This is a genomic window from Streptococcus infantis (assembly GCF_015546995.1).
Classification (GTDB): Bacteria; Bacillota; Bacilli; order Lactobacillales; family Streptococcaceae; genus Streptococcus; species Streptococcus infantis_J.
The window spans coordinates 1-57,671 of record NZ_JADMUH010000005.1 but is presented as its reverse complement, the minus strand read 5'-3'; the positions used below and the strand labels follow the sequence as shown (position 1 = coordinate 57,671).

Genomic DNA, 57,671 nt, shown 5'->3' with positions numbered 1-57,671 from the left:
GCATCCTTAGCACCTGTTTCAGCTAGGAGTGAAGAGTGGATATCTGCAGCTAGGCGATTGCTTTCACTGATACGGTCGGGATGGTTATGCCAGTATGGATTAATCTTAGAAGGATAACCAGCAGCTTCTTCGTAAGAATAGGTCTGAATACCAGAACGGTTAGAAGCAGGGCTGCCACTAGCATTGAAGTGAATACTAATAAAGATATCTGAATCAGTCTTATTAACCATTCTTGAACGTTCAGTGACAAAGTCGACATAGACATCACTATCTCTAGAAGAAAGAACAGTATAACCAAGACTTTGGAGTTCCTTGCGTAGTTTTTGATAAACTTGCATGGTGAGGTCTTTTTCATTCGTGTTATAATAAACAGCACCAGGATCTTTACCGCCGTGTCCTGGGTCTAAGAAAACGGTATATGTGTATTTTCCTTTTTCAAATCCACGACTTACTGGAACTTCACCTATCCATTTTCCATTACTTTGGAACTGATGTGCTTTTCCATCGATTTTACGAGTTCCTGTGACATAGACACCATTTTCATCTACATAGTAACGAGCATTGTAGTAGCTGTCATCAATCCATTCACTCTTAGCCATGTAACCACCTGACTTGAGGTAGTATGAACCAATCCATTCACGCGCTGCATAAGCACCACCTGATTTTAAATAGAACCAGCTATTATAGTTTTTATCAAAAATCCACTCTTTCTCAGCCATGGCACCGCTAGCTTTTAGGTAGTAGTTACCTTGCCATTGGTTACTTGCCATAGTGGCATCTTTATTAAAGTAGTACCAAGTACCACCAATTTTATCCCACTTATTTTTACTTAATTGTCCAGAAGTTTGGGCATAGTACCATTTACCATCTTGTTTGACCCAAGCGCTCTCAGCCATAGCCCCACTATTGGTAAAGATATAACCATCAAAAATGGTGTTGCTGAGCATGATTCCATCTTTGTCAAAGTAGTACCATACACCACCAACTTTTTCCCATTTTTGCTGAGAGATTTTACCAGATAGCTTTGCATAATACCATTTATCTTTAATTTTAGCCCAGCCACTATCGACCATAGCACCGCTACTAGTCAGGATGTATCCATCATAAATCGTATCACTGAGCATGATACCGTTCTTATCGAAGTAGTACCATTTTCCTTGAATTTTTTTCCAGTTAAGAACAGGGGCATTGTTTTCATAGAAACGCCAGTGGTTTTCCTCTAATACCCAACCTTCTTTTTTGACTTCTGGAGCCTTGTCTTCCTCTTTCTTAGCTGGAGTTTCACTTTGATTTGTTGTAGAAGTTGTTGGTACGCTTGAACTTGTTTCAGTAGAAGGAGCAGTTTCCTTGGTTGAAGGGATGCTCTTTTTTTCTTTTTCTGTAGTTGTAGTTTCTTGTGTCGTTTCTGCTGTAGTTTTTACGTTATTTTCTTCAGCCAAAGCAGGGTGTGTTGCGAATCCTAGAAAAGTAAGTGCGATGGCACTTGCCAAGAGCGTTTTTTTCACTTGTTTGATCTCCTATTTTTTTAATAATCTTTTTTAAAATGTCATTAGAAAAGCACCTCATGTGGAAGAACGAGTCGCCAACTGTTGAGGTGCTGGCATGATTTATTTCATCATGAAGATTTGAACAATCATAACGATGTAGATGAGCAATGTGAGTAGAAATCCAGCTCTCCAAAAGAATTTAAGGAATTTTGGATAATAAAAACTACGTTTTTTGCTTAAAAAGAAAAAGGCTAGAATGATGGCTAGCAAAGATAGGGCTGCCCCCAAAATGGGAAGTTGATTATGGGTAAAAACCTTTGCACTGATTAAATAGTATTCAAAAATCAGAAAAGGAAAAGCCAAATCTGCAAAGTTAATCCCCTTTTTCTTTAACTTAAAAAATCTACTAAAGATAATAGCCAAAGCCAAGGTTAGTACCAAAAGCAAGACAGAAGCGAGTTTTATTAAAATCATAACAATATTGTATCATAAAATTTGAATAAAAGGAAAGCATATTCCTTGATTTAACAGTGTTTTTCTAAAAATTTTTGTTTAGAAACTGATTTTTTATACTATATCAAACATCAATGTGATTTACTTTGTAAAGTTGGAGTAGTTTGAACCTTCATTATAAATCTTTTTTATGGTGACAATAAAAAATATATATTAGTCAGGAGAGAAGAATAGTAGTAGAATGGGTAGCAAATAAAACAAAGGAGTTTCTTATGAAATTAGTTACTTTATGGTCAAAACTCTCACTAGGCATTCAATTATTGGTGGCTTTGGTCTTGGGTGTTATCGCTGCCCTTATCTGGCCACAATTTGCAGGCTTTTATCAATTTTTAGGTCAAGCCTTTATTAAATTGATCAATATGGTTATCATTCCGCTAATCTTCCCAACCATCGTTGTTGCAGTAGCTGGAGTTATCGGAAAAAAATCTTTCGGAAAAATCTTGACCAAGAGTTTGGTTTACTTTTTTGCCGTAACAACTGCCATTATTCTTTTGTTTGTATTTGCTAGTTACTATTTAGGATTTGGTCAAGGAGTGAATATCGGTCAAACTGGTGGAAACCTTGATGGGATTGCTAACAATGTCAAGTTCAGCGAATTTTTGCTTGGTTTCATTCCATCAAATATCGTTAAATCTCTTTCGGATGGCGCTCTATTGCCAATTATCGTTTTTGCAATCTTTCTTGGTTACGGAATTGGGAATCTTAAGTCTGATAAATCTCAGAAGATTATCGAAGGTTTCCAAATCTGGATTGAAGCCATTTATAAGATTGTTGCAGTAATTATCAAACTATCACCGATTGGTATTTTTGGATTTATCGCTAAAGATGTTGCAACTACGGGTATCGACAAGTTGATTGGGCTTGGCCAGTTTGTAATTGGAACTTATCTGGCTTATGCTGTTTTGGTTCTCCTTATTTTCCCTTTGATTGCTTTCTTCTTTAAAGTACCGTATTTATCAGCCTTTCGTGAAAATTGGAGTCTCTTGACTCTGGCCTTTGTTACGGGTAGTTCTAGTGTGGTCTTGCCATCACTTCTTAAAGATTTGAAAAAACAGGGGCATGACGAGCATACAATTGATTTAGTTGTTCCTTTAGGATATACTTTTAACTTAGAAGGAGCAGCGGTTTATTTCTCAGTAGCGACAATTTTTATCGCCCATGCCTATGGTATTCAATTTTCTTTATCAAGTCTCTTGTTTACTGTTTTACTCTTGACTTTGATTGGAAAAACTGCAGCAACTGTGCCATCAGGAGCTATCGTAGTTCTATTAGCTGCAGCACCTCAATTGGGCTTGCCAGTTGAAGGAGTGGCCTTGATTTTTGCAGTTGATTTCTTTGTCAATGCCGGCCGTACCATGATCAATGTTCTGGGTCAAATCTTAACAGTTAGCGTTATCGAAAAAACAGAAGGATATATTTTAGAAGAAGAAAAGGAAAGCCAATTATCAGTCAGCTTTTCTTAAGGAGATATGAATAATGAGTGAAGCAAAAGTTTATGTGATTCATGAGAATCTAGAATGGACTCAACATTTAGTGAAATGGTTGGAAGAATTAGAAGTCCCTTATGAACTATGGGATTTGTCTAGAGGGATTTTAGATTTGCAAAGCCCACCTCCGCAAGGTATCTTTTACAATCGTATGTCTGCCTCTTCTCACACAAGAGGACATCGTTATGCGCCAGAATTTACAGAGCAAGTGATTACTTGGTTAGAAGCACACGGACGCAAAGTTGTGAATGGTACCGGTGCTATCAACCTTGAAATTAGTAAAGTCAAACAATATTTGAAGTTAAACGAATCTGGTATCGAGACTCCTGCAACAGTTGCGGTTTTGGGTCAAGAGAACATTATTGAAGCAGCAAGAAAATTAAACATTTATCCTTTGATTACCAAGCACAATCGAGCAGGTAAGGGATTAGGGGTTCAACTCTTTCAAAATGAAGAAGAACTGGCAGCTTATGTCAATAGCCCTCTCTTTGAACCATCAGTGGACGGGATTACCTTGTTACAAGCCTACATCAAGCCAAGTGATGGACGTATCCGTCGTTCAGAATTTATCAATCAAAAATTCCTCTATACTGTTTCGATTGATTCTTCAGATGGTTTCCAACTGTGTCCAGCAGATGGTTGCCAAATCGGCAAGAGACCAGAGCAACTAGAAACGTCTGAAAAATTCCAGATTACAGAACCTCTACCAGATGACCGGAGAGAAGCTTATGAGAATTTCTTGAAAAATGCTCAGATTGAAGTTGCGGCGATTGAATGGGTTCAATCAGAGAGTGGAGACATTTATGTCTATGATGTAAATACCAACACCAACTACAATCCTACCGCAGAAAAAAATGCCAATATTTTTGCTCACCAACATTTGGCTCAGTATCTAAAAACAGAATTGCAAGCCCTCACTAGTGGACAATAAAGCAGGAAATTCAAAAATCCCCCAGTATTAAATGACTGGGGGATCGATTTGTGTAATCGGTGAAATCTTATTGATTTGCTTTAAAGTCTGGATCCTTCAAACTTTGAACGCTGGCATTGAGGACAGCGCCGATGATCAATATTTTGGCAATGATAATGAACCAGAACATCATGACAACGACGACGATTGAACTGAAAAATCTGACGTCAACGAGATAGTTGACATAATTGTTGAAATAAGCTGCAAAGATGTTTAATAAAGCAATTGTCGTAACTAGTACAAAGAGACTACCAGGTATGACGTAGCGAATCTTACTTACTTTAACATTTGGTAGGAAATAATAGAGCATAATCACGGTAGCAAAAAGAAAGGCATAAATCAGGGGACCTGTAAAATCTTGTAGATAAGAAAACAGAGCACTCTCAGATTTCCAGTAGTTTTTAAGCAGGTCCAATAACATATGGCCGAACATACTGAGGAATAAGGCAAGGGCAAAGAGAATTTGAAGGCCAAAGCTAACCAAGAGACTCATCAGCTGGTGTGAGATAATTCCTCTATTTTTTGCAACTCCATAGGCTTTATTAAAGGCCTTCTGAAGAAAATCCATGGATTTGGAGAAAGTCCAAAGAGCTGATAAGATAGCAAAACTTAGTAAACCTGTTGATGGTTGAGTCAGAACTTCTCTGACAATTTTTGCAACAACTTCATAGATTGTATCTGGTAAAAATTCCTTGATTGTTAATAGAAAGTTAGAGATGGGAATTTGAAAGTAGGGTAAGATATTGACCACTATCATGAGTAAAGGGAAGATTGAAATCAACCAATAGTAGGCAACAGCAACGCTAGTTAACTCACTATCGGAGGCTTGATAGTAGTGCAAAAAAGCTTTTAATAAGGGTCTATCAGTCAGCTGTTTCCACAACTTTTTCATGTTACAATCCTCCAGTTTTTCTCTTGTTTTCTAAAGACTTTAATTTCTTCGAACTAATTCCATCATATCATAAGGTAAGGTATTAGCAGATTCTTTTAAGGAATAAGTTTCTAAATTATTGACATTTTGGCGTAGCTTTTTGGCATATTGAGCTGAGATGAGTTTTTGAGCTTCGTATTCAAAGATACACTTACGTTCAAGGTAATAACCTCTGAGCATTTCATCGATGTTATTGGGTTTGATACGATTGATAACCCGTTCCACAAAGGCACCACTCGTAATATGACTGGTTTCGCGAAGACGAGATTCCTGCATAAAGCTGATTAAAGAACTCTTATAAATCCCTTTGAGGTTTTCCAAACTCTCGATGATAATTTCCGTATTAGCTAGGTAGAGTTCTGCAATCTGGTCATAATCAATGGCAAGAAGTCTCTGTTTTTCCTTGTCTTTCCATGAACGGAATGTTTTCCCAAATGTGAGCAATTCATGAAGTAGAAAACGAAGAATGCGTATGGAGACAAGGAAGTAGTAGGTTAGTCGAGAAGCAAAGTTTCGCTTAATATTTTTCTCCATGTTTTTCAAGTAGCGTTGGTAGACATGATAAGCACGATCTCCAATCTTTCCTTCTTCATAGGCTTGTTCCAAGCCATCGCTTTCAACACTGAGAATCAAGAGTTTAAGAGCTTCCCAGTCCTCCTGAATTTCTTTGTTTTCTTGACTAAGAATAAGATTTTCAATACGTCCATGATAATTGTCAATAGCCGCATAGAGTGGAACCTTGTTTTTTGTGTTCTCTAAATCCTTCTCTAACTCCATTGCGACATCATTTAAAATAGCGATGTGCATGAGCTGATCCTTAGATGGTTCTTTCTCTTCAGAAAGGTGTGGGAGTACTAGTAATCCCGTCAGGAAACTTACCAGGGTTACACCGGCTACGAGGAAGAGAAGAAGAGGGTGTTCTTGTTCCAGATTAGACGGTATCAAAAGGATAGTGGCAATGGATACAGTTCCCTTCACACCAGAAAAGGTAAGGAGGAGCATATCTTTGACATATTTGTCTAAACTTTTATGAAGCTTCTTAATCCGAAATGCGTAAAATCCATAGATCATGACAAAGCGGATAGCAAAAAGCAGGAAGGTCAAGAGAAAAACACTGAGTAAGAGAAGTACTTTGTTGTAGAATGCACTCTTAAGAATTGGTTCCGCGATCATTTCCAGTTCCATTCCAAGAATGACAAAGACTGAACCATTGAGCATAAAGGTTACAGTCTGCCAAACAGTCTCAGTAACTGTATCAACTTGCGCTTCCAGGAGATTTATTTTCTTGAAACGACTGGCTTTCAGAATCCCAGCAACAACAACGGCGATAATGCCTGAAACATGGATTTCTTCGGCTATGAAAAAAGTCAAGAGAGGTAAACTAAGTTCCAATAAGAGCTCACTTGCGATATCTGTTGCTCGGACGCTGAGTAGAAAGGTATGAAGGAAGCGATTGATTAGGGCTGTTATAAAGCCGACTGCAAACCCTCCAACGATGGAAATGGCTAATGAGGTTCCGGCTTGGGTAAGGGAGAATGTTCCTGTTGTCCAAGCGATGAGAGCCATACGAAAGGCTACTAGCCCAGAAGCATCATTCAGAAGACCTTCTCCTTTTAGGATATTAGAAACCCGCTTTGGGAAGGAAAAGCGTTGAGAAAGGGATGCGAAGGCTACTAGGTCTGTAGGCCCTAAAGCAGCACCAACTGCTACACAGGCGGCTAATGGTAGGCTAGCCCAAAGGACATGAGCGAGTCCCCCCATGCTCAGCGCTGAGATAAAGATAACTGGGAAAATCAAGTAGAGGACAATCCGCCAGTGTTTTAGGATAGAAGTAATGTCTGCTTCTTGAGCCTCTCGGAATAGTAGTGGGCCAATGACTAAAGCTAGAAACAACTCAGTATCTAAATGATATTGGTTGTTGGGTAAACAAAGTCCAATTCCAATCCCTAACAAAATTTGAATCAGAGGCATGGGTAAAAAGGGCAGAAGCTTATTGGTCGTACTAGAAACAATAAGAACTAGTAAAAATACCAAGAGATAAAAAAGTAAATTCATTTTCCACCTCCCTATTTTTGTTTACGACAATTTTCAAAAAGTTCCTTTTGTTCTTGGATTTTTTGATCAATCTTTGAGCAGTCCTTATGCTCGATTTTCTTCTGACAACGCTCCATTTCAAGTGAAATCATTTTCTTTTTGATTTTCAGCATTTTTTTACTCATTTGTGCTTCATCCAAAATACCAACTGCACGTTCATGTTGGGTTGACTCGACAAAGTTGTGACGAAGAGCTTCGATTTTATCTTTTAGGTATTGTTTATCCATGGCGATACCTTTCTAATTTTTCAATCATAACTAAAAATGGTGGATTGTTAATTTGGTTGAGGGTGCGATAGATAGTAGCAGTATATTCTTGTTGCGGTAACTGACTAACATAATCCATAACTGCATCCCGTTCTATATCTCCGCCTTCATGCCCGTAATAAATCATGATGGCTATTCTTCCGCCTTTAACGAGCATCTGACAGAGTTTTTCAAGTGCCTCAATGGTTGTGTGAGGTTTAGTTATGATAGACTTATCGGCAGTAGGAAGATAACCTAGATTAAAGATAGCTGCTTTCACCTCAGTTACAAACTGATTTACGGTTTCATGACCTTGTAGAAGTAACTCGACATTGGTCAAACCGGCTTCTTGTAGACGTTGACTTGTTTTTTCAAGAGCTTGTTCTTGTATATCAAAAGCGTAGACTTGTTTAGCTAATTTGGCAAGGAAAAGTGTATCATGTCCATTTCCCATTGTTGCATCTACAACAACATCATATTTTGTGATGACTTGGGAAAGAAAATCATGCGCCATTTCAAGTGGTCTTTTCATTCATAAACTCCTGTTTTACAGCCTTGCATCCTTGGATACTACCCCGACGTCTCATTTCAGCTTCTATGCTATTTAGAACTTCCCATTTATTGAGACTCCACATAGGACCAATCAGCATATCTCTAGGCGCATCACCCGTAATCCTATGGATGACTATATGTTTGGGAATAATTTCTAGTTGGTCACAGATAACTTTCACATAGTCATCTTGACTCATAAGCTGCAGTCTACCCTCGTGATAATCACGTTGCATCCGAGTATTTGTCATAAGGTGAAGTAGGTGAAGTTTAATCCCTTGAATATCATTATCAGTCACACAGCGACGAACATTTTCCACCATCATGTCATGAGTTTCACCTGGCAAGCCGTTAATCAAATGGGCAACAATCTCAATCTTTGGATATTTTCTCAAGCGTTTAACTGTCTCCACATAAAGTTCATAGGAGTGGGCACGGTTAATCAATTCAGAAGTTTCTTCATAGGTTGTTTGTAAACCTAACTCTACAGTAACATGCATTCGTTCTGACAGTTCTGCCAAGTATTCGATAGTCTCATCAGGCAGGCAATCTGGTCGTGTACCGATATTGATTCCAACAACACCGAGTTCATTAATAGCTTGTTCATAGCGTTCACGAATGACTTCGAGCTTTTCATGAGTATTAGTAAAGTTTTGGAAATAGACTAGATATTTTTTTACATCTGGCCATTTACGGTGCATAAAGTCAATTTCTTTATAAAATTGCTCACGAATAGGAGCGTCAGGTGCAACAATAGCATCTCCAGATCCAGAAACAGTACAGAAAGTACAACCTCCATGAGCTACCGTACCATCACGATTGGGACAATCAAATCCGGCATCGATAGGAACTTTGAAAGTTTTTTCTCCGAATAAATTTCGATAATAATCATTCAAGGTATTATAGGATTTCATAGCTAATATTATATCAGAAAACCCCAGTAAACTCAAAGTTAGTAAACAATTGAAGAGAAGTAAGAAATTTTTAAAATCAAAAAATCTTATATAAATCCTTTACAAAAAAAATTAAAGTGGTATAATAGAGGTGTTGATGGTGCAAACGTTTTCGTAAATCGTTTGCACTAAAATAAAATAAGGAGATTTGAATGATGAAAGCTACATTCAAAAATGTTTTGTCTTTCGAGTTTTGGCAAAAATTCGGTAAGGCTCTAATGGTGGTTATCGCTGTTATGCCAGCGGCTGGATTGATGATTTCAATCGGTAAGACACTTGCAATGATTAACCCTAACTTTGCGCCACTTGTTGTTACAGGTGGAATCCTTGAGCAAATTGGTTGGGGAGTTATCGGTAACCTACATATCTTGTTTGCTCTTGCTATTGGTGGTAGCTGGGCAAAAGAACGTGCAGGTGGTGCCTTTGCAGCAGGACTTGCCTTTATCTTGATTAACCGTATCACTGGTGCTATCTTTAGTGTTAGTGGTGATATGTTGAAAGATCCTAATGCTATGGTTTCAACAATCTTTGGTAACTCTATCAAAGTTTCTGATTACTTTATCAGCGTGTTTGAAGCTCCAGCACTTAACATGGGTGTGTTTGTAGGGATTATTTCTGGTTTTGTAGGGGCAACTGCCTTTAACAAATACTACAATTTCCGTAAACTTCCTGATGCACTTTCTTTCTTTAACGGAAAACGATTTGTACCATTTGTTGTTATCCTTCGTTCAGCAATCGCTGCAATCCTTCTTTCAATTTTTTGGCCACTTGTTCAAACAGGTATCAACAACTTCGGTATCTGGATTGCCAACTCACAAGAAACAGCTCCAGTTCTAGCACCATTCTTGTATGGTACTTTGGAACGCTTACTCTTGCCATTTGGACTTCACCATATGTTGACTATCCCAATGAACTATACAGCTCTTGGTGGTACTTATGATGTCATGACTGGTGCAGCAAAAGGTACTCAAGTATTTGGTCAAGATCCACTCTGGCTTGCATGGGTAACTGACCTTGTAAACCTTAAAGGTACTGACGCAGGTCAATACCAACACTTGTTAGATACAGTACATCCAGCTCGTTTTAAAGTTGGACAAATGATTGGTTCGTTTGGTATCTTGATGGGTATCATTGTGGCTATCTACCGTAACGTTGATCCAGATAAGAAACACCAATACAAAGGTATGATGATCGCAACTGCTCTTGCAACATTCTTGACAGGGGTAACTGAACCAATTGAGTACATGTTCATGTTCATCGCAACACCTCTTTACCTTGTTTACGCTCTTGTTCAAGGTGCTGCATTTGCAATGGCTGATATTGTGAACCTTCGTGTGCACTCATTCGGTTCAATCGAATTCTTGACTCGTACTCCACTAGCTATCAATGCTGGTCTTGGTATGGATATCATTAACTTTATCTGGGTGACAGTACTCTTTGGATTTATCATGTACTTCATCGCTAACTTCATGATTAAGAAATTCAACTATGCAACTCCAGGACGTAACGGTAACTATGAAAATGCAGATGGTTCTTCTGAATCTTCATCTGCTGGAGAAACTAAAGTTGCAGAAGCTTCTCAAGCTGTTAACATCATCAACCTTCTTGGTGGACGTGCGAACATCGTTGATGTCGACGCATGTATGACTCGTCTTCGTGTAACTGTACAAGATGCTGAAAAAGTTGGAACAGAAGAACAATGGAAAGCTGAAGGAGCTATGGGACTTGTCATGAAAGGACAAGGTGTCCAAGCTATCTACGGACCTAAAGCTGACGTTTTGAAATCAGATATCCAAGATATTCTTGATTCAGGTGAAGTGATTCCTGAAACTCTTCCAAGTCAAATGGCAGCATCTCAAAAAGACGTTGTTGTATACAAAGGTGTGACTGAAGAAGTGTACTCAGTTGCTGATGGTCAAGTGATTGAATTGGAACAAGTTAAGGATCCAGTATTCTCACAAAAAATGATGGGTGATGGATTTGCAGTAGAACCAGCAAACGGAAACATTGTATCTCCAGTTTCTGGTACTGTATCAAGTGTATTCCCAACTAAACATGCTCTTGGTCTTGTAACTGAAGCAGGTCTTGAAGTTCTTGTTCATATTGGTCTTGATACTGTAAGTCTTGAAGGAAAACCATTCGATGTGAAGGTTTCAGAAGGCCAAGCAGTAGCTGCTGGTGATCTCTTAGTCAAAGCTGACCTTGGTGCTATTCAAGCAGCAGGTCGTGAAACTACAACTGTAGTTGTCTTTACAAATGGAGATGTAATCAAGTCAGTTAAATTAGAAAAAACCGGTTCTCTTGCAGCTAAAACAGCAGTTGCAAAAGTAGAATTGTAATACACTAAGGGGTTGGAAGCTGTTTTCCAACCTCTTGTTTATAGGAGAAAAACATGAAGTTTTTAACACTCAATACTCATAGTTGGATGGAAAAAAATCCTGAAGAAAAATTTCAGCTCTTGTTTCAAGATATACTTGAAAACAGTTATGATTTGATTTGTTTTCAAGAAATCAACCAAGAAATTACATCAACTCAAGTAGAGTCTGGACCACTATACAATCCGTTACTTTCAGCAGAACCCATTCACCAAGACCACTATGTTCGTCTTTTGGTAGAGAAGTTGTCTGAAAAAGGACTGGACTATTATTGGACATGGGCTTATAATCATATCGGATATGACCGTTATCATGAGGGAGTTTCAATTCTATCTAAAACACCGATTGAGGCGCGTGAGATTTTGGTTTCAGATGTAGATGATCCAACTGATTATCACACTCGTCGAGTTGCACTAGTAGAAACAGTAGTAGAAGGTAAAGAGCTTGCAGTTGCGAGTGTGCATCTCTCTTGGTGGGATAAAGGATTCCAAGAGGAATGGGCGCGCTTTGAAGCAGTTCTGAAAGAATTGAAGAAGCCACTCTTGCTAGCAGGTGATTTTAATAATCCTGCAGGTCAGGAAGGATATCAAGCTATCCTAACTAGTCCGCTAGGCTTACAGGATGCCTATGAAGTTGCAAAAGAGAGAAGTGGAAGCTACACTGTTCCTCCAGAAATTGATGGTTGGAAGGGAAATACAGAACCGCTTCGAATTGATTACGTCTTCACGACAAAAGATCTTCAGGTAGAAAAGTTACAGGTAGTTTTTGATGGCCAATCAAGTCCGCAGGTCAGTGATCACTATGGTCTTCAAGCAGAACTTTCTTGGAAGAACTAACAAAGAATTTTACTAAAATAAAATGAGTCCCCCTTCGGATATGCGAAGGGGATTCCTTATTCAAGGGGTTAATATAGTTAAAGTTTTTAGTTGAATAACTTGTAAAATGAAATAAAATCCTTTAAAATAAAAAGTGTTGGAGGAATTTATGAATGTAAATCAAATTGTGCGTATGATCCCGACGCTAAAGATAAATAATAGAAGATTAAATGAATTGTTTTATATCCAAACCTTGGGTATGAAACCCTTGCTTGAAGAGTCGGCTTTCTTATCGCTAGGAGACCAGTCAGGCATTGAAAAATTGGTTTTAGAAGAATCGCCAAGTATGAGAAGCCGTAAGGTTGAAGGGATCAAAAAATTAGCTAGATTGATTGTAAAAGTAGCGAATCCATCCGAGGTTGAAGCACTGCTAGCTAGAATGGAAAAACTTCCTCAACTCTATAAAGGAAATAAGGGATATGCTTTTGAAATCCTTTCACCAGAAGGGGATCTTGTCCTAATCCATGCGGAAGATGACATCAAAGATTTGAGAAAGTTTGATGAAACTGTTACTTTCACAAAAGATGAGAAAGTGCAATATTTAACAGCATTTGATATTTCAGCAGAAATTAACTTACCTGCTGAAACGACGAGCCTGCTTGAAAAAGAGGAAATCGAAACTAGCATAACTTTCAAGCAAGCCCAAGGTAGTGATTTGCTTGTTGAAAATAATGTAACTTGGGATTTGTCTATGTTGAAATTCCAAGTAAAAAAACTTGAATTGGCTAGTCTGCGTCAACGTTTTGAAATTGCAGGTTACTTTATTCCTAAGTCTGAGAAGTTTTTCCTAACCAAGGATGCCAACAATATCGAATTGTGGTTTGAAGAAGTATGAAACAAGAAATCATTCAAAAAATAAAGCAACAAATTGAGGCAGGGATTTATCCTGGTGCCTCTTTTGCGTATTATCGGGATGGTGAATGGTCTGAATGGTACATCGGAGAAGCAGATCCAGAAATTGGAGAGCAGACTTGTCAAGGTTTAGTCTATGATTTGGCAAGTGTGAGCAAAGTCGTCGGAGTTGGAACTGTCTTAACTTTTTTATGGCATCAAGGCAAGATTGAGCTCGATCAATCCATAAAAACCTATCTTCCAGAGGCGGATTATCCAGATATCACCATTCGTCAACTCCTCACACATTCTACGGACTTGGACCCGTTTATCATCAATAGAGACCAGTTGAATGCCGAAGAATTGAAAGAAGCTATGTTTCATTTGAATCGACGAGATAAGAGGGCTTTTCTGTACTCGGATGTTCACTTTCTCTTGCTCGGTTTTCTCCTAGAGAATTACTTTGAGAAAGACTTAGACCAGATTTTACAAGAGCAAGTTTTCGTTCCATGGAAGATGAAGGAAACTCAGTTTGGACCAGTTAGCAGTGCTGTTCCTACAGTTCGGGGACAGAAGGCAGGAGTGGTGCATGATCCTAAGGCACGTTTACTAGGTAAACATGCTGGAAGTGCAGGCTTGTTTTCAACTGTGAAGGATTTAAAAATCTTCCTTGAGCATTATTTACAGGATGATTTTGCTACAGATTTAAGTCAAAATTTTTCGGATTTGAGTGATAAGGAACGCTCCTTAGCCTGGAACCTTGAAGGTGATTGGCTAGACCATACAGGCTATACTGGAACCTTTATCATGTGGAATCGTAAGAAGCAGGAAGCTGCGATTTTTTTGTCTAATAGAACCTACGAAAAAGACGAGCGTGCGCAGTGGATCATAGACCGTAATCAGGTCATGGATCTAATTCGTGAAGCAGACTAGGGAGGAAGTATGTCAAAAGCTCTTAAAGGAACTCTTTTTACAATGATTGCTGGTATTGCTTGGGGCTTGTCTGGGACCAGTGGTCAGTACCTAATGGTTCATGGGATATCGGCTCTAGTCCTAACCAATATCCGTTTGATTGTTGCAGGTTTGCTCTTAGTTCTCTTGTCCTATACAAAGTCTAAGGAACAATTTTTGGCTTTTCTAAAAGATAAATCAAGTCTGTTTTCTCTCTTACTATTTTCTTTATTTGGCCTCTTTCTGAATCAATTGGCTTATTTATCGGCTATTCAGGAGACAAATGCAGGTACAGCGACGGTGCTTCAGTATGTCTGTCCTGTTGGAATCTTGGCTTACACATGTATAAAGGATAAGGTAGCACCTACTATAGCCGAAATCCTTTCTATGATTTTAGCAATAGGTGGAACCTTTTTAATTGCGACTCATGGTCAGTTGGATCAGCTCTCTATGACACCAGCAGGTCTCTTTTGGGGCTTGTTCTCTGCTTTAACCTATGCTCTTTATATCATTTCACCCATTAAACTCATTCAAAAATGGGGGAGCATTCTGGTTATTGGTGTTGGTATGACCATCTCAGGTTTTGTAGCAGTGCCATTTACTGGGATTATCGGTGCTAGTCTACCTATGTCTTTTGATATTTTCTTAGCATTTGCTGGAATTATTCTCATCGGGACTGTTTTTGCCTACACGGCCTTTCTTAAGGGGGCAAGTCTGGTTGGACCAGTCAAATCTAGTCTCTTGGCCTCTATTGAGCCAATATCTGCGGTATTCTTTGCTTTCATGATTATGGGAGATATCTTTTATCCTGTAGATTTTCTTGGTATGGCAATGATTTTATTGGCTGTGACTATTATTTCTTTAAAAGATTTAATGCTAGAAAAGAAACACAAGTCTATTTAAGGACAGAACAACCTTATAAAGAGGTTGTTTTTTTTGCTCTAGTATCAATTTAATTAATTTTAAGATTGAAAGTTTATAATAAAGGTACAAAAATAAGCTAAACGGAGGAAATATGAATTTTATACAAAGTATTCATCCTGCTAAACCTTTAAGATACTTAAAATGGTTCGACATCTTAAGCATCACTGTTTTAATGTTTGGAGAGTTTATCATCCGTTCTACTCAACAATTTATGGAGAGTCTATCACCTTCAACTCTTGCTAGTGTTGCGGAAACTACAACAAATGTAGCAAGTGATGGGGCAGCTTATTCTAGTAATTTTACTTTTCAATTGATGATGTTAGGGATTACTTTCCTTTATCTCTTGATTCGAAATTATGATTTTAAACAACTTCCTATACGCTTTTCCTGGTCTGTTTTCATCTGGGTTCCCCTTATCTTTGCTATTGTTGGTATTTTTGGTGATATTGTAACAACCCTTAGTGGTGAGTACAATTACTTTAATCCTCAGTTGATTCCTTTTATAGACCCAATGGAAATCATTAGAAAATTCATGGCCTTAACGCCAATGGCTATTGGCTATGCGCTTTTAAATGGTTTTTACGAAGAATTTTTCTTCTTGGGATTACTGACTTCAGTAAAAGAAAAGCATCAGTGGCTAGTTCTAGTATACTCGGTAATCATACGGATTTCTTTCCATACCTACCAAGGATTACTCTGGGCATTAGTTATTGGGCTTGTATATGGACTATTCTATTATTTCTTGTACAAGTATGTAGTCAAGAATTTACTGCCATTCTTTCTTATGCATGCTCTTGCAGATATGTTTGGTTCAAGTCTCTTGTACTTGTTGATTACTTGGAGAACATAAGCAAAAAATCCACTCATTCAAGTGGATTTTTTTATGAATGCTTTTAGTCTTTATTTTCGTATGGCAAGATCAAGTTCAAAAGGATACCTGTCATTGCTGATAGGGCAGTACCTGAAAGTGTAACTGGACCAAGTTTAAGGATTGCTCCACCAAGTCCAAGTACGAGCATTGCACTTGCGATGATTAGGTTACGCATTTGACCGAAGTCTACACGTTCCTTAATCAAAACTTTCAAACCGTTGCTGGCGATAACCCCATAAAGAAGGATTGACATACCACCAAGTACGGCGCTAGGGATTGTAGAAATCAAAGCAGTGAATTTTCCAAGGAAACTAAGGGCGATTGCGATAAAGGCAGCGTTACGGATAACTGAGACAGAAGCGATACGGGTCATACCGATCACCCCTGTATTTTCACCGTAGGTAGTATTAGCAGGACCACCAAGGAAGGCAGATACAGATGTTGCGATACCGTCACCAAGAAGGGTACGGTGAAGACCTGGTTCTTTCAAGAATTGACGGCCACAGATTTGGCTCAAGACCGTGTGGTCTCCAATATGTTCTGAGATTGTTACGATCGCGATTGGTAAGATTGCGATTGTTTCTGGACCGAAGTAAAGGTTGTATTCTTTGAAGGTACCACCTGTGCTAAATGGTAGGTAGAAGCCTGGAATTTCGAACCAGTTAGCTTGAAGAACAGGTGTGAAGTCTACTAGACCAAGAAAGACTGCAAAGATATATCCACCGATAATGGCAAATAAGAAAGGAATGATACGAAGGAATCCTTTGCCTTTTGTATTGATAAAGGCAGCGATGAGGAAGGTAACCACAGCTACAAGAGCATTTTTCCAGTTGCCATCAGCAACAAGACCAGCATTTGTTACAGCTGAACCTGCAAGACCAAGACCAATTACGATAATCATAGGTCCGATAACGATTGGAGGCAAGAGTTTATCAATCCATTTTGTACCAGCAAAGCGGATGCTAGTTGAAACAAGAACGTAGATTAAACCAGTTAAGATAACCCCTGTTTGAGCGGCAGAAACATCGCCACCCATTTCCTTCATAGCAAGAGACATTGCAGTGATGAAGGCAAAAGAAGAACCGAGATAAACCGGAACTTTAAAGCCAGTACATACCATGTAAATCAGTGTTCCGACACCTGATGCAAACAGGGCAACAGATACAGGCATTCCCAAAATCAGTGGCACCAAGATGGTAGCACCAAACATGGCAAACACGTGCTGGAAGCTGAGTAGAATTCCCTTACCAAAAGAAGGACGTTGGTCAACGTCGAGTAACAAATCAACAGTTGATTCTTGTTTCATAAATACCTCACTTTTAGGGCATCAAAAAAGAGCCCATAATTTTACAGCAATAGGCTCTCAGAGTAAGACATATTTAAAACATGGTTATCCCAATATTTAAAGAATTTCATATATATCTGCGTCTTCGTCACCTCACGGGATGACATTAAAAACCTTTGCTTGTGATAGTATAGCAGAAAAAAATGATTTTGTAAATCATTTTTTCCCGAGCCAAGAAATAAGAAAGCGAGGCATGATTTTATAAATCGTTTTTTCCCGAGCCAAGAAACAAAAAAGAGAGGCATGATTTTGTAAATCATTTTTTCCAAGCCAAGAAACAAAGACACGAAGTTGATGCTGACTCAGTTTTAAATAAGACAATTAAAGTGGGCGTTTATTTGGCATGCCAGCCTTACGTGGGTATTTATTTGGAGTTTCCTTTTTCTTTTCTACAATGGTGATGTAGCGAGGGTCTCCATTAGGAAGTGTGTAGCTGATGTTATCTTCAACCTTACTAAAGAGAAGGTTGAGAGCATTTTTGGCTTCTGTCAATTCCTCAGGAGCATTACTGGACTTAAGAGCCAAAAGTTTTCCACCTACCTTTAGATAAGGAATGGTTAATTCAGACAAGACCTGCATGCGGGCAACTGCACGAGCTGTCACAATGTCGAATTGGGCACGGAAATTCTTGTCTTGGGCAAAGTCTTCTGCGCGTCCATGGTAGAAATGAACCCCTTCTAAATCAAGCTCCTCAGCCAGAAGCTGAAGGAAGTTAATGCGCTTGTTGAGTGAATCAATGATGGTCACATCTAGCTGAGGGTAGAGAATCTTCATAGGGAGACTTGGGAATCCTGCACCAGCGCCAATATCAAGTAACTTAATTTCTTGGTTTTCTATCAACCCTTGTAGGATAGGAGCGATGGAATCATAAAAGTGCTTAAGATAAACCTCTTCTTTTTCAGTAATGGCAGTTAGATTGATTTTTTGGTTCCACTCGACTAAGAGTTCGAAATAGCGCTCAAATTGTGTTTTTTGCTGGTTAGTAAGATTAATATTCTGTTCAGCAAGTAGTGAGTAAAAAGTTTCTGGTTTCATAGTTATATCCTTCTTGTATATCATCTTATTTTACCACAAAAACATGGAAATTTGATATACTGGTACTAATCTTAAATGAGAAAGGAATCCTACTATGTCTTGGATTATTCTTGGAATTTCTACTCTTATTGTTCTCTTTGTGATTGTTAGTTATAACAGCCTAGTCAGAGGGCGTATGCAAACCAAGGAAGCTTGGAGCCAGATTGATGTTCAGTTGAAGCGTCGAAATGATCTCTTACCAAACTTAATTGAAACAGTAAAAGGTTACGCTAAATACGAAAATTCTACTCTTGAAAAGGTGACTGAACTCCGTAGACAAGTAGCTGTAGCAACTACACCTGCAGAAGCCATGAAAGCTAGTGATGCACTGACTCGTCAGATATCTGGTATCTTTGCGATTGCAGAGAACTATCCTGACTTGAAGGCTAGTGGCAACTTTGCTCACTTACAAGAAGAACTGACTAACACAGAAAACAAAATATCATATTCTCGCCAACTTTATAACAGTGTAGTTAGCAACTACAATGTTAAATTAGAAACTTTCCCAAGTAATCTGGTTGCGGCTATCTTTGGCTTCAAGGCAGCGGATTTCCTTCAAACTCCAGAAGAAGAAAAGGCTGTTCCTAGAGTTGATTTTAGTGGTTTAGGTGACTAAGATGCTGTACAAACAAATCGCTAGTAATAAACGTAAAACTTGGGTTTTATTAATTGTTTTCTTTCTTTTGTTAGCTATTGTAGGTTATGCAGTTGGATATCTTTTCATGAACTCAGGTATCTGGGGCGTGACCGTAGCCATGATTATCGGTTTCATCTATGCCTTGACCATGATTTTTCAATCTACAGAGATTGTCATGAGTATGAATGGTGCGCGTGAAGTTGATAGGAATGAAGAACCTGTTCTCTATCATGTTGTTGAGGATATGGCTATGGTGGCGCAAATTCCTATGCCACGAGTTTATGTAATTGATGACCCGGGTTTGAATGCTTTCGCCACAGGTTCGAATCATCAAAATGCTGCTGTTGCAGCGACATCAGGACTTCTAGAGATCATGAATCGTGAGGAGTTAGAAGCGGTAATCGGGCATGAAGTTAGTCATATACGCAACTTGGATATTCGAATCTCTACGATTGCTGTTGCTCTTGCCAGTGCTATTACCCTTTTATCGAGTATGGCTGGTCGTATGATGTGGTGGGGTGGGGCATCACGTAGTAGAAGAAATAGTGACCGTGACAGTGGAGGGTTTGAAGTGATTAAGTTAGTTATTTCTCTCCTAGCCATAGTTCTGGCACCTCTTGCAGCAACTTTAGTGCAATTAGCTATTTCTCGCCAACGAGAATTTCTAGCAGATGCTTCAAGCGTAGAATTAACTCGTAATCCTCAAGGGATGATCAATGCCCTCCTTAAGCTAGAAAATAGTCAACCAATGACTCATCATGTGGATGATGCTAGTAGTGCACTTTATATTAACGATCCTCAAAAACCAGGTTTCTTGAAAAAACTATTTTATACGCATCCACCTATTTCAGAACGGATTGAGCGTTTGAAACATATGTAAAAAACATCCAGAGGTTTTCTCTGGATGTTTTATTTCCAAAAGTTAAAGGTCTTGTAAATCAACTACTTCTAAACCATGCTCTGTCAGACTATAGATACTCGTACAAACTTCTTTTAAGAAACGTCGATCATGCGAAACAGTGACAAGACCACCAGAATAATTGGCAAAGAGTTTTCTTATTTCTGGTTGAGAAGTTGGAGAAAAATTTCGTGTGGGTTCATCCAGAAGGAGAAAGTTTGGTTTTCGTAGAACTAAATTCAAAAGAAGGAGTTTACCCTGTTGACCTCCAGATAAGGAGTGGATTTGGTGGTGCATCTCTGGATAGCTGAAATTAAGACTGGCTAAGTGAGATTGGATTTTCTGTATTTCCTCCTTGTGTCCAGTTTGGCTGAGAAATTCTACTGGGGATAGATCCAATTGCAATGTTTCTTGGTAATCTTGTGGCATAAAACCAAGCGAAATCTCTCTTTTGCTGCTTAGTAGTTGATGTAACTTTGCTAAAAGAGTGGATTTGCCAACGCCATTGGGACCGATAATGCCTATTTTATCTTGACCACGGACAGTTAATTGTAGCCCTTGAGACAGAATTCGTTGGCCAATGGATAAAGTCTCATTTTCTAGTCGAACTAAGACTTTTGAAGCCGCTAATGGCTCTATATCTGAAAAGAAAAGTTGGATTTGTTCCTCTTCAAGTGGTTTTTGAGTCATGGACTGAGCTGCTTTTTCGTAGCGTTTTTCTTGAGAAAGAACATTTTTCATCTTTTTAGCTAATAGTCGCCCAGCAACATCATTTTTAGTATTTCGCAAGGCAGTTTCGACATTTTGCTTGACTCGACGATGCTTTTCCATGGTTTTTTCATAGACTCGTTGGTCATTGGCAGCTTGCTGGCTTTGTCTGGTAAAATTAGCCTTTCTCTGGTCACTATAGCTATCGTAGTCTAAATGCTCTACTAGCGTTTCCGCTTCTTTCCGGTGCTTTATCAGTCGCAAGTGGATAATGGTGTCTGCTGTTTGAGAGAGAAAATCTTCATCATGAGAAATGAAAATAACGGTTTGCCTCATCTTTTGAATCTGTTTTTTTAGCCAATCAACCATCTCTATATCCAGGTCATTTGAAGGTTCATCTAAAAATAAAATCTCAAAGGGTTTGGCAAATTCATGGATGAGCTGAATTTTCAAAGCTTCGCCCCCCGAGAGGCTACCAATTTCTTGGTCGCTTGCAAAACGACTGCTGTCAAAATGTAATTCATCAGACAAGCGATAGAGAATGCTGTAGTCTAAATCAGCAGAATCTAAAAAGAAGTAGTCATGTAGAGTTTTCTTTTTCAGATCCTCAGGTAGTTTTTGAGGAATGTAAGTCAGTGATTGAAGGTCAGATTGGATTTCTCCCCTGATAGAGAAATCAGCTAATTTTTCTCCCATTAAAGTTTTAAGTAAGGTTGATTTTCCATTTCCTTCTTCGCCTATAATAGCGACCTTTTCTCCGTCTTGGATGTTAATGTTTAAATCGGAAACAAGGTCTCTTAAATCTTTGTTTTGTGTAATGGTCAGATGATTGATTTTTATCATATTATTGCCCTTTCTAGAATGTCCATATTGCATAACAAAAAGCTCTACTTTACCTAGTAGAGCTAATCGTCTATGTCAAAAAAACTCTTTAAAAAGGGCTGAAAATCCAGCAGAAAAAGAGCACACAAAAAAGAGACAGAAACAAGATCTACTAAATAAAGGTTCTTTATTTGATAGACTTAGTTGTTCATGTCTCCCTTACCTCCGAATATTGTTGCAATCATCATACTCTTTTTGTGAAAATTTGTCAAGATTAAGCCATAAAATCCTCTATTTTTAAAGACCAAAAACAGGTCCATAGAGTGTCAACGTATGTTTAACGTGATCGTAGTGAAACTTATCATAGTTTCGCCAAGCAGTGCGAGCCTGGTCGTTTAGTTTTAGACTACCAAGTCCAATCAAAAGACTAGTCCGTTGGTAAAAAGTTTCCAGTTCAATTAAGATGGCGTTGTCTACTTTCTCAGCTTTTTTAAGTGCTCTGAGAATTTCGTCTATGTTTTGCTGTAAGCGTAGATCATCTGGCAATCCCTGTTTACAACTTTGTATTGTTTGGTTTAATTGTGAAACGAGTTGATAAGCTTCCGTTAAAAGAGCTTTGTCTTCCATATGAGCGTCCTCCTTTGCTCATGTATTGATGCCTATAGTATAGCACAAAAAATAAATTTGTCATAATGAATATATCAAAAAATACAGAAAGATGTTTTAAAAGTTTAGAGGCTTTACTTGACCCCCTTTCATGGTATAATCAAGGAAGTAAATCTTTATGGAGGAAGTATGAAATTAAATATTCAAGAAGTTCGTAAGCAGCCTGAGGGTTTGTATTTTGAGCAAACTCTAGACTTGTCAGCTGACTTACGTGAGCGTAACCAAGAAATTTTAGATGTCAAAGATATTGTCGCAGTTGGAAAGGTTCAGTATGAAGACCGTATGTTTTTCCTAGATTACCAACTGTCTTATACCATCGTTCTTGCTTCTAGTCGTAGTATGGAACCTGTTGAGTTAGCAGAGTCTTATCCAGTGACAGAAGTCTTTATGGAAGGTGCTACCAATCAACTGGACCAAGAAGTTCTTGATGATGACTTGGTTTTACCTATCGAAAATGGTGAAATCGACCTGGCTGAAAGTGTTTCAGATAATATCTTGCTAAATATTCCAATCAAGGTCTTAACAGCTGAGGAAGAAGCTGGCCAGGGATTTGTTTCTGGAAATGACTGGCAAATTATGTCTGAGGAAGATTATCAAGCTCAACAAGCAGTCAAAAAAGAAGCAAGTAGTCCTTTTGCAGGTTTACAAGGGCTGTTTGATGGAGACGAATAGATGGTTTTATCCAAGAAACGTGCCCGTCATGTCATTGAGGAAATCATAGCTCTTTTTCCAGATGCAAAACCAAGTCTAGATTTTCGCAATCATTTTGAACTCTTAGTTGCAGTTATGTTGTCTGCTCAGACGACAGATGCGGCAGTAAACAAGGCGACACCAGCTCTTTTTGAAGCCTTCCCTACGCCTCAAGCCATGGCAGACGCAAGTGAGAGTGAAATTGCAAAACATATTTCTCGTTTAGGTCTGTATCGAAATAAAGCAAAATTTCTTAAAAAATGTGCGCAACAGTTATTAGAAGATTTTGATGGTCATGTTCCTCAGACTAGAGAAGAATTAGAAAGTTTGGCGGGAGTTGGGCGTAAAACATCTAATGTAGTCATGAGTGTGGGCTTTGGAATTCCAGCTTTTGCGGTAGATACTCATGTGGAGCGCATTTGCAAACACCATGATATTGTTAAAAAATCAGCTACTCCCCTAGAGGTTGAAAAACGTGTCATGGATGTCTTGCCACCAGAAAAGTGGTTGGCGGCGCATCAGGCCATGATTTACTTTGGTCGTGCTATCTGTCATCCGAAAAATCCAGAATGCGAACACTATCCACAATTGTATGATTTTGGTTCATTATAAGGTCAAATATTGAATGTTTTTACTTGCTTTGAACTGGGCTTTGTGATATAGTAAGAACAATAAAATATTCCTTTAAACCTGTCCCGTGAGGCAGGCAAGGAGCTCGATAAAGTAGAAGGGTAAGTCTATGCTGTTTCCAGTATGGCTCGCTTAATGATACATTCTCAAGTCTCCTTGTCTAAGGAGACTTTTCTTTTTGGAGGTTTGTCATGAAGACAAAAGAAGTTGTAGACGAATTAACCGTCAAGCGAGCAATTACGCGTATCACTTATGAAATTATCGAACGCAACAAAGATTTGAACAAAATCATTTTAGCGGGAATTAAAACACGAGGTGTCTTTATCGCCCACCGCATCCAAGAGCGCTTGGAACAATTGGAAAACATCTCTGTTCCCGTTGTTGAATTAGATACCAAACCTTACCGTGACGATGTCAAAAGTGGTGAAGATACTTCCTTGATTTCTGTTGATGTGACAGACCGCGAAGTTATCTTGGTGGATGATGTTCTTTACACAGGTCGTACAATCCGTGCTGCTATCGATAACATTGTCGGACATGGTCGCCCTGCCCGTGTGAGTCTTGCAGTATTAGTTGACCGTGGGCACAGAGAATTGCCAATTCGTCCGGATTACGTTGGGAAAAATATTCCAACTAGTCGTTCTGAAGAAATCATCGTTGAGATGACAGAACTTGATGGCCAAGATAGAGTTTTGATTACTGAAGAAGCTTAAAAGCTAAAGGAGTAGCCATGTCAGAAAATCAACAAGCAATAAAACATGTGGTGTCCATGGAAGATCTCACTGTAGATCAGGTTATAAAATTGATTAAACGAGGGATCGAGTTTAAAAATGGAGCCCAGTTGCCCTACGAAGACCATCCCATTGTTTCCAACCTTTTCTTTGAAAATTCGACAAGAACGCATAAATCCTTCGAAGTTGCAGAGATTAAACTGGGATTGGAACGACTTGACTTTGATGTGAATACAAGCTCGGTAAACAAGGGTGAGACACTCTATGATACAATCCTGACCTTGTCTGCGCTTGGTGTAGATATCTGTGTTATTCGGCACCCAGAGGTTGATTACTACAGGGAATTGATTGCGAGCCCAACCATCACGACTTCAATTATCAACGGAGGCGACGGCTCAGGGCAACATCCTAGTCAGAGTCTGCTTGATTTGATGACAATTTACGAAGAATTTGGCCGTTTTGAGGGGCTCAAGGTTGCCATTGCTGGTGACTTGGACCATTCACGCGTTGCCAAGTCCAATATGCAGATTTTGAAACGTTTAGGTGCTAAACTTTACTTTGCAGGACCTGAGGAATGGAGAAGTCAAGAGTTTGCAGACTATGGTCAGTTTGTAACTATTGACGAGATTGTTGACCAGGTGGATGTTCTGATGTTGCTTCGAGTTCAACATGAACGCCACGAAAGTGGAGCAGTCTTCTCAAAAGAAGAGTATCACGCTCAACATGGCTTGAACCAAGAACGCTATAATCGCTTAAAAGAAGAAGCAATCATTATGCATCCGGCTCCTGTGAATCGGGATGTGGAAATTGCCGATCATCTTGTTGAAGCACCAAAATCACGCATTGTCCAACAAATGACCAATGGAGTATTTGTTCGAATGGCAATCTTAGAATCCGTATTGGCAAGTAGAAAAGCCAAATAAGACACAAAACGTTAAAAGACGCCAGTGAGCGTCCACGAGAGGTGAAAATATGACAAAACGACTTCTAGTTTTAGAAGATGGCACAGTTTTTGAAGGTAAGGCCTTCGGTGCAGATATTGATGTAACAGGGGAAATAGTCTTTAACACTGGAATGACAGGATATCAAGAATCCATTACAGACCAATCTTATAATGGACAAATCTTGACCTTCACATATCCACTAGTAGGGAATTATGGAGTTAACCGTGACGACTACGAGTCTATCAGTCCTACTTGTAAGGGAGTTGTGGTTTTCGAAGAGGCTCGTAGAGCCAGCAACTGGCGTAACCAAATGACGCTGGATGAATTCTTGAAGGCTAAGAAAATTCCTGGAATTTCAGGCATTGACACTCGAGCTCTTACAAAGATTATTCGTAAACATGGTACCATGAGAGCGACTCTAACACATGCTGGCGATAGTATGGATCACATTGCAGATCAACTTCAAGCAACTGTTTTACCGACTGATAATATCAGACAAGTTTCTACAAAGACTGCTTATCCGGCTCCAGGAATTGGCTTGAGCGTTGTTTTAGTAGACTTCGGCCTTAAACACTCTATTTTACGAGAGCTATCTAAACGTGATTGTAACGTGACTGTAGTTCCATACACAACTACGGCTGAGGAAATCTTGCATTTAAACCCTGACGGAGTTATGTTGTCAAATGGTCCGGGGAATCCAGAAGATGTACCAGAAGCTCTTGAGATGATCCGTGGTATTCTCGGGAAAATTCCAATCTTTGGTATCTGTATGGGTCACCAGCTCTTTGCGATGGCAAATGGTGCTAAGACCTATAAAATGAAGTTTGGTCACCGTGGCTTTAACCATGCTGTTCGTGAAATTGCAACTGGGCGCGTGGATTTCACTAGTCAAAATCATGGTTACGCAGTTAGCCGTGAGGATTTACCAGAGCACTTAATCATCACCCACGAAGAAATCAATGACAAGTCAGTTGAAGGGGTACGTCACAGATATCTACCAGGTTTCTCTGTGCAATTCCACCCAGATGCTGCACCAGGTCCGCACGATGCAAGTTATCTATTTGATGAATTCATTGAAATGATGGAAGCATTCAAACAAACAAATTAATGACGAGTGAGAAATCGTCGGAGAATTTATTTAATGTCGCTCTGTGAGGCGACGAATAGAAAGGAGAAGGGTGGTCCGTATTTGCTGAACTGAATACGGGCTACGGACGGTGCTAAAAAGATAGTTATTTCTAGAACTAGCAGTTCTTCGTCATAACTCCTATTTTAGCTTTGTCCGCTTGACGCCCTTAATATCTTATAAATGCCTAAACGTACTGATATTCAAAAAATTATGGTGATTGGTTCTGGTCCGATTATTATTGGTCAGGCTGCTGAGTTTGACTATGCTGGAACCCAGGCCTGCTTGTCTTTGAAAGAAGAAGGGTATGAGGTTGTCTTGGTTAACTCAAATCCTGCAACCATCATGACAGATAAAGAGATTGCAGATAAGGTCTACATCGAACCGATTACACTTGAGTTTGTGACTCGTATTCTCCGTAAGGAACGTCCAGATGCTTTGCTCCCAACTCTTGGAGGTCAAACGGGGCTTAATATGGCCATGGAATTGTCAAAAAATGGTATCTTGGATGAGCTTGGAGTAGAACTTCTTGGTACCAAATTGTCTGCCATCGACCAAGCAGAGGACCGCGATCTCTTTAAACAATTGATGGAAGAACTCAAGCAACCAATTCCAGAATCAGAAATTGTCAACACGGTAGAGGAAGCGGTTGCCTTTGCAGCAACTATTGGATACCCAGTTATCGTCCGTCCTGCCTTCACTCTTGGTGGTACCGGTGGTGGTATGTGTGCCAACGAGGAAGAATTGCGTGAAATCGCTGAAAATGGTTTGAAGTTGTCACCTGTTACCCAATGTTTGATTGAACGTTCTATTGCAGGTTTCAAGGAAATCGAGTACGAAGTGATGCGTGACTCAGCTGACAATGCCCTTGTTGTATGTAACATGGAAAACTTTGACCCAGTTGGGATCCACACAGGGGATTCCATCGTATTTGCTCCAGCGCAAACCATGTCAGACTATGAAAACCAAATGCTTCGTGATGCCAGCTTGAGCATTATCCGCGCTCTCAAGATTGAAGGTGGATGTAACGTTCAGTTAGCTCTGGATCCGCACAGTTTTAAGTATTATGTCATCGAAGTAAATCCTCGTGTATCTCGTTCTTCAGCTCTTGCCTCTAAGGCAACAGGTTATCCAATTGCTAAATTGGCTGCCAAGATTGCGGTAGGGTTGACCTTGGATGAAGTTATTAACCCAGTTACAGGTTCAACCTATGCCATGTTTGAACCAGCCCTTGACTATGTGGTGGCTAAAATTCCACGTTTCCCATTTGACAAGTTTGAAAAAGGGGAACGTCGTCTTGGTACCCAGATGAAGGCAACTGGAGAAGTTATGGCCATCGGTCGGAACATCGAGGAATCTCTCCTTAAAGCTTGTCGCTCTCTAGAAATTGGTGTCCATCACAATGAAATGCCAGAGCTTGCAGATGTTTCAGATGATGCCTTGATTGAAAAAGTTGTCAAGGCTCAAGATGACCGTCTCTTCTACGTATCAGAAGCTATTCGTCGTGGTTATACACCAGAAGAGATTGCTGACTTGACTAAGATTGATATCTTCTACCTTGATAAACTCTTGCATATCTTTGAGATTGAGCAAGAATTGGGCGCACATCCTCAGGATGTCGATGTCTTGAAAACAGCAAAACTCAATGGTTTCTCAGATCGTAAAATCGCAGAACTTTGGGGAAATACAGCTGATCAAGTTCGCCAACTTCGTTTAGAAAACAAGATTGTCCCAGTTTACAAGATGGTAGATACTTGTGCCGCAGAATTTGAATCAGAAACTCCGTACTTCTACTCAACATATGGATGGGAAAATGAGTCTATCAAGTCTGATAAGGAATCTGTACTTGTCCTAGGTTCTGGTCCAATCCGTATCGGTCAAGGGGTAGAGTTTGACTACGCAACTGTTCACTCTGTTAAAGCTATCCAGGCTGCTGGCTACGAAGCCATCATTATGAACTCAAACCCAGAGACAGTTTCAACAGACTTCTCTGTATCTGATAAACTCTACTTTGAGCCATTGACTTTCGAAGATGTGATGAATGTCATCGATTTGGAGCAACCAAAAGGTGTTATTGTTCAGTTCGGTGGTCAAACAGCTATCAACCTAGCTGAGCCATTAGCAAAAGCTGGTGTGACTATCCTTGGTACTCAAGTTGCGGACTTGGACCGTGCGGAAGACCGTGACCTCTTCGAACAAGCCCTCAAAGACTTGGATATTCCACAACCTCCTGGACAAACAGCAACCAATGAAGAAGAAGCAGTACTTGCTGCACGTAAAATTGGTTTCCCAGTTCTCGTTCGCCCTTCATATGTCTTGGGGGGACGTGCTATGGAAATCGTTGAGAATGAAGATGATCTCCGTTCTTACATGCGTACTGCGGTTAAGGCAAGTCCAGACCACCCTGTTCTTGTTGACTCTTATATCGTCGGACAAGAGTGTGAAGTCGATGCCATTTCAGACGGAGAAAATGTCCTCATCCCTGGTATCATGGAGCATATCGAACGCGCTGGTGTCCACTCAGGTGACTCCATGGCTGTTTATCCTCCTCAAACCTTGTCGCAAAAAGTGCAAGAAACGATTGCAGACTACACAAAACGCCTTGCAATCGGCCTCAACTGTCTTGGGATGATGAACATTCAGTTTGTTATAAAGGATGAGAAAGTATACGTCATTGAAGTAAACCCTCGTGCCAGTCGTACTGTTCCATTCCTTTCTAAAGTAACCAATATCCCAATGGCTCAGGTAGCGACTAAGTTGATACTTGGTCAAAGTCTTGAAGAGCTTGGTTATCAGGATGGACTTTACCCAGAAAGTAGTCGCGTTCATATCAAGGCACCAGTATTCTCCTTTACCAAGCTAGCTAAGGTAGACAGCCTGCTTGGACCTGAAATGAAGTCAACAGGGGAAGTCATGGGTTCTGATACCACTCTTGAAAAAGCTCTCTACAAGGCCTTTGAAGCTTCTTATCTTCACTTACCAACCTTTGGTAATGTTGTCTTCACTATCGCAGATGATGCAAAAGAAGAAGCACTAGATTTGGCTCGTCGTTTCCAAAATATTGGCTACGGAATCCTTGCTACTGAAGGAACAGCAGAGTTCTTTGCAAGTCATGGATTGCAGGCTCAACTCGTTGGAAAGATTGGTGATGATGAACACGATATTCCAAGCTACGTCCGCAAAGGAAAAATTCAAGCTATCATCAACACAGTTGGTACCAAACGGACAGCTGATGAAGATGGTGAACAAATCAGACGTTCAGCAATTGAACATGGAGTTCCTCTCTTTACAGCTCTGGATACAGCAGATGCAATGTTAAAAGTACTAGAAAGCAGAAGTTTTGTTACAGAAGCGATTTAATAAAAAGATTCTCATTTGAGAATCTTTTTTTATGAAAGCGTTGCTATCATTTTTCACAAATAATTAAATGCAAAAGCTGCCCCTAAGTAAATATATAAAAATAGTATAATTTAAAATTAATTGATTTTAAAAGATAGACATAATATAGGGTGGTGTACATTTACATATAAGTATATATAATAAATCGCAAGGTGTTAAAAAGGCCTAAAATATAATAAAGTAAACGATTTCAGGAACACATAATTATTTGAAGTTAGGTCAGACTTATGGTATGATATAAGGGCTAAAGTTAGAGAAAAATATTGTATTCTAGATTCAAATATGGTATAATTTTTCTGCTAATAGTAAAATAATATAAAAGGAGAACTTATCAAAATGATAAGAAAGGAACAACAACGTTTTTCTTTGAGGAAATATAAGGTAGGTGTTGCATCCGTATTTTTGGGAACAACTCTTAGTTTTATGTTAGCAAATGGAGGTGCGGTAAAAGCTTCTGAACTTCCTACACAACCAAGTTCTGAAGAAAAAACAGAGTTGGTGAAAAAGGATAGTAGCGAGGGTTCCTCTAAAAAGGAACAGAATGTTGTAGAAAATATTGCAACAACTGAGCTTGCTGAAGGAAACAAAGCAGAAGAAGCTACACCAGCAGTAACTGAATCAAAACCAGCTACAGAAGTAACTTCCAAAGTTGAAGAGCCTGCTAAACCAGAAGTTGCTGAAGGAGAAGCTAATAAAGCAGAAAATACTGAAGAATCAAAACCAGCAGCAACTGAATCAAAACCAGCTACAGATGAGTCAAATAAACCTAAAGTTCGTAACCGTCGTGCGACTACGGAAGATGCAGTTTCTGGAGATCACAACACTAAACCAGTCAGTGTTAGTACTTATTTAAAAGACGGTGAGACTGTTGATCCATCTATCACTAATCCTAACGGGGCTACTGTTAAATCACAAGATGTACCAGCTGGTTATTCCAGAAAAGAAGGTGACTACTATACATATAGTATTGTAGACCTAACTGAGTTTAACAAGCGTTACAATACTAACTATTATTCACGTTCTTACAAGAAGTTTGACGATTCTACTGAAACTACTGTTGAATTAATTGATAAAAATACCGGTGCAGTGGTTGAAACAAAAACAATTTCAGCGACAAGTGGTGTTCAAAAATTTGCTACGACTGCAACTGCATCTAATGGCGAGTTAACGTATCAAGTAGATTTCGATAAAGGGACACCTACTAGTAAGGCTGAAATAGCTCAACCATTCTTACAATACGGATTTGAAGTTGGTGCTGCTATCCAAGCTTTGGTAGCTCCAGGACATATCCTTACTACTGAAGAACAAAAATTATACGATGCTGTTTATGCTGCAAGAACTTCTACAGATATTATAAATGTTGTAGAACCAGCTTATAATGGTCGTACAATTACTGATACAAATAGTAAAATTCCTAGCTTTGTTGAAAAGACAACCTACTATAGAGTAGTAGATAAAAATAATGCTACATTTAACGCTAATAAAACAGATAAAACTGTTCAAGACTACGTGCCAAATGGTAATGAAGTAGATTTAGCTAAGTACACAACTAAAGCTATGGAAGGACAAAACTTCACAGCGTCTGGCGAGCGTCAATTTGATGGCTACAAATTGTATCAAACGGCAGATCCAGATACTACAACTGGCTATGTAACTCGTCCATACAAAGTTGGTACTAAATTTATTGACGCTGAGCGTGCAGGAATCAAGCGTATCAAAGAAATCGTAGGGGAAGACGGATCTGTAGTTGTTCGTGTTTATCTTCTTGATCCAAAACAACAAAGCAAACGTTCAGATGGTTCACTAAGTACTGACGGTTACATGTTGCTTGCAGAAACCAAACCGATTAAACCAGGAAAAGCAAATACCGAAGATTTGGTAGTTAAGAAGTCTCCACTTTATACTATTCCTTTCACAGATAGTAAAGGTGTAAACTATCCAAACGGTAAAGAAATTCCATTCGACTTCCAAAATGCAGCTGGCTATACGCCTAAGAAAACGGTATTTGTACCATTCTTAGGGGACAATATTGGACACCTTTCTCCAAATGTACAGTTGGAAAGAGGAAATTTCGGTATTGGTACAAACGTTGACTTGCTCAACTCATTGACACCATACAAGCAACCAATTTATTACTATGTCAAACGCGAACCAGCAAAAGTTACACCAGAATTCGAAAAAGAGCTTGCTGGACGTGTATTAACAGATGGAGAATTCAGCTTCAAGTTAACAGAAGAAAAGAGTACTCCAGATAAACATGAAGAAACTGTTACAAACAAAAATGGCAAGGTTACATTTAGTGAATTATCTTTTAGCAATCCTGGTACCTATAAATATAAGATTACAGAGTTAAAAGGTTCTGATGCAAACGTTGACTACGATGCGATGACAGTTACAATGACAGTTACGGTAACTGAAAAAAATGCATTGGGTGATCTCGAAGCTACCGTTAAGTATAGTTCTGAAGGTGGATTTAGTGCAGATGCTAATGATAAAATCTTTAACAACTATGTAGTTTCACCAGTAGTTACTAAGTTTGATTTTACGAAGAAACTCGCAGGTCGTAAACTTAAGGAAGGTGAATTTAGCTTCGTCCTTAAGAATGCAGCAGGTGAAGAAGTTGAAACTGTTAAGAATAAAGAAGACGGAACTGTTACGTTCTCAGAATTATCATTCGATAATACAAAAGTTGGTACCCATACTTATACAGTAGAAGAGGTTATCCCGGCTACTAAAGAATTAGGAATGACTTATGACACCATGAAAGCAACGCTTACTGTGGAAGTTGCAAAAAATGGACATACCCTAACAACAGTAACAAATGTCAGCTCAGCTGGTGGTGTGGACGATAATGGAGCATCAACAGATGGTACTGAAGATAAAGTATTCAACAACAAGATTACTCCTCCAGAAACACCTGTATTCCAACCAGAAAAATTTGTACTGAATAAAGAAAAGTATGACATCACTGGTACAAAATTAGTCGATGATGACAACGAATTGACTAATGAGTATACAGAAACCAATGCTAATCCGTATGCTGATAAAACTACTAATAACGAAGCAGAAAATATCAATACTAAGACAGTTGAACGTGGCGATAAATTAGTTTACCAAGTATGGTTGGATACTAAAAACTTCTCAGATAAGAACAATATCCAATCTGTTGGAATCTCTGATACTTATGATGCTGAAAAAGTAACAGTTAATGCTACTGATATTAAAGCATATGACAGTGTAACCGGCCAAGATGTAACTGCTAAGTTTGATATTAAAGTTGAAAATGGCGTTATTACAGCAACTTCTAAGGCTTCTATGAACAAGTCTTTAGGTGATGTGGATAATACTCAAGTTATAGACACAACTAAATTTGAATTTGGTCGCTACTATAAATTCGATATCCCAGCCACTGTTAAAGACACAGTTAAGGCAGGGGCTGATATTGAAAATAAAGCCAACCAAATCGTTCACGTCTACAATCCAGTAAGCAAATCAGTAGAAACACCTGAAAAACCAACTCAAAAACGTGTAAATACTGTACCAATTACAGTTGATCTCAAGTTTACTAAGAAGTTGGAAGGCCGTACTCTTGCTGCTGGTGAATTTAGCTTTGTTCTTAAGAAAGACAATGTTGCAGTTGAAACTGTTAAGAATGATGCAGAAGGTAAGATTACCTTTAAGAAACTTAAGTTTGGTAAAGATGATCTTGGCAAGACCTACACTTATACTGTTTCAGAAGTTGCAGGTACTGATACAACAGTAACTTACGACGACATGGTTGCAACAGTTACAGTGAAGGTAGCCCATGATGGTACTGCTAAGGCAATTGTAGCAACTGTTACTGACGCTCCAGATAAAGAGTTCAATAATACTGTAACTCCACCGGAAGAACCTAAGTTCCAACCAGAGAAATACGTTGTGTCTAAAGAGAAATACGATATCACAGGCGACAAGCTTCTTGATGATGACAAAGAGTTGGCAGATAAGTACGCAGATACCAATGTGAACCCATATGCGGACAATACCATCAATAATGATGTGGAAAACTTGAATACTAAGACAGTTGAACGTGGCGCTAAATTGGTTTACCAAGTATGGTTGGATACTACTAAGTTTGACGCAGCTAACAAGGACAACATCCAATCAGTAGGAATTTCAGATGACTACGATGAAACTAAGTTAGAACTTGATTCTACTAAGATCAAAGCTTATGACTCAGTAACAGGCGCAGAAGTAACTGATAAATTCGATATAACTGTGAACAACGGTGTGATTACTGCGACACTTAAAGCTGGCTTCACGAAGTCACTTGGCGATGCAGAAAACACTCAAGTGATCGATACAACTAAGTTCGCCTTCGGACGTTACTACAAGTTCGACATCCCAACAACAGTGAAAGCTGATGTTCCTGGCGGAGTAGATATCGAAAATACTGCGGCTCAAGTAGTCAACTACTACAACCCAACAACTAAGAAAGTTGAAAAACCTGAAAAACCAACTGAAAAACGTGTAAACAACGTACCAATTCAAATTGAACTTGACTTCAAGAAAGCTCTTGCAGGTCGTCAATTGAAAGCCAACGAGTTTACTTTCCAATTGTTAGACGATGATGAATTCAACGTTCTTGAAACAGCAACCAATGATAAGGATGGTAAGGTTAAATTCACTAGCCTTAAGTACACAAACAATGATATCGGTGTTTACCGTTACAAAGTAGTAGAAGTTGCTGGTACAGACTCAACCGTTACATATGACAATATGAAAGCTGTTGTAACAGTCACTGTTTCTCATGATGGTAAGGCTAAAGCTTTAGTTGCTAAGGTCGGAGATATTGCCGATAAAGAGTTTAACAACACTGTGACTCCTCCAGAAGAACCTAAGTTCCAACCAGAGAAATACGTTGTAACTAAAGAGAAATACGACATCACAGGTGACAAGCTTCTTGATGATGACAAAGAATTGTCAGACAAGTATACAGACACCAATGCCAACCCATATGCAGATAAGACTGACAACAACGAAGCAGAGAACTTGAATACTAAGACTGTTAAACGTGGCGCTAAATTGGTTTACCAAGTATGGCTTGATACAACTAAGTTCGACGCTAACAACAAGGATAACATCCAATCAGTAAGTATTTCTGATGACTTCGACGAAACTAAGGTTGATGTAGACGCTTCAGCTATCAAGGCTTACGATTCAGTAACTGGTGCAGATGTGACTAACAAGTTCGACATTAAGGTTGAAAATGGTGTTATGACCGCAACTCTTAAAGCCGGCTTCACTAAGTCACTTGGAGACGCAGACGATACACAAGTGATCGACACAACTAAATTCGAGTTTGGTCGCTACTATAAATTCGATATCCCAGCCACTGTTAAAGCAGACGTTGAAGGTGGAGTAGACATCGAAAATACAGCAGCGCAAATTGTAAACTACTACAACCCAACTACGAAGAAAGTTGAGAAACCAGAAAAACCAACTGAAAAACGTGTCAACTCAGTTCCAATTGAAGTCGAATTCAACTTCACTAAGAAACTCGAAGGCCGTGAGTTGAAAGCTGGTGAGTTCAGCTTCGTATTGAAAGACTCTAAAGGTACTGAAATCGAAACAGTTCAGAACGATAAAGATGGTAAGGTGAAATTCGCTAAACTTGAATTCACTAAAGCCCAAGTTGGAACTCATAAGTACACTGTAGAAGAAGTTAAAGGATCTGATGCGACAGTCACTTACGACTCTATGAAGGCTGAAATCACAGTAGAAGTTAAATACGATGGTACAGCTAAAGCACTTGTGAAGACACTAACTGACGCTCCAGATAAAGAGTTCAATAACACTGTGACTCCACCAGAAACTCCTGAGTTTAACCCAGAAAAATATATTCTTAACGAAGAGAAATTTGACATTACTGGAACTAAACTTCTGGATGATGATAAAGAGTTGACTGATAAAGTAGCTGATACCAACAAAGATCCATATGCGGACAAAGTTGATAATAATGAAGCGCAAAATATCAATACTCAAACACTCCATAAAGGTGATAAGGTAGTTTACCAAGTATGGTTGGATACAACTAAATTTACAGAAGCTCACAATATTCAATCTGTTGGAATTACAGATAAATATGACAGTGAAAACTTGGATGTTAATGTAGCTGATATTAAAGCTTACGATTCAGTAACTGGTGAAGATGTAACCGCTAAGTTTGATATCTCAATTGTGGATGGTGTCATTACTGCTACATCTAAGGCTGAATTGACTAAGTCTCTTGGAGATGCAGAAAATACTCAAGTAATAGACACTGCTAAATTAGCATTTGGACGTTACTACAAGTTTGATATTCCAGCACGTATCAAGGGAACTGCTAAAGAAGGTGTAGATATTGAAAATACAGCTTCTCAAATTGTTCACCAATATGATCCAACTAAGAAATCAGTTGAAAAACCAGAAAAACCAACTGAAAAACGTGTTGTTAATATTCCAGTGAAAGTTGAATTCAACTTCACGAAGAAATTAGAAGGTCGTGCGTTGAAAGCTGGTGAATTCAGCTTCGTATTGAAAGACAAAGATGGTAACGTGATTGAAACCGTAAGCAATGATGCTGAAGGTAAGATCAAGTTCTCAGCTCTTGAATTCAAACGTGGTCAAGAAGGTACTTATATTTATCATGTAGAAGAAGTGAAAGGTAAAGAGGCTGGAGTTGAGTACGATAAGATGGTTGCTACAGTTGGAGTTGCTGTGACGAAGGACGGTAAAGTATTAACTCTTACTTCACAAATGCCTGAAGATACTGAGTTTAACAACAAGGTAACACCGCCAACACCGCCAACACCGCCAACGCCGCCAACACCGCCAACACCGCCAACACCGCCAACGCCGCCAACACCGCCAACACCGCCAACACCGCCAACACCGCCAACACCACCAACACCGCCAACACCACCAACACCGCCAACACCGCCAACACCATCAACACCACCAACGCCGCCAACACCGCCAACACCGCCAACACCGCCAACACCGCCAACACCGCCAACACCGCCAACACCACCAACACCGCCAACACCGCCAACACCACCAACACCGCCAACACCACCAACGCCGCCAACACCGCCAACACCGCCAACACCGGTAACACCGCCAACATCAGAAAAACCTAAAGGTCCTGAGTTGCCAAATACTGGTGAACAATCTAAATCTGGAGTTGTTGCACTTGGTGCTGCGCTTGGTCTCGTAGGTCTAGGTTTGGTTGCAAAACCAAAAAGACGTGAAGACTAAGATTGAGATGACATCAATATTTTGATGTTGAAATAACAATTTTAGCTTTAAAATGAAGAGGCTTTGCTCGTAAGAGCAAGGCCTCTTTGTTATTTTCTTATAAAAAAACCCGAGGACTTATTCCTTGGGCTTTTAAAATTATAGTAGTTTAATCTTGTTTCTTTTTATAACCGACAAGACCTGCAAATCCAGTGAGAAAAGCAAATCCAAGATATGCTAATTGGGAATTTTGCTCTCCTGTTGTAGGTAGCTGACTACCAGGTTTAATCAAAGTTTTTTCTGATTGTATTGACTCTTTTTGGCGTTCAGAACCTTGAACTTGAGTTTGAGGTTGAACTTGAGTTTGAGGTTGAACTTGAGGCTGAGGATTAGGATTAGGATTAGGATTAGGATTAGGATTAGGTTTAGGATTAGGTTTAGGATTAGGATTAGGTTGAGGTTGAGGATTAGGTTTAGGATTAGGTTTAGGATTAGGCTGAGTTTGAGGCTGAGGCTGAGGTTGAGGTTGAGGCTGAGGCTGAGGTTTAGGCTGAGGTTGAGGTTGAGGTTTAGGCTGAGGTTGAGGTTGAGGTTTAGGCTGAGGTTGAGGTTGAGGTTTAGGCTGAGGTTGAGGTTGAGGTTTAGGCTGAGGTTGAGGTTGAGGTTTAGGCTGAGGTTGAGGTTGAGGTTTAGGCTGAGGTTGAGGTTGAGGTTTAGGATTAGGTTTAGGATTAGGTTTAGGCTGAGGTTGAGGTTGAGGAGTTGGTAATTCTTTGACTTTGTATTCAAAAATCAGATCTGTAGTTCCTACTCCGACTTGGCCTGATTGTTGTGCACTGCTAATACGTTCGTATCTTTGACCATTATAAGAAATTTCGTCCGGTGCAACAGCAATGTAGGCAGAACCGTTATCTGCATTTGAAGCAATAACAATAGCTGGTTGCAATTCAGTTGTGGTGTTTTGAAGGACAAATCGTGCTATTACATTTCCTGAAGCAAGTTTGTAGTCATAAATTACTGTTTTATTTCCCTTAGATACTGTTCCTGAAACATCAGCAGAACCCTCACGATGACTAACTAAATTATAGACTAGACCGTCTTTTGTAATTACTTTTGGTGCATCTGTAGTATAGTTCGTACCAAAGTCTGCGTTTTCAGAAACTGTTTGAGAGTCTTGTAATTCGGTATCACTACCTATAATGAGGAATTGTACCGTCACTGATCCTTGAGAAATTGTATAAGTAATTGATGTATCATTAGTAGCAGAAGTTGCAGTTGGAAGAAGGTATCCCTTTGTTTCATCAAGTGGATCTACAAAGGTTAAGATTTTTCCAGTTGCATCTTTTGGTTCTAACCCTTCAATATATGGTAAAGTTGCAGTTGGCGCTGAAATAGCAGTTGGATTAGAAGAATCATTTAAATATGGAATCTCTTTAATAGCATTTGATGGTTCTTTTCCTGATGCATAACTAATTGTATAAACACCGACTGGTCGGTAGACAACAATATCAGAAATGTCATCAGATTCAGCTAGGATTCCAGTATGACCTCCAGATTTATTAAGATCAGGAGAGATTGTTGCATTTGATTCTTTAGATACGACAACATATCCATTTTTGACTGGATTTTCATAATCTGCGAAAGTAGTACCGTCTTTAGATACCCAATCTTCAAGTGTTGTTTCTCCAGTTACCAAATTGATAGTTCCTTTTCGGCTAAAGCTTAAACTATCTGTTTTTGAAACAATGTCAGTTTCTTGACGATTGTTACCATTCTTATCTTCAGTAACATAGGTGATAGTACGAGTTACTTTTTCTGATAAGTGATTGAGATCACTAATAGATTTTCCATTTGGAGCTTTAGGAGTTGGATAGAGGCTACCATCGGTATCTCCTGGAACAACTTGGCCAACTTGAATTGGTTGTGTTTCAGAAAAATCTACAATTTTTGGTGTAAAGCGAACAATGAATTCCTGTACGCCATCACCATTAATGTTTGAAGCATCCCGGTCAAATTTTGCTGGTCCATTTTTATCGAATTCGTTCTCAACTAGTTTATAACCTTGTTTTAGGTATTTAGCAATCGTATCTTTTGTTGAGTAGTCAATCTTTTCACCGGTATGGCCAACAAAGTCGCTTGAACGTTCAAGTTCCTTGCCATTTTCATCTTGATAAATAACACGGGCAACTTCATTAAGTTTGACATAGAGCATATCCCATACATCCAGGCTAGGAACATCAATTGCAGCCATCCATTGACCAGCCCCGCTATCATAATATACATTAGCAGTAGTTTCGCGAAGTTTAATATTATACTTTCCATCTACTGCATCTGGGGTAGCCCAGTAGATATTCGCATGTTCGGCCTGATCTTTTGAAATTTTACCAAGTGGTACAAAAGCTTGGATGTTAGTCAGTTTCGTAGTGGAATTAACAGCACTATTCCATTTGTTTTCAGTAATTCCAACAAGATTAATTAAATGAGCAATTCGGTCACCAGTTTTAGTTTCTTTTGTGATGGTATAAACGGTACCTGGTTGAACACCGTCTGAATTATCAAGATTAGAACCGATAAAGTTACCATTTACAAGAACATTTGTATTGTCTCCAATACGGCGAGTATCATGTGCTAAAGTTTCGCGTCCACGAAGTAGTTCTTGGTAGGCAACGATAAATTCTTGGTAGTTGAATTCTGCATTAGCAAAATCAGCATTGACTGGTAAGTTTTGATTGAGGTACCATTCAGCCTGAATAACACCAAAACCTTTTTCATCTTGAGATGTATTGAGAGCAGCAGTGGTCATATGATAACCTCCACTTGCTGCAATAATTGCATCTGTTAGTAATTCATTGTCTTTGCTGAGTTTTGCTGCATTTTGTTCACGGTGTGTATAAGCAGCGATAATTGGAGATTTTCCGTTGTATAAATCTCGCATACGCTCAGTCAAGCGTGTTAAGGCTTGGTAGGTAGAATCATAGGCGATGCTATCTCCCCAAACTTCCGCGTAAGGTGCAGAGACATTGGTTTTTCCTAATCGATCAGCATCTCCAGTAGAGATATCGTTGATCATGAAGTCATAGCCTTCTTTTTTGAGGGCCTCTGTTGCAGCTGCGGCTAGTTTTGGATAGTTTTCACTTAAAGAGAAAGCTTTTCCAGGTTCGTTAACTTTTTCAACCAAGTTAGTCCCCATAGTGTCTCCTTGCCAACCATCGAAGCCGCCTTCTTTCATGGCTTTTAACATCACATTGATGATAAAGTTTTGCCAGTTTGGATCTCCTGGATCTAGAAATTGTTGGATGTCTGTTGCTGTAATATCACCAGTCTTTCCAAAGTTGAAGTGATCTTGCAAGTTGCGTACGATCGCACTTTTTACTTGGTCTGGGATTTTTTCATCAAGAGACACAGCGTAAATCATGTTATAAAGCATAGCTTTAGCACCAGTAGAATGAACATGTGAAACCAACTCTTTTACAGCTTCTGTGTCAATAACTGGTAAGTATGTTTTACGTTTTTCGGGATCTGTTTCATCTTTCGGGATTAAGAATGTAGCCCAATCTTGAGTGAATCGTTCAACATTTGCTGGGAATGGGTTAGCAGGTGTATTATAAACGTCGTAGAAGAAGTAGTTATTGATGTGCATATTGGCCAATTGGTCAATACTATTTTTATATCCTTCCACTTGCTCTTTAGTGATCGAATTGTGATTGTCTTTTGAACCTGCTACAACACCATAACGTGGATATACAGTCCAATCATCTTCGACTGATAGCCCAGCTACTTTGTGAAATTCTTGTTTTCCATCAGCATTCTTTCCAATAATGTCAATGAGATAACCAGAATTTGGAGAGAAAACAGAGTTTGGAATGACAAGTGAATTTCCTGGAGCATTTTTCAACTCATAAATAACTTTGTCTAAATGAGACACTGTCAAATCAGACGAAGTTACGTCAGGATTATTGATTGAGATGCTAACATCCTCGCCACTTTTATATGTGGCTTTGTTAAATGTTACATCGTTTTGGATTTTTGGTGTGTTATAAGTGCTTGTTGCCACTGAAGTACTACGAGTTGTTGGTTCAGTTGCACTTGCAGTTTGAGGCAAAGATGATGTCTCTTCACTTGAAGAAGTCTTTGGGGTTTCCTCACTAGTTGTTGTAGTAGGTTGCTCACTAGTGGTCTCAGTACTAGTGGCTGGTTGACTTGATGTTGTTACGTTTGTTGTTGAAGTTGTAGTAGAAGCAACTTCATCTGCCATAGCAACAGAACTTAACATTAAAGAACCAAAGACCGTAATCATAGATACAAGTACTTTATTTCGCTTACGGAAATAGCCATGACCTTTTTCTTGAGAAAAGTTATTTGAAGATTTCATTATATCCTCCAATCATAATATTTTGTTAATTGAAATTATACGACACATCATAAGAAAATGTCAACAAAAACGTAGTCTTTTTGAAACTGAAATGAAAAACTTTTGAAAATAAAGTGAAAAAAGATTTAAAAAAATAAATAAAAATGCTTGACTTTTAAAATTGTTTATGATATGATGTCTGGGACTTCGAAGAACAAAAATTCTTTTTGCCTGAGAAGGATAAATAAAAAATTTAAAAAGGAGTTTGTCATGTCATCGTTAAAAAATAATAAAACGATTAAGTATGCCTTGAGAAAAACCTCAGTTGCTTTTGGTTCTGTTGCGGTCGCAACAGTGATTGCTGCTGCAGGTATTGCGACTGTATCTGCCGATGAGACTTCGTCAGCGACTACACCTGTTACTTCAACTACAACAGTAGCTGGAGAAGAAACAAAAGAAGTTGCGGTTCCAGAGAAGTTGGAAGAAGCTAAAACTGCTGCAACGAATGAAGGTCTTGAAGTTAAAGAAACTGAAACTAAAAAGCAAGATTCTGAGGAAGCTGCTGCAAAAGATTACGAAAAACAAGTTACAGATATTAATAAAACTGTAGCTGATTACAAAGCTGAAGCTGCAGCAAATCAAGAAGCTTACAAAAAAGAAAAAGCTGAAGTTGATGCTAAAAATGCTGCTGCACAAGCAAACTATGATAAAGAGCTTGCATCTTACAACGAAAAACTTACTGCTTATAAAAAAGAATTGACTGAAAAAACAGCAGAAAAAACAGCAGTAGAAAAAAGCAATGAAGAAGCACGTGTTGCTTATGAAAAAGCACTTGAAGAATATAACACAGCTCTTGCAGCATATAATGCATCTGTAAAAGCAAATCAAGAAGCTACTGAAAGTAATAAATTAGCTCAAGCAGATTATGAAGCTAAATTAGCCGAATACAAAACTAAAAAAGCTGTTTATGATGAAGCGCAAGCTGCTTACTTGATTGAGCTCGAAATTTACAACAAGAAAAAAGCACAATACGATGATGCTAAAGATGCCTTCAATAAGATGGTTGCAGAGCGTGGTGGAAATCCTGAAAAATACAAACAAGATTTGACATTCCTCTCTGAAGAACTTGCTGATGGTGAAACAACTAAAATCACACACCAAACAACTGGATTAACAACTTACTTGACAAAAGAAGGTCAAGCTCGTATGTACGGTGATGGTAAAGCTACTAAGATGTATGAAACAAAGAATCTTCAAGATTCTGATGTGACAACTACAAACCCATATGCTAACAATGAAATCGAGTGGGGAGTTGTAAAAGTCGGAGACAAATTTGATGTTACATACACAGGACTTACTCAAGCTAAAATTGTAAAAGGTAGCGAAGAAAAACGTATTGCAAAAGTTGTTTATAAATACGAAGTGAAGAGCCTTCCATCATCAGATGGAAAAGGAATCGTTCAAATTTATAACGATCCAGCGGTTACAATGACAATTGGTAGCTCAACTGATACTGAAAACCCAGTTACAGTTGGTGTTGACATTGAGTTTTATGATGAAAATGACCAATTGATTGATTTGTCACAACACAATGCAATCCTTGCCCTTAACTCACTTAACCACTGGAATGGTGCATCTTATGTTGAAAATGACAAACCTCGTCCTCTAGTTGTTGAAGCTAAAGATAGCGAAGGCAATACAGTTCGTGGAACTTGGGATCCATATTCAGATGGAAGTGAACCAAAACTTGATGGTGCAGACGTTGTTGTGAAAAGCGGTAAAGCTGACTTCGGTAGTGCAGAAGTTGATATCAATGCTGATAATCCTTTGAAAATTGTTGCTCAAAAAGCAACATGGGTTGATGATGCCTTCAAAGTAACTGAAGAAACAACAGTTGATGCTACAACAGTGAACGCATCTGGTGGCGGAAATGGTCACTCAGTTGGTACTGAAGATTACACATTTGGTGATAAATCAGACGTTATCGGTTCTTACACTGTAGACGCTACATCAGGTGTTTTGAGATACACACCAAAAATGAAACACCAAGATACTCCTCACGTTGAGTCTGTAAACATTGGTGACAAAGAGTTTATTAAACTTCCAAATTCAAGTGTAGACCAAGATTCATCTACAAAAGAAGTATCTGCTAAAGAACAAAACCAATACATGGCTCAAGGTGCTACATTTAATGCAGACTCTTCAAGTCAAACTAAGGGTTGGGATGATCCTAAGAGCCCTTACCTTTACTATGGTGGTGCTGCTGTTATTTTGAAAGATGGTCATCTTGACTTTACAGCAAAAGGTGCTAACGCAACAGGCGAAGCAACTCTCTATTGGTTCTCTATCAACTCAAACGTTGGCTTCCCTCAAGATCCAGGTGAAGAGCCAGTTAAACCAACAGAACCAACACCTCCAGTTAAACCTGAAAAACCAGAATTGACTGAAGTTCCAACTGTTAAAGAAAAACCAGTTCCACCGACAGAACCAGAATATAAAACTGTACCTGTCTTACCAAGTGAACCGGTTAAACCAGAAGCACCTGAGTTGGTGAAGGATCCTGTTAAGAAAGAAACAGAAAAACCAGTTGTTGAATGGAATAAAAATGTTGTGCTTATCAAGGAAAATGAAAAACCACAACCTAAGCCAGAACCAAAACCAGAGCCTAAGCCAGAACCAAAACCAGAGCCTAAGCCAGAACCAAAACCAGAGCCTAAGCCAGAACCAAAACCAGAGCCTAAGCCAGAACCAAAACCAGAGCCTAAGCCAGAACCAAAACCAGAGCCTAAGCCAGAGCCAAAACCAGAGCCAAAACCAGAGCCAAAACCAGAGCCTAAGCCAGAGCCTAAGCCAGAACCAAAACCAGAGCCTAAGCCAGAACCAAAACCAGAGCCAAAACCAGAGCCTAAGCCAGAACCAAAACCAGAGCCTAAGCCAGAACCAAAACCAGAGCCTAAGCCAGAACCAAAACCAGAGCCAAAACCAGAATCATCTAAGAAATCATTGCCAAATACTGGTTCAGTTGAACAATCATTCATGACTTATTCAGCACTTATTGGTTTAGCTACTGCCGGTTATGCTTTGTCAAGAAAGAAAAAAGAAGACTAATTCATTCTGACAATTTAAAAAGAGAAGACTAGTTTAGTCTTCTTTTTTTACTTAACTTTATCCTATAAAATTTAAAATATTAAACCGTTTACACTTGACAAAAATTGGTCTATACCATATAATGAAATAAAGAAATATGGAGGAACAATTATGAAAGTTATTCAAGTAAAAAATCCTGAAGAAGGTGGAAAAGTAGCTTTTGAAATTTTAAAAGATAAGTTAGCAAACGGTGCTCAAACATTAGGACTTGCGACAGGTAGCAGTCCACTTGAGTTTTATGGAGAAATCGTTAAGAGTGACCTTGATTTTTCAAATCTTACAAGTGTTAACTTGGACGAATATGTAGGTCTTGATGGAGATAACCCACAATCTTATCGTTACTTTATGCAAGAAAATCTATTCAATAAAAAGCCATTCAAAGAAAGCTTTTTACCTCGTGGTGTCAAAGATAATGCAGAGGAAGAAGTAGAACGCTACAACCAAATTCTTGCTGACCATCCAGTTGATTTGCAAATTCTTGGAATTGGTCGAAACGGTCACATTGGCTTTAATGAGCCAGGAACTCCATTTGATAGTCAAACCCACCTTGTAGATCTTGATCAGTCTACAATTGAAGCAAATGCTCGCTTCTTTGATAAGATTGAAGATGTACCAACACAAGCTATCTCAATGGGTATTAAAAATATTCTTGATGCAAAATCTATTCTTCTCTTTGCTTATGGTGAATCTAAGGCAGAAGCTATCGCTGGAACTGTTGAAGGTCCAGTTACTGAAAGTCTTCCAGCAAGTAGTTTGCAAAACCATCCAGATGTAACTATTATTGCGGATGCTGGAGCGCTCAGCCTGCTTGAAAAATAAAAAATACACGAACCACTTGCTCTTTGTAGTGAGTGGTTTTTTACTTCAAATGTTTACTATCCTGCTAAAGTGGTATAATATAGCTATACAGAGGAGGTTCGAACTTTGATTTGTATAATCGGTTTTATTTGTTTTTTACTTTTAATGTTACTGTTTTGTCGTCTCATTCAGCAATCAAAGAACCCTTCAGGTATTCTAGGAAAACGAATGATGAAATTGTGGAATAGAGCCTATTTCCCCATGTTTGTATGGGCAATTCGTCATCTGGATAGGACATTTTACCCTGCAATCTTAGATGTAGGAGTTGGGAACGGCCGTTCAACCATCCTACTGAAAGAAACTTTTCCGCAAAGTACTATAACTGGAATCGATATTTCAGATACCGCAATAGCTCAAGCCAAACAGATAGAGATGACTAATCTAAATTTTGAACGAAGAGACGTTAGGGAGACAGGTTTTTCTGATGAAAGTGTTGATTTAATCACAGCCTTTCAAACTCATTTTCATTGGCAGAATCTAGAGGCTTCTTTTATGGAAATTCGAAGAATACTCAAATCAGACGGGATGCTCTTACTGACTTGTGAATATAACAAGTTATCTTACTTTTTACCAGAGGTTCAAAGTGAAGAAGCATTTAGACGATTCTTGTTATCAGTAGGCTTTGAGCTCGTAACTAGTCAAAGAAAGGGATCGTGGATTCTTTATAAAATTCGTAAAGGATTTGTTAAAAAGTAGCTTTTTTTAAATTTTTTACAGGGGGAATCAGAATGAATACGAAGAATAGGAATTTGATAGAAGATAATAAAAAGGCTGAAAACCAAAGCTTTCTCTATTATTTACACGAGGAAAAAGTATTTGATAGGCAGTCGCTGGCTGGTTTATGTCACTACGTAGAAAAGATCGATTCTATTAGTATAGATCAGCTGAGGGATTTGCATTTTATTGAAAATCAAATTCTTCGTCATCTGGTATATCATTTTGATAGCAATGACTTGAGTAAGATTTCAAATCTTCCTGATGAATATTGGGAATATATTGAATCTTTTGAACAAGCAGTAACAAAGTTGTATGATTTGATAAAGTATAGGTAAGAAAGTAATTAATAAACTGGAAAATAGGAATAAATGTAGGCTTCCCCTTGACATTTATTCATTATGCATGTAAAATAGAATAGATCTTGAACTTGAAGGGAGTGAAAAAAATGTCTAAAACAGTAGTACGTAAGAATGAATCTCTTGACGATGCACTTCGTCGTTTCAAACGTGCGGTTACTAAAGCTGGTACTCTTCAAGAAACACGCAAACGTGAATTCTATGAAAAACCTTCTGTAAAACGTAAACGTAAATCAGAAGCAGCTCGTAAACGTAAAAAATTCTAATTGAAGTGAAAGGCTAGACTTGTCTAGTCTTTTTTGTATTCTTAAGACCCGAATAATTTTACATGTTTCAATGATTATTTAGGAATTGGATAAAAATCAAACTTAGGGATGTAATAACTGAATATTATAACTCTATTTACTTTTATTTGAAATTTAAAATAATCATTCGTTTTAGTTGATTTTAATTGAAAAATAGAGTAGAATTATGCTAATATAGTGTAATTTTACACGGAGGTAAATAGGGATGAAAAACCAGAAAAGGTTTGGTAAATTATTAATCACTTTATTGTCTACAGGTGTGCTTTTGGCCGCTCTTCAAAGTCAAGAAATCATCACTGCTGAAGAAACAACGACAGCTGAGCAAATTTCTACAACAAGTGCTGAAGCAACAACTACTGCTGAAGCTATAACAACTACAGAAACTCCTGCACGTGAAGCAAGAGAAGTAGCTGCAGAAGTGACTGGTACTATTAAAAACCATGATATTAAATATTATGAATACTACACAGATGTAGACCTTTCTTTTTCAATTACAGATGATGATGTGAAAGAAGGCGACTATGTTACAGTTACATTAGAAAACGTCGCTGTCTTAAATCAACTAAATGGCAAGGATGTCACTTACGAAGGTAAGACAATTGGTAAAATTTCAATTGTTTCGTTTGAAAACGTCAATAAAGCACGTCAAGGTTCAAACGATACAGCTCAAATGCGACAAGCTCAATTGGAATCAACACGCGCGACATTAAAAATTACATTTACGAAAGCTATTGAAGCTGAAAAACCAGATGTATTGAAACAAGTCAAGTTCCAAATTAAATCAGATAACGCTTATAATGGAGCCGTAATCGCAAATAAAGACTACACTTTAAACCAAGTGATTAAAGTGGGGTCTTCTTCTGTGACAAGTACAGTAGATATTCCGAAAGTAGAACAATTTGCAACCGATACAAACTCAATTAACATGCCACCTTCTGGAAATACAATTAAGTTCAATGCAGATGGCTCATATGAAACATATACAGAATTCCAAGTTCGTGGAAGTGAAGGTATGAAAGTTGGTTCAACTGTTGAGTTAGAATTCAATGATGCTTCAGGTATCGAGTGGAAAACAAGTGGTGATACTGCACTCAAAGTTGGAGATACTTTTACTTCAAGATTTATCTTGCCTGTATATAGTACATATGAAGTCAATGAATATGGCGCATATGTGTTCCCGACAGGTGTTGAGCCAACATTCAAAGTAACTTCTATCTCTGAAAAGAAAATAACAATGGAAATGATTTCAGGAGATGTTCCAAAAGAATTAGGTGTATTCTTCGGTGTTGGTCAAAACCGTATTAATATCATCGATAAATCTAAGATTGATCTTGAAAAAATGCAATATGATGTTTCGAAAGTAGCTACGGCAACTATTGATGGGAAAGATTCAAAGGGTATCTATATTTACCGTATCATTAATGACTCTGCAGGTGCACAATTAGTTCTTGATACGCTTGTCACAGACTACAAAGATATCGATACAAAAGAAAATCTTAAACCACAGGATAAGGGTTGGAAAGATCCAGCTACTATTGATGGTTATGAGTTTGTAAAAACAGAAAAAGATCGTGAAGGAAATCGTATCCACTGGTATAAAAAAGTTGAACAAACTACGACAACAACAACTAGTACTACAACTACCACGACAACAACAGTAGAGCCAAGGACTACTTCGACAACAACTACAACAACAGAAGAACCAAGGACTACTTCAACAACCACAACGACAGAAGAGCCAACAACAACTACAACAACTACAGAAAAATCAACTACCACTACTACAACAGTTGAGACAACTCCAGGTAAATCAAGTGAAGAAACTCCTTCAGGTAAAACAACTGAAGAAACAAGACCTGAAACTACGTCTACAACATCTGAACCTAAAAAGGAATTGCCAAATACTGGTTCTAAAGAATCATTGTTTGCAACTGGTGTAGCACTCTTGGTAGCTGGTCTTGGAGTCTTGGGCTTAAAGAAACAAGATAACTAAAGTACAGTATCTATGATTTAATAAAACTGTGAAAAACTTATAAGGGATTAGGCAATAGTTTGTTGTCTAGTCCTTTTTTTCTTTTTTTCTTTTCTTATTTTTGGTATAATTAATCATATTAATAGGAAATATTTATGGGGGCTTTACAATGAAAAAAGCGAAAACCGCAGTAGTCTTGGGAGCATTTATAATCCTAGGAATGGGAGCAAAGGTAGAAGCAGATACTGTTCCACAATCTGGTGTGAACAGAATTCACTTTATCAATACAAAGGGAAGTCCAGGAACAGATGCCATATTACTTGAAAGCAATGGACATTACGCACTGATTGACATGGGTGAAGACTATGATTTTCCAGATGGCAGTAATCCACTATACCCATTAAGAGTTGGAACAACGACATCGAATTTCTATGCAATTGAAGATAGACTTTTCCGTCACTTAGATCAATTGGGTGTTAAAAAGTTAGATTTTATACTTGGTACTCATGTTCACAGTGATCATATTGGTGGTGCGGACGAAGTTCTGCAAAGATATAAGGTAGATAAGTTTTATCTAAAACGATATTCAGATGATCGTATCTCGACTCAATGGGGATTGTGGGATAATCTCTTCAATTATAATAATGCAATAAATGCTGCAAAAAAATATGGGGTTAATGTTGTACAGGATATCTCTGAAAAAGATAGTCATTTCAAATTTGGCGACATGGATATCCAACTCTATAATTATAAGAATGAATATGGCCCAGATGGAAAATTAAAGAGAGTATATGATGATAATCCAAATTCCATTGTTTCTGTGATTACAGTCAATGGCAAGAAAATTTATTTAGGTGGGGACCTTGATAATGTTTATGGAGCCGAAGATCGATTAGGACCAAAAATTGGGAAAGTTGATTTGATGAAATGGAACCATCACCTTGACGGAAAAGTTTCAAATAGTATTAATTTCCTTAATAATCTTTCGCCATCTATAGTTGTACAAACAACGGGGTTGGATATTAACGTTCAAGCAACTAGAGATAAATTGAAGCAAATGAATGTTCAACTCGTTCATGCATCAAGCGACCGAAAAGATGCGACAGTATTTGATATCACAAAAGATGGCATTAATAACATTTCTCAAGAATTTCCAGATATTCAAAGTACAAGTGCACGTTGGGTAACTGAAGATGGATTTAAGAAATATTATTTTGGTGATGGACAAATGGCTACTGGCTGGCATACATTTGATGGAAATCGTTATTTCTTCAATGGTAAAGGTCAGTTGCAGCAAAATAAATGGATTCAAGATTTTGATGCGGAGGGAAACCTTAAATCCTTGTATATGGATAAAGAGGGGCGCTTAAGAACATCTGAATGGCTCCTTCTTGATGGTCATTGGTATTATGTTAATACTAAAGGATATCGAATGGAAGCTGAATTGGCTATTATCAATGGAAAAACTTACTATTTTGATGAAAAAGGAGTCATGCAAACCGGAACTAGAACCGTCAATGGCACAGCTTTGTTCTTTGATAATACAGGAGCTCTCTCTAATGAAGGTAAACCATTATCTTGGAACAAAATTGGAAACAAATGGTATTATCTTGATGAAAATAGGAATATGACCATTGGTTTCAAAGAGATTGATGGTAAATTGTACTATTTCAATCAAATCGGTGAAATGGGGACAGGTTGGCAGTACTACCTTCAAAAATGGTATAACTTTAGCGCTTCAGGTGAAATGAGACATGGCTGGATTAAGGATGCCGGTAAATGGTACTATCTAGATCCAAAAACTGGAGAAATGGCCACCGGGGTGAAAAAAATTGATGGTATCCAATATCGCTTCAACGATGGCGGTGTTATGGCGACAGGTTGGGAAATATCAGACGGTAAATGGTACTATTATACAGCTAGCGGTGAACTCAAAAAAGGCTGGCTAAAATATAATAATGAATGGTACTATTTCGAATCAAAAGATGGAGAAATGGTCATAGGCATTAAAGAAATCGATGGCCAAAAATACAGCTTTAAAGATAGTGGTGCCATGGCGACGGGCTGGAAGCAAACAGATGGCAAGTGGTACTATTACGCTGCAAGCGGTGAAATGAAAAAAGGCTGGCTTAAAGATGCCGGTAAATGGTATTACCTAGATCAAAAAGACGGAGTAATGGTTACAGGCGTCAAAGAAATTGATGGTATCCAATATCGCTTTGACGATAGTGGTGCTATGTCGATAGGTTGGAAACAAATAGACAGTAAATGGTACTATTATGCAACTAGTGGCGAAATGAAAAAAGGCTGGCTTAAAGATGCTGGCAAATGGTACTACTTAGATTATAAAGATGGCGCTATGGTTACTGGTAGACGAGAAATCGACGGGGTTAAGTATAGCTTCAATGGTAGTGGTGCTATGGAAACTGGATGGGTTTCTTATGGAACAGACTGGTACAATTATAAAGCCTCTGGCGCTATGGAGACTGGTTGGTTCATGTATGCTGGTGAGTGGTTCTTCTTAGACCATGAAACTGGAAAAATGGTTACAGGAATGCATGAAGTTTCTGGAGATAACTATTACTTTAACAACGCTGGTGAAATGAGAACAGGTTGGATTCAGGAAAAAGGTGAGTGGTATTACTTCAAAGCAAGTGGTGCAATGCTTCGTAATGGAACTACACCTGATGGTTACAAAGTCGATGGTGAAGGTAGATGGCTACCTAATGGGGTAACGACAACAACTACAACGACCACAACGGAAACAACAACTGCTGAGGAAACTACTCAAGAACAGACAACGAAAGAAACAACCATTGAATCGACGACGGTAGAACCTAAAGCTGAAGTTGCAACAACAAGTGAAGATAAATCAATTCCTGCTAGTAGTGATAAAGCCTCTTAATATTTTTTAAGAAAATAAAATATTTCGGGTATACATTTTAAGAAAGAATCAAGCAACATTATGTAGCTTGATTCTTTTTTGTATAGCTTTCATATTACCAATGCTTATTTTCAAATAAATAGCGTAAATACGGTAAAAAATACAAACTTCTTCCTACAATCTGATATAATAGTAAGAGAACTCGATTTAAGGAGAATTATATGTCGGTTTCAGTAAAAGAAGTAATTGAGAAGCTTAGATTAGACATTGTCTATGGGGAGCCTGAATTACTTGAAAAGGAAATTAATACTGCAGATATAACGCGACCTGGTCTTGAAATGACAGGCTATTTTGATTACTATACTCCAGAGCGTATTCAATTGCTGGGGATGAAGGAATGGTCTTACCTAGTCTCTATGCCTTCTCAAAATCGTTACGATGTCTTGAAAAAAATGTTCCTACCAGAAACACCTGCTGTCATCGTTGCCCGTGGTTTGGTGGTTCCAGAGGAAATGTTGAAGGCTGCTAGAGAATGTAAAATCGCTATTTTAACAAGTCGCACAGCTACAAGTCGTCTTTCTGGAGAACTGTCTAGTTATCTGGACTCCCGCTTAGCTGAACGTGCAAGTGTGCATGGTGTTCTAATGGATATCTATGGTATGGGTGTTCTCATTCAAGGTGATAGTGGTATTGGTAAGAGTGAGACTGGTCTTGAGCTTGTAAAACGTGGACATCGTCTAGTCGCAGATGATCGTGTAGATATCTATTCTAAGGACGAGATGACACTTTGGGGAGAACCTGCTGAAATTTTGAAACATTTGTTAGAAATTCGTGGAGTTGGTATCATTGATGTCATGAGTCTTTATGGAGCTAGTGCTGTTAAGGATTCTTCACAGGTTCAGTTGGCTGTCTATCTTGAAAATTACGATACAAATAAGGTCTTTGACCGCTTGGGGAACAATGCTGAAGAGTTGGAAATTTCAGGTGTCTCTATTCCGCGTATTCGAATTCCTGTAAAAACAGGGCGCAATATTTCTGTAGTTATCGAAGCTGCTGCCATGAACTATCGTTCTAAGGAAATGGGCTTTGATGCGACGCGTCTGTTTGAAGAAAGATTGACGAAATTAATTGAAAAGAACGAGGTGCAAAATGATTGATCCAGTTGCTTTTCAAATAGGTCCATTTGCCATTAGATGGTATGCACTTTGTATCGTTTCCGGCCTTATCTTAGCGGTATATTTGGCAAGTAAAGAAGCTCCTAAAAAGAAAATCTTATCAGAAGATATTCTGGATTTTATCTTAGTGGCTTTCCCTTTGTCAATCATCGGCGCGAGACTTTATTATGTTATTTTTAAATTTGACTATTATAGCCAACATTTAGGGGAGGTATTTGCTGTCTGGAATGGTGGTCTTGCGATATACGGCGGTCTAATTACCGGAGCGATTGTACTTTATATTTTCGCAGACCGTAAATTAATCAATACCTGGGATTTCTTAGATATTGCAGCTCCGAGCGTTATGATTGCTCAGAGTCTAGGACGTTGGGGGAACTTCTTTAACCAAGAAGCTTACGGTGCAGTTGTAGAGAGTCTTGACTACTTGCCTAGTTTCATTAAGAATCAGATGTATATTGATGGCTCATATCGACAACCAACCTTCCTGTACGAATCTATCTGGAACCTTATTGGTTTTAGTTTAATTGTTATTTTTAGACGCCGATTAAATGGCATTCGTCGTGGTCATATCACAGCCTTTTACTTAATTTGGTATGGTTTTGGACGTATGATTATTGAGGGTATGCGTACAGATAGTCTCATGTTCTTTGGACTTCGAGTATCTCAGTGGTTGTCTGTTCTATTAATTGGACTTGGTATTTATATTATCGTTTATCAAAATCGGAAAAAAGCACCATTTTATAATGTAAAAAAGGAGAATTAAAATGTTAGAAGTTGCTTATATTATTGTGGCTATTGCCTTGATTGTATTTATTGTTTATTTGATTATTACCCTTCAAAAAGTTGGACGTGTAATTGATGAAACAGAAAATACCGTTAAAACGCTAACTTCAGATGTAAATGTTACTCTACATCACACAAACGAACTTCTTGCCAAGGTCAATGTTCTTGCTGATGATATCAATATCAAAGTTGCAACCATTGATCCACTCTTTACAGCAGTTGCAGACCTTTCTGTTTCTGTCTCTGACTTAAATGAGCAGGCTCGTGTCTTGAGTAAAAAAGCATCATCTGCAGGTTCAAAAACATTAAAGACTAGTGCAGGCTTATCTGCCGTTCGTATTGCAAGTAAATTTTTTAAAAAATAAAAAGGAGATAACTCATGGGTAAATTATCATCAATCCTTTTAGGAACTGTTTCAGGTGTGGCTGTTGCCTTGTTTCTAACAAGTGAAAAAGGAAAACGCGTTACTAGTCAGGCACAAGACTTTATTGAAGATCTGAGAGAAGATCCAGAATATGCTAAGGAACAAGCAATCGAAAAATTGACAGAAGTCAAAGAACAAACCAGAGATTTTGTTCTAAAGACAAAAGAACAAGTAGAATCAGGCGAAATTACTTTGGATTCAGTTCTTGAAAAATCTAAATCTTTAGCTCAACAAGCAACTGAAGCTTCAAAAGAGACCTTGAACAATCTCAAGGAACAATTGGAAGAAAAAGTAGTAGTTGAAGACCCAGAAGACGGTCAAGAAATCATCATCGAAATCGAAGAAGATTAAAATAGAAATCACCATTTTTGATTCCCTTAGAGTCGGAGATGGTGATTTTTTTCTTGAGTGAAGTCTTTGTGGTATAATAAATACTATGCAGAAGAAACCAACATCAGCTTATGTGCACATTCCATTTTGTACACAAATCTGTTATTATTGTGACTTTTCTAAGGTCTTTATTAAAAATCAACCAGTAGACAGTTATCTAGAACATCTACTGCAAGAATTTCATTCTTATGACATTCAGAAGTTGCGTACTCTCTATATTGGGGGAGGAACACCGACAGCCTTGTCTGCGCCACAGTTAGAGGTGCTTCTGGATGGATTGACTAAAAGCTTAGATTTGTCAGTCTTAGAAGAATTAACCATTGAGGCTAATCCTGGTGATTTGGATGAGGACAAGATTGCAGTTTTGAAAAATTCAGCGGTCAACCGTGTTTCGTTGGGTGTCCAAACCTTTGATGACAAAATGCTGAAAAAAATTGGTCGTAGTCATTTGGAGAAAGATATCTATGAAAATATTGATCGTCTCAAGTTAGCAGGGTTTGATAATATTTCCATTGACTTGATCTACGCTCTTCCTGGTCAGACTATGGACCAGGTCAAGGACAATGTTGCCAAGGCCATCGCTTTGGACATTCCCCACATGAGTCTTTATAGCTTGATTTTGGAAAACCATACGGTCTTTATGAATCGTATGCGTCGTGGGAAGTTACCACTTCCTAAAGAAGAAGTAGAAGCTGAAATGTTCGAATATATCATTGCTGAATTAGAGAGAGCTGGTTTTGAGCATTATGAAATTTCAAATTTTTCAAAACCAGGTTTTGAAAGTCGTCATAACCTCATGTATTGGGATAATGCTGAGTATTATGGTATTGGTGCTGGTGCTTCTGGTTACGTCAATGGTGTTCGCTATAAAAATCATGGTCCTATCCGCCATTATTTGAAGGCAGTAGAAGAGGGAAATGCTCGCATCCATGAAGAACATCTGAGTCTAAGGGAACAAATGGAAGAAGAGATGTTTCTTGGACTTCGCAAGAAGACAGGAGTTTCAAAAGCAAGATTCGAAGAAAAATTTAGCACATCTTTTGAAAATTTATATGGTCAAGTTGTAAGAGATTTGTGTCATCAAGGTCTTTTACAAGTAGAAGGTCAACAAATACGAATGACTAAAAAAGGTCTCTTTTTAGGAGATACAGTAGCAGAACGGTTTATATTGGAGTAGAATTATGGGCTTAACTTATCAAATGAAGATGAAAATTCCTTTTGATATGGCTGATATGAATGGCCATATCAAGTTGCCAGATGTTATTTTGTTGTCCCTGCAAGTATCAGGAATGCAATCAATTAATCTAGGAGTGAGTGACAAGGATGTTTTAGAGCAGTATAATCTGGTCTGGATCATCACAGACTATGACATCGATGTGGTTCGTTTGCCTCGTTTTGCTGAGGAAATCACAATTGAAACGGAAGCCTTGACTTACAATCGTCTATTTTGCTACCGCCGATTTACTATTTATGATGAAGATGGTCAAGAAATCATTCGCATGTTAGCTACCTTTGTCCTTATGGATCGTGATAGTCGTAAGGTCCACCCTGTAGAACCAGAAATTGTCGCCCCTTATCAATCTGAGTTTTCTAAGAAACTCCTTCGCGGGCCAAAATACTTGGAGCTGGAAGAAGCGATTAGCAAAGATTATCATGTCCGTTTTTACGACTTGGATATGAATGGCCACGTCAATAACAGCAAATACCTAGACTGGATTTTTGAGGTCATGGGGGCAGATTTCCTAACCAATCATATTCCTAAAAAAATAAACCTCAAGTATGTCAAGGAAGTTCGACCAGGTGGTATGATTACTTCTAGTTACGAATTGAATCAACTAGAAAGCAATCACCAAGTCACAAGTGATGGCGATATCAATGCTCAGGCAAAGATAATTTGGCAAGAAATTAACACAGATTAGAAAGTAATATATGACTTATAAAGGCTATTTAATTGATTTAGACGGTACAATTTATAAAGGAAAAGATAGAATTCCAGCGGGAGAAGCTTTTGTTCACGAGTTACAAAAGAGAGAGATTCCCTATCTTTTTGTAACAAACAACACTACTCGTACACCTGAAAGTGTCCAAGAGATGTTGGCAAATCAATTTAACATCGACACACCTGTATCGACAATCTATACTGCAACCTTAGCGACTATTGATTACATGAATGATTTAGGTCTTGAAAAGACTGTTTATGTAATTGGAGAAGCAGGGCTCAAGGAAGCCATTCAAGCAGCTGGTTATGTTGAAAATAAAGAAAATCCAGCCTATGTGGTTGTAGGTTTGGACTGGCAAGTTGACTATGAAAAATTTGCTACTGCAACCCTAGCTATCCATAAAGGTGCTCATTTTATCGGCACCAATCCAGATTTAAATATTCCAACAGAACGTGGACTTTTACCTGGTGCTGGTTCACTGATTACTCTTCTTGAAGCAGCAACTCGTGTAAAACCAGTTTATATTGGAAAACCAAATGCGATTATTATGGATAAGGCTGTTGAACACCTAGGACTTGAACGTCAAGAAATTGTCATGGTGGGAGATAATTACCTGACTGATATTCGCGCTGGTATTGACAATGGGATCCCTAGCCTTTTGGTGACGACAGGATTTACAAAACCTGAAGAAGTAGCGGATTTACAAATCGCCCCAACCCATGTCCTCTCAAGTCTAGCGGAGTGGAATTTCGATGAAAACTAAATTTACTTTTGTAGGAAGCCTTCTCTTTCTCCTCTCGCTTGCGATTTTATTGACCATCTACCTGTCTTGGTTGGTTTACCCTCTGGAGATTTCTTGGTTAAATCTGACAAGTCGTGTTCATGTCCAACCTCAGACCATCCAACATAACTTTAATGTTTTGATGAATTATTTGACCAATCCATTGAGTCAAGTATTAGCAATGCCAGATTTTCCTTCGTCTGCCTCTGGAATTCACCACTTTGTGGTTGTAAAGGGACTCTTTCACCTAGCGCAAGGAGTAGCAATTGTAACTCTACCGATTTTCTACCTTTTTTGGAAGCAAGTCATTCAGAAAGGTTTTCTGTCTCTATATCGCAGAGGTCTCTTGATTATGATGTCTTTACCTTTGGTTCTTGGTTTAGTTGGTGTCTTCATTGGTTTTGAACAATTCTTTACCTTGTTTCATCAAATTCTATTTGTAGGTGATGATACCTGGCTTTTTGATCCCGCTAAAGATCCGGTCATTCTTATTCTACCAGAGGATTTTTTCCTGCATGCCTTTCTCCTATTTTTCTGCTTGTATGAACTGCTTTTTGGCTTTATTTATCTACTAAGTTGGAAAAAATTACCAAAAATATCATAAA

At 38.6% G+C, this 57,671-nt stretch carries 44 protein-coding genes (1 of these 44 running past the window's edge); 32 read left to right on the top strand and 12 right to left on the bottom strand.

The window, feature by feature from the left end; all coding sequences use genetic code 11:
- Both I1J71_RS02940 and I1J71_RS02935 read right to left on the bottom strand, forming a co-directional pair.
- Positions 1–1,505, bottom strand: partial view of an N-acetylmuramoyl-L-alanine amidase gene (locus I1J71_RS02940; RefSeq protein WP_195183653.1) — the 5' portion only. The gene continues 178 nt to the left of window position 1, outside the view; the window shows 1,505 of its 1,683 coding nt (coding positions 1–1,505); its start codon is at positions 1,503–1,505; its stop codon lies off the left edge, out of view.
- A 102-nt stretch (positions 1,506–1,607) separates the two neighbouring features.
- On the bottom strand, positions 1,608–1,967 hold the full coding sequence (locus tag I1J71_RS02935) for a DUF3397 domain-containing protein (RefSeq protein WP_195183687.1): 360 nt from the start codon (positions 1,965–1,967) through the stop codon (positions 1,608–1,610).
- A gap of 245 nt (positions 1,968–2,212) precedes the next feature.
- Between I1J71_RS02935 and I1J71_RS02930 the strand changes: the two genes are divergently transcribed.
- A complete protein-coding gene (locus I1J71_RS02930; RefSeq protein ID WP_195183652.1) occupies positions 2,213–3,463 on the top strand; it encodes a dicarboxylate/amino acid:cation symporter in 1,251 nt (416 codons plus the stop codon).
- Between the two features lie 13 nt (positions 3,464–3,476).
- On the top strand, positions 3,477–4,418 hold the full coding sequence (locus tag I1J71_RS02925) for an ATP-grasp domain-containing protein (protein WP_195183651.1): 942 nt from the start codon (positions 3,477–3,479) through the stop codon (positions 4,416–4,418).
- Between the two features lie 67 nt (positions 4,419–4,485).
- On the opposite strand, the gene I1J71_RS02920 is transcribed toward I1J71_RS02925, so the two are convergent.
- From I1J71_RS02920 to I1J71_RS02900, 5 genes are read right to left on the bottom strand one after another with little or no spacing between them, the layout of a single operon-like run.
- Positions 4,486–5,349 carry a YihY/virulence factor BrkB family protein gene (locus I1J71_RS02920; protein ID WP_006148182.1) on the bottom strand — a complete coding sequence of 288 codons (864 nt, stop codon included), beginning with the start codon at positions 5,347–5,349 and terminating at the stop codon, positions 4,486–4,488.
- 39 nt (positions 5,350–5,388) lie between these two features.
- Positions 5,389–7,443: a cation:proton antiporter gene (locus tag I1J71_RS02915; protein WP_195183650.1), complete on the bottom strand. Its 2,055-nt coding sequence runs from the start codon at positions 7,441–7,443 to the stop codon at positions 5,389–5,391.
- Between the two features lie 11 nt (positions 7,444–7,454).
- Positions 7,455–7,709 carry a hypothetical protein gene (locus I1J71_RS02910; RefSeq protein WP_049495563.1) on the bottom strand — a complete coding sequence of 85 codons (255 nt, stop codon included), beginning with the start codon at positions 7,707–7,709 and terminating at the stop codon, positions 7,455–7,457.
- The gene (locus I1J71_RS02905; RefSeq protein WP_049495561.1) at positions 7,702–8,259 is read right to left on the bottom strand and encodes a tRNA (mnm(5)s(2)U34)-methyltransferase; all 558 of its coding nucleotides are present in this window, start codon (positions 8,257–8,259) and stop codon (positions 7,702–7,704) included. The genes I1J71_RS02910 and I1J71_RS02905 overlap by 8 nt, the downstream gene beginning before the upstream one ends.
- Entirely contained in the window at positions 8,243–9,190 is a 948-nt protein-coding gene (locus tag I1J71_RS02900; RefSeq protein ID WP_229026621.1) for a TIGR01212 family radical SAM protein, read from the bottom strand. Before I1J71_RS02900 ends, I1J71_RS02905 begins: the two co-directional genes overlap by 17 nt.
- Positions 9,191–9,381: 191 nt before the next feature.
- Between I1J71_RS02900 and I1J71_RS02895 the strand changes: the two genes are divergently transcribed.
- The 6 genes from I1J71_RS02895 (at position 9,382) to I1J71_RS02870 (ending at position 16,035) form a co-directional block, all read left to right on the top strand.
- Complete coding sequence (locus I1J71_RS02895) at positions 9,382–11,568, top strand: PTS transporter subunit IIBC (RefSeq protein ID WP_195183649.1); 2,187 nt, start codon at positions 9,382–9,384, stop codon at positions 11,566–11,568.
- 53 nt (positions 11,569–11,621) lie between these two features.
- Positions 11,622–12,440: an endonuclease/exonuclease/phosphatase family protein gene (locus I1J71_RS02890; protein ID WP_195183648.1), complete on the top strand. Its 819-nt coding sequence runs from the start codon at positions 11,622–11,624 to the stop codon at positions 12,438–12,440.
- Between the two features lie 148 nt (positions 12,441–12,588).
- Positions 12,589–13,314 carry a CppA N-terminal domain-containing protein gene (locus tag I1J71_RS02885; protein WP_195183647.1) on the top strand — a complete coding sequence of 242 codons (726 nt, stop codon included), beginning with the start codon at positions 12,589–12,591 and terminating at the stop codon, positions 13,312–13,314.
- Positions 13,311–14,243: a serine hydrolase domain-containing protein gene (locus tag I1J71_RS02880; RefSeq protein WP_195183646.1), complete on the top strand. Its 933-nt coding sequence runs from the start codon at positions 13,311–13,313 to the stop codon at positions 14,241–14,243. Before I1J71_RS02885 ends, I1J71_RS02880 begins: the two co-directional genes overlap by 4 nt.
- Before the next feature lie 9 nt (positions 14,244–14,252).
- The gene (locus tag I1J71_RS02875) at positions 14,253–15,164 is read left to right on the top strand and encodes a DMT family transporter (protein ID WP_195183645.1); all 912 of its coding nucleotides are present in this window, start codon (positions 14,253–14,255) and stop codon (positions 15,162–15,164) included.
- A 112-nt stretch (positions 15,165–15,276) separates the two neighbouring features.
- On the top strand, positions 15,277–16,035 hold the full coding sequence (locus I1J71_RS02870) for a CPBP family intramembrane glutamic endopeptidase (protein WP_195183644.1): 759 nt from the start codon (positions 15,277–15,279) through the stop codon (positions 16,033–16,035).
- Between the two features lie 43 nt (positions 16,036–16,078).
- On the opposite strand, the gene I1J71_RS02865 is transcribed toward I1J71_RS02870, so the two are convergent.
- The gene (locus tag I1J71_RS02865; RefSeq protein ID WP_195183643.1) at positions 16,079–17,362 is read right to left on the bottom strand and encodes a uracil-xanthine permease family protein; all 1,284 of its coding nucleotides are present in this window, start codon (positions 17,360–17,362) and stop codon (positions 16,079–16,081) included.
- Between the two features lie 360 nt (positions 17,363–17,722).
- Entirely contained in the window at positions 17,723–18,436 is a 714-nt protein-coding gene (rsmG, locus tag I1J71_RS02860; RefSeq protein WP_195183642.1) for a 16S rRNA (guanine(527)-N(7))-methyltransferase RsmG, read from the bottom strand.
- 94 nt (positions 18,437–18,530) lie between these two features.
- Here rsmG and I1J71_RS02855 point away from each other — a divergent pair, with 94 nt between their 5' ends.
- Positions 18,531–19,091, top strand: a complete 561-nt coding sequence (locus I1J71_RS02855; RefSeq protein WP_195183641.1) for a LemA family protein — start codon at positions 18,531–18,533, stop codon at positions 19,089–19,091.
- 1 nt (position 19,092) lies between these two features.
- Complete coding sequence (htpX, locus tag I1J71_RS02850; RefSeq protein ID WP_195183640.1) at positions 19,093–19,992, top strand: zinc metalloprotease HtpX; 900 nt, start codon at positions 19,093–19,095, stop codon at positions 19,990–19,992.
- Positions 19,993–20,034: 42 nt separating this feature from the next.
- Here htpX and I1J71_RS02845 read toward each other — a convergent pair whose 3' ends face one another.
- Both I1J71_RS02845 and I1J71_RS02840 read right to left on the bottom strand, forming a co-directional pair.
- Positions 20,035–21,594 carry an ATP-binding cassette domain-containing protein gene (locus tag I1J71_RS02845; protein ID WP_195183639.1) on the bottom strand — a complete coding sequence of 520 codons (1,560 nt, stop codon included), beginning with the start codon at positions 21,592–21,594 and terminating at the stop codon, positions 20,035–20,037.
- A 243-nt stretch (positions 21,595–21,837) separates the two neighbouring features.
- A complete protein-coding gene (locus I1J71_RS02840) occupies positions 21,838–22,167 on the bottom strand; it encodes a helicase BlpT (protein ID WP_195183638.1) in 330 nt (109 codons plus the stop codon).
- A gap of 168 nt (positions 22,168–22,335) precedes the next feature.
- Here I1J71_RS02840 and I1J71_RS02835 point away from each other — a divergent pair, with 168 nt between their 5' ends.
- From I1J71_RS02835 to I1J71_RS02805, 7 genes are all read left to right on the top strand, one after another.
- The gene (locus I1J71_RS02835; RefSeq protein WP_195183637.1) at positions 22,336–22,878 is read left to right on the top strand and encodes a YceD family protein; all 543 of its coding nucleotides are present in this window, start codon (positions 22,336–22,338) and stop codon (positions 22,876–22,878) included.
- Positions 22,879–23,508 carry an endonuclease III gene (gene nth / locus I1J71_RS02830; RefSeq protein WP_195183636.1) on the top strand — a complete coding sequence of 210 codons (630 nt, stop codon included), beginning with the start codon at positions 22,879–22,881 and terminating at the stop codon, positions 23,506–23,508.
- 209 nt (positions 23,509–23,717) lie between these two features.
- Complete coding sequence (pyrR, locus tag I1J71_RS02825) at positions 23,718–24,239, top strand: bifunctional pyr operon transcriptional regulator/uracil phosphoribosyltransferase PyrR (protein ID WP_004252509.1); 522 nt, start codon at positions 23,718–23,720, stop codon at positions 24,237–24,239.
- A gap of 17 nt (positions 24,240–24,256) precedes the next feature.
- Positions 24,257–25,180, top strand: coding sequence for an aspartate carbamoyltransferase catalytic subunit (locus tag I1J71_RS02820; protein WP_195183635.1), 924 nt, complete (start codon positions 24,257–24,259; stop codon positions 25,178–25,180).
- 49 nt (positions 25,181–25,229) lie between these two features.
- Positions 25,230–26,309 (top strand): carbamoyl phosphate synthase small subunit, encoded by a 1,080-nt coding sequence (locus I1J71_RS02815; RefSeq protein WP_195183634.1) that lies wholly within the window; start codon positions 25,230–25,232, stop codon positions 26,307–26,309.
- A 201-nt stretch (positions 26,310–26,510) separates the two neighbouring features.
- Entirely contained in the window at positions 26,511–29,687 is a 3,177-nt protein-coding gene (gene carB / locus I1J71_RS02810; RefSeq protein ID WP_195183633.1) for a carbamoyl-phosphate synthase large subunit, read from the top strand.
- Positions 29,688–30,062: 375 nt separating this feature from the next.
- Positions 30,063–37,004 (top strand): SspB-related isopeptide-forming adhesin, encoded by a 6,942-nt coding sequence (locus tag I1J71_RS02805; protein ID WP_195183632.1) that lies wholly within the window; start codon positions 30,063–30,065, stop codon positions 37,002–37,004.
- Positions 37,005–37,152: 148 nt separating this feature from the next.
- On the opposite strand, the gene I1J71_RS02800 is transcribed toward I1J71_RS02805, so the two are convergent.
- Positions 37,153–41,355: a glycoside hydrolase family 66 protein gene (locus tag I1J71_RS02800; RefSeq protein WP_195183631.1), complete on the bottom strand. Its 4,203-nt coding sequence runs from the start codon at positions 41,353–41,355 to the stop codon at positions 37,153–37,155.
- Positions 41,356–41,604: 249 nt separating this feature from the next.
- On the opposite strand from I1J71_RS02800, the gene I1J71_RS02795 reads away from it, so the two are divergent.
- The 15 genes from I1J71_RS02795 (at position 41,605) to I1J71_RS02720 (ending at position 57,670) form a co-directional block, all read left to right on the top strand.
- On the top strand, positions 41,605–44,442 hold the full coding sequence (locus I1J71_RS02795; RefSeq protein WP_229026618.1) for a GbpC/Spa domain-containing protein: 2,838 nt from the start codon (positions 41,605–41,607) through the stop codon (positions 44,440–44,442).
- Between the two features lie 150 nt (positions 44,443–44,592).
- Positions 44,593–45,300 carry a glucosamine-6-phosphate deaminase gene (locus I1J71_RS02785; RefSeq protein WP_195183630.1) on the top strand — a complete coding sequence of 236 codons (708 nt, stop codon included), beginning with the start codon at positions 44,593–44,595 and terminating at the stop codon, positions 45,298–45,300.
- Positions 45,301–45,405: 105 nt separating this feature from the next.
- Complete coding sequence (locus tag I1J71_RS02780) at positions 45,406–46,035, top strand: class I SAM-dependent methyltransferase (protein WP_195183629.1); 630 nt, start codon at positions 45,406–45,408, stop codon at positions 46,033–46,035.
- 32 nt (positions 46,036–46,067) lie between these two features.
- The gene (locus I1J71_RS02775; protein ID WP_195183628.1) at positions 46,068–46,391 is read left to right on the top strand and encodes a hypothetical protein; all 324 of its coding nucleotides are present in this window, start codon (positions 46,068–46,070) and stop codon (positions 46,389–46,391) included.
- A 110-nt stretch (positions 46,392–46,501) separates the two neighbouring features.
- On the top strand, positions 46,502–46,678 hold the full coding sequence (gene rpsU, locus I1J71_RS02770; protein ID WP_000048054.1) for a 30S ribosomal protein S21: 177 nt from the start codon (positions 46,502–46,504) through the stop codon (positions 46,676–46,678).
- Positions 46,679–46,922: 244 nt separating this feature from the next.
- Positions 46,923–48,710: an LPXTG cell wall anchor domain-containing protein gene (locus tag I1J71_RS02765; RefSeq protein WP_195183627.1), complete on the top strand. Its 1,788-nt coding sequence runs from the start codon at positions 46,923–46,925 to the stop codon at positions 48,708–48,710.
- Positions 48,711–48,858: 148 nt separating this feature from the next.
- On the top strand, positions 48,859–51,594 hold the full coding sequence (locus I1J71_RS02760) for an MBL fold metallo-hydrolase (protein WP_195183626.1): 2,736 nt from the start codon (positions 48,859–48,861) through the stop codon (positions 51,592–51,594).
- A 200-nt stretch (positions 51,595–51,794) separates the two neighbouring features.
- A complete protein-coding gene (gene hprK, locus I1J71_RS02755; protein ID WP_195183625.1) occupies positions 51,795–52,730 on the top strand; it encodes an HPr(Ser) kinase/phosphatase in 936 nt (311 codons plus the stop codon).
- Positions 52,723–53,511 (top strand): prolipoprotein diacylglyceryl transferase, encoded by a 789-nt coding sequence (gene lgt, locus I1J71_RS02750; protein ID WP_195183624.1) that lies wholly within the window; start codon positions 52,723–52,725, stop codon positions 53,509–53,511. Before hprK ends, lgt begins: the two co-directional genes overlap by 8 nt.
- Before the next feature lies 1 nt (position 53,512).
- Positions 53,513–53,896, top strand: coding sequence for a DUF948 domain-containing protein (locus I1J71_RS02745; RefSeq protein WP_024053556.1), 384 nt, complete (start codon positions 53,513–53,515; stop codon positions 53,894–53,896).
- A gap of 14 nt (positions 53,897–53,910) precedes the next feature.
- A complete protein-coding gene (locus I1J71_RS02740) occupies positions 53,911–54,306 on the top strand; it encodes a YtxH domain-containing protein (protein WP_006151782.1) in 396 nt (131 codons plus the stop codon).
- Between the two features lie 85 nt (positions 54,307–54,391).
- On the top strand, positions 54,392–55,522 hold the full coding sequence (hemW, locus tag I1J71_RS02735; RefSeq protein WP_195183623.1) for a radical SAM family heme chaperone HemW: 1,131 nt from the start codon (positions 54,392–54,394) through the stop codon (positions 55,520–55,522).
- A gap of 4 nt (positions 55,523–55,526) precedes the next feature.
- Positions 55,527–56,264, top strand: a complete 738-nt coding sequence (locus I1J71_RS02730; protein WP_195183622.1) for an acyl-[acyl-carrier-protein] thioesterase — start codon at positions 55,527–55,529, stop codon at positions 56,262–56,264.
- Positions 56,265–56,274: 10 nt separating this feature from the next.
- Complete coding sequence (locus I1J71_RS02725) at positions 56,275–57,048, top strand: TIGR01457 family HAD-type hydrolase (protein WP_195183621.1); 774 nt, start codon at positions 56,275–56,277, stop codon at positions 57,046–57,048.
- Positions 57,038–57,670: a TIGR01906 family membrane protein gene (locus I1J71_RS02720; protein ID WP_195183620.1), complete on the top strand. Its 633-nt coding sequence runs from the start codon at positions 57,038–57,040 to the stop codon at positions 57,668–57,670. Before I1J71_RS02725 ends, I1J71_RS02720 begins: the two co-directional genes overlap by 11 nt.
- The last annotated feature ends 1 nt before the right edge of the window (position 57,671 follow it).

Excerpts from the sequence above, each read along its gene's own strand:
- pyrR (WP_004252509.1), top strand. The coding sequence starts at position 23,718 with ATGAAGACAAAAGAAGTTGTAGACGAATTAACCGTCAAGCGAGCAATT.
- hprK (WP_195183625.1), top strand. The coding sequence starts at position 51,795 with ATGTCGGTTTCAGTAAAAGAAGTAATTGAGAAGCTTAGATTAGACATT.
- hemW (WP_195183623.1), top strand. The coding sequence starts at position 54,392 with ATGCAGAAGAAACCAACATCAGCTTATGTGCACATTCCATTTTGTACA.
- I1J71_RS02815 (WP_195183634.1), top strand. The coding sequence starts at position 25,230 with ATGACAAAACGACTTCTAGTTTTAGAAGATGGCACAGTTTTTGAAGGT.
- I1J71_RS02900 (WP_229026621.1), bottom strand. The coding sequence starts at position 9,190 with ATGAAATCCTATAATACCTTGAATGATTATTATCGAAATTTATTCGGA.
- rpsU (WP_000048054.1), top strand. The coding sequence starts at position 46,502 with ATGTCTAAAACAGTAGTACGTAAGAATGAATCTCTTGACGATGCACTT.
- I1J71_RS02880 (WP_195183646.1), top strand. The coding sequence starts at position 13,311 with ATGAAACAAGAAATCATTCAAAAAATAAAGCAACAAATTGAGGCAGGG.
- I1J71_RS02910 (WP_049495563.1), bottom strand. The coding sequence starts at position 7,709 with ATGGATAAACAATACCTAAAAGATAAAATCGAAGCTCTTCGTCACAAC.
- I1J71_RS02795 (WP_229026618.1), top strand. The coding sequence starts at position 41,605 with ATGTCATCGTTAAAAAATAATAAAACGATTAAGTATGCCTTGAGAAAA.
- I1J71_RS02805 (WP_195183632.1), top strand. The coding sequence starts at position 30,063 with ATGATAAGAAAGGAACAACAACGTTTTTCTTTGAGGAAATATAAGGTA.
- I1J71_RS02760 (WP_195183626.1), top strand. The coding sequence starts at position 48,859 with ATGAAAAAAGCGAAAACCGCAGTAGTCTTGGGAGCATTTATAATCCTA.
- I1J71_RS02835 (WP_195183637.1), top strand. The coding sequence starts at position 22,336 with ATGAAATTAAATATTCAAGAAGTTCGTAAGCAGCCTGAGGGTTTGTAT.
- I1J71_RS02840 (WP_195183638.1), bottom strand. The coding sequence starts at position 22,167 with ATGGAAGACAAAGCTCTTTTAACGGAAGCTTATCAACTCGTTTCACAA.
- I1J71_RS02905 (WP_049495561.1), bottom strand. The coding sequence starts at position 8,259 with ATGAAAAGACCACTTGAAATGGCGCATGATTTTCTTTCCCAAGTCATC.
- I1J71_RS02800 (WP_195183631.1), bottom strand. The coding sequence starts at position 41,355 with ATGAAATCTTCAAATAACTTTTCTCAAGAAAAAGGTCATGGCTATTTC.
- I1J71_RS02785 (WP_195183630.1), top strand. The coding sequence starts at position 44,593 with ATGAAAGTTATTCAAGTAAAAAATCCTGAAGAAGGTGGAAAAGTAGCT.
- rsmG (WP_195183642.1), bottom strand. The coding sequence starts at position 18,436 with ATGAAACCAGAAACTTTTTACTCACTACTTGCTGAACAGAATATTAAT.
- I1J71_RS02865 (WP_195183643.1), bottom strand. The coding sequence starts at position 17,362 with ATGAAACAAGAATCAACTGTTGATTTGTTACTCGACGTTGACCAACGT.
- htpX (WP_195183640.1), top strand. The coding sequence starts at position 19,093 with ATGCTGTACAAACAAATCGCTAGTAATAAACGTAAAACTTGGGTTTTA.
- I1J71_RS02925 (WP_195183651.1), top strand. The coding sequence starts at position 3,477 with ATGAGTGAAGCAAAAGTTTATGTGATTCATGAGAATCTAGAATGGACT.
- I1J71_RS02870 (WP_195183644.1), top strand. The coding sequence starts at position 15,277 with ATGAATTTTATACAAAGTATTCATCCTGCTAAACCTTTAAGATACTTA.
- I1J71_RS02725 (WP_195183621.1), top strand. The coding sequence starts at position 56,275 with ATGACTTATAAAGGCTATTTAATTGATTTAGACGGTACAATTTATAAA.
- I1J71_RS02775 (WP_195183628.1), top strand. The coding sequence starts at position 46,068 with ATGAATACGAAGAATAGGAATTTGATAGAAGATAATAAAAAGGCTGAA.
- I1J71_RS02855 (WP_195183641.1), top strand. The coding sequence starts at position 18,531 with ATGTCTTGGATTATTCTTGGAATTTCTACTCTTATTGTTCTCTTTGTG.
- lgt (WP_195183624.1), top strand. The coding sequence starts at position 52,723 with ATGATTGATCCAGTTGCTTTTCAAATAGGTCCATTTGCCATTAGATGG.
- I1J71_RS02930 (WP_195183652.1), top strand. The coding sequence starts at position 2,213 with ATGAAATTAGTTACTTTATGGTCAAAACTCTCACTAGGCATTCAATTA.
- I1J71_RS02845 (WP_195183639.1), bottom strand. The coding sequence starts at position 21,594 with ATGCAATATGGACATTCTAGAAAGGGCAATAATATGATAAAAATCAAT.
- nth (WP_195183636.1), top strand. The coding sequence starts at position 22,879 with ATGGTTTTATCCAAGAAACGTGCCCGTCATGTCATTGAGGAAATCATA.
- carB (WP_195183633.1), top strand. The coding sequence starts at position 26,511 with ATGCCTAAACGTACTGATATTCAAAAAATTATGGTGATTGGTTCTGGT.
- I1J71_RS02740 (WP_006151782.1), top strand. The coding sequence starts at position 53,911 with ATGGGTAAATTATCATCAATCCTTTTAGGAACTGTTTCAGGTGTGGCT.
- I1J71_RS02920 (WP_006148182.1), bottom strand. The coding sequence starts at position 5,349 with ATGAAAAAGTTGTGGAAACAGCTGACTGATAGACCCTTATTAAAAGCT.
- I1J71_RS02875 (WP_195183645.1), top strand. The coding sequence starts at position 14,253 with ATGTCAAAAGCTCTTAAAGGAACTCTTTTTACAATGATTGCTGGTATT.
- I1J71_RS02820 (WP_195183635.1), top strand. The coding sequence starts at position 24,257 with ATGTCAGAAAATCAACAAGCAATAAAACATGTGGTGTCCATGGAAGAT.
- I1J71_RS02915 (WP_195183650.1), bottom strand. The coding sequence starts at position 7,443 with ATGAATTTACTTTTTTATCTCTTGGTATTTTTACTAGTTCTTATTGTT.
- I1J71_RS02765 (WP_195183627.1), top strand. The coding sequence starts at position 46,923 with ATGAAAAACCAGAAAAGGTTTGGTAAATTATTAATCACTTTATTGTCT.
- I1J71_RS02745 (WP_024053556.1), top strand. The coding sequence starts at position 53,513 with ATGTTAGAAGTTGCTTATATTATTGTGGCTATTGCCTTGATTGTATTT.
- I1J71_RS02890 (WP_195183648.1), top strand. The coding sequence starts at position 11,622 with ATGAAGTTTTTAACACTCAATACTCATAGTTGGATGGAAAAAAATCCT.
- I1J71_RS02885 (WP_195183647.1), top strand. The coding sequence starts at position 12,589 with ATGAATGTAAATCAAATTGTGCGTATGATCCCGACGCTAAAGATAAAT.
- I1J71_RS02720 (WP_195183620.1), top strand. The coding sequence starts at position 57,038 with ATGAAAACTAAATTTACTTTTGTAGGAAGCCTTCTCTTTCTCCTCTCG.
- I1J71_RS02895 (WP_195183649.1), top strand. The coding sequence starts at position 9,382 with ATGATGAAAGCTACATTCAAAAATGTTTTGTCTTTCGAGTTTTGGCAA.
- I1J71_RS02730 (WP_195183622.1), top strand. The coding sequence starts at position 55,527 with ATGGGCTTAACTTATCAAATGAAGATGAAAATTCCTTTTGATATGGCT.